The sequence below is a fragment of the Rhodococcus sp. T7 genome (assembly GCF_009872365.1).
In the GTDB taxonomy this organism is placed as follows: domain Bacteria; phylum Actinomycetota; class Actinomycetes; order Mycobacteriales; family Mycobacteriaceae; genus Rhodococcus_F.
Window position 1 is genome coordinate 1 of the sequence record NZ_WXYH01000340.1, and the last position, 49,916, is coordinate 49,916.

A 49,916-nucleotide genomic window follows, 5' to 3' on the forward strand; every position below is an offset into this window, starting at 1 on the left:
TTCTGCCATTCGAGCCACCGCTGCTGCACCTGGCGGAACATGTTGCCGCGGATGGCACCGTCCATGGCGCCGTACACGCGGTTGTCCTTCTCCTCCTCCATCGGGAAGTAGGACCGCATGATCTGCTTGAGAGGATCCTTCTTCGGAGCCTTCTCGAAGGTGTAGTCGGTGCCGAACCGGGTGGCCGGGGTTGCGAATGTCGGATCCCAGGACAGTTCGGTGATCTTCGCGTGGGCCTTTGTCAGGCTTTGCCTACTCAATGTGCGCCTCCTGGATCAAGAGCCGGCCGGGTGCCGGCTGTGGGGGACGGTGTGCGATTGATTCAACCGTGTGACCCAGCTCTCGACCGTCTCAGTGTGAGACGACTGTCACATCCAGGCAGGCGCTCCGCGCCCGTGAGTACTTATTAACCGGAACACGAGTTTGCGCCACCTGGTCGGACCGTCCGGAGAGATCCGGTGAACGTGACTTTCGACGGCCGCGGGATGTCAAATTGAGACACCATCGCGCGCTGTCCTGAGGGATGCTCTCGCCGAACCGCATTCACCCGACCAGCCCCGGGTGACAGACAGGAGAAATCGATGACCAACCCCAACGGACTCACCACCGTCGCCGGTGCACCGGTACCCGACAACCAGAACAGTCTCACCGCCGGCGCACGCGGTCCGATGCTCTTGCAGGACGTCTGGTTTCTCGAGAAACTCGCGCACTTCGACCGCGAAGTCATCCCCGAACGTCGGATGCACGCCAAAGGGTCCGCCGCCTTCGGCACCTTCCGCGTCACCCACGACATCACCGCGCACACCAGCGCCGACGTCTTCTCCGCAGTCGGCAAACAGACCGAGATCTTCCTGCGATTCTCCACCGTCGCAGGCGAGCGGGGTGCCGCCGACGCCGAACGCGACATCCGCGGCTTCGCCGTCCGCTTCTACACCGCACAGGGCAACTGGGACGTCGTGGGCAACAACACCCCCGTCTTCTTCTTCCGCGACCCTCTCAAGTTCCCCGATCTCAACCATGCGGTCAAGCGCGACCCGAAGTCCAACCTTCGTTCGGCGCAGAACAACTGGGACTTCTGGACCAATCTCCCCGAGGCCCTGCACCAGATCACCATCGTGATGTCCGACCGCGGCATTCCCGACGGTTACCGTCACATGCACGGATTCGGCTCACACACCTACTCGTTCGTCAACGACGCCGGGGAACGCACGTGGGTGAAATTCCATTTCCGCACCCAGCAGGGCATCAAGAACCTCACCGACGAGGAAGCCGCCGTCGTCGTCGCCGGCGACCGCGAGTCGGCGCAGCGCGACCTCTTCAACGCGATCGAGGAGGGCAACTACCCGAAGTGGACCCTCTCCGTCCAGATCATGCCCGAAGCCGACGCCCAGACCTACCGCTACCATCCCTTCGACCTCACCAAGGTGTGGTCGAAGAAGGATTACCCCCTCATCGAGGTCGGTGAACTCGAACTCAATCGCAACCCGGAGAACTACCACGCCGACGTCGAACAGGCGGCGTTCTCCCCGGCGAACATCGTTCCCGGCATCGGATTCTCCCCGGACCGCATGCTCCAGGGCAGACTGTTCTCGTACGGCGACGCCGCCCGCTACCGCCTCGGCGTCAACCATCACCAGATCCCGGTCAACTGCCCGAGAGGCGCGGCGCACGTCAATTCCTTCCACCGTGACGGCGCGATGCGAGTGGACGGCAATCAGGGCAGCATCCCGAGCATCGAACCCAACTCCCACGGCCGTTTCGCCGATCAGCCCAGCTACGCCGAACCGCCGCTCGGAGTGGGTGCCGTCGCCGACCGGTTCGACTATCGGGCCGACGACGACAACTACTTCGAACAGCCCGGCAACCTCTTCCGCAGCATGAACGCCGAGCAGCAGACTGTGCTTTTCGAGAACACCGCCCGCGCGATCACCGGGGCGTCGGTCGACGTCATCGAACGCCACATCGCCAACTGCACCCAGGCCGATCCCGCCTACGGCGAAGGTGTGCGGAAGGCCTGTGAGGCGCTCGGCGCCTTGTAGATCGAGTACCCAACAGCCCGGCGGCGCGCCTTGCACGACCCTGGACTGGGAACAGGGTCTGCGCGTCGCCTGCGGGCGTGCCGTTCACCACGCGGCGGAGGTGGTGGGCGGCACGCCGTGCGCTTCGCGCCCGTGAGTACTTATCAACCGCCCGTGGTTAACAAGTACTCACGGGTGCGAAGCACATCGAGGGCGATGTCGGTGATCATGTCTTCCTGTCCGCCGACGAGGCCGCGCCGGCCGACTTCCTGGAGGATGGTGCGGACGTCGATGCCGTAGTTCTTCGAAGCGGTTTCGGCGTGCCGGAGGAAGCTGGAGTAGACGCCGGCGTAGCCGAGGGTGAGGGTTTCCCGGTCGACGCGGACGGGCCGGTCCTGCAGGGGCCGGACGAGGTCGTCGGCGGCGTCCTGCAGTGCGAACAGGTCGGACCCGTGCTCCCAGTCGTGGAGGTTGGCGACGGCGATGAACGCCTCGATCGGGCAGTTGCCGGCGCCGGCGCCGTGCCCGGCGAGGGAGGCGTCGACGCGGGTGACGCCTTCTTCGACGGCGACGACACTGTTCGCGACGGACAGCGACAGGTTTTCGTGCGCGTGGATCCCGATCTGGGTGCCGGGGTCGAGGATGTCGCGGTAGGCGCGGACCCGGTCACGGACACCATTCATGGTGAGTCGGCCACCGGAGTCGGTGACGTACACGCAGTGCGCCCCATACGATTCCATCAACTTCGCCTGCTTGGCGAGGTTGTCGGCGGGGGTCATGTGGCTCATCATCAAGAACCCGGAGACGTCCATGCCGAGTTCGCGCGCCTTGGTGATGTGCTGGGCGGCGACGTCGGCCTCGGTGCAGTGGGTGGCGATCCGGATGGAGCGGACCCCGAGCTTGTGGGCCTGTTCGAGTTCGGCGATGGTGCCGATACCGGGCAGCAGCAGGGTCGTCAGGGTGGCGTGGGTGAGGTTGTCGGCGGCGGCCTCGATCCACTCCCAGTCGGTGTTGGAGCCGGGCCCGTAGTTGAGGGAGCCGCCGGCGAGACCGTCACCGTGCGCGACCTCGATGGCGTCGACCCCGGCGGCGTCGAGGGCGGCGACGATGGTGCCGACGTCGGTGGGGGTGATGCGGTGCCGGACGGCGTGCATGCCGTCACGCAGGGTGACGTCCTGGATGTAGAGCTTGGTCATCGTGCGACCTCCGCGGGGATCGTGTTCTGGATGCGTCGGGCGATGGATTCCGCCGTGCGCAGGGCGGCGGAGGTCATGATGTCGAGGTTGCCGGCGTAGGCGGGCAGGTAGTGGGCGGCGCCCTCGACCTCGAGGAACACCGACACCTTGGTGGTGACCGGGCCGGCGCCGCCGGGGAGCAGGGTGTGGACGGGTTCGCCGTCGGGGATCGGGGTGAACTGGACGTCCTGCTTGAGCCGGTATCCGGGAACGTACTCGGCGACGCGGGCGGCCATCTCGGTGATCGAGGCGCGGATGGCGTCGTGGTCGGCGTCGCCGATGAGGGCGAGGACGGTGTCGCGCATCAGCAGGGGTGGTTCGGCGGGGTTGAGGACGATGATCGCCTTGCCGCGGGCCGCGCCGCCGACCTGTTCGATGGCGTGCGACGTGGTTTCGGTGAATTCGTCGATGTTCGCGCGGGTGCCGGGGCCGGCGGACTTCGACGCGATGGACGCGACGATCTCGGCGTAGGCGACCGGGGTGACGGCGGAGATGGCGGCGACCATGGGGATGGTGGCCTGCCCGCCGCAGGTGACCATGTTGACGTTGTCGACGTCCCCGTCGAGGTGCTGCTCGAGGTTGACCGGCGGCACCACGTACGGGCCGATCGCGGCCGGGGTCAGGTCCACCAGCTTCTTGCCGTAGGGGGCGAGGGCGGCGGCGTTGGACCGGTGGGCCCCTGCGGAGGTGGCGTCGAAGACGATGTCGATGTCGGCGAAGTTGTCGAGACCGATCAGACCCTGGACGCCGTCGGCGGTGGTGGGGACGTTCAGGCGGGCGGCGCGGGCGAGGCCGTCGGAGTTCGGGTCGATGCCGACCATGGCGCCCATCTCGAGGATGTCGGAGTTGCGCAGGACCTTGATCATCAGGTCGGTGCCGATGTTGCCGGAGCCGATGATCGCGACCTTGATGGTGGGGGTGTCGCTCATGAGTGGGTGTCCTTCGAGAAGGTGGCGGTGACGGTACCGAGGGTGGACAGTTCGGCGCGGACGGTGGTGCCGGGTGGGGTGGGGACCATGGGGCCGAGGGCGCCGGAGAGGATGACCTGCCCGGCGCGGAGCGGTTGCCCGTAGTCGCGGGCGGTGCGGGCGAGCCAGGCGAGGGCTGCGAGGGGGTCGCCGAGGCAGGCGGCGCCGGTGCCCTCGGAGACCAGTTCGTCGCCGGAGTACAGCTGCATCACGACGTCGCGGGGTTCGAATTCGTCGAGGGTGAGCCAGTTGTCGCCGAGGACGTATAACCCGGAGGAGCCGTTGTCGGCGACGGTGTCGGTGATGGTGATGTCCCAGTCGGCGATCCGGGAGTCGACGATCTCCAGCGCGGCGGCGGCGCGGGCGACGGCGGCGCGGATCTGGGCGTCGTCGAGGTCGCCGTCGATGAGGTCGGCGCCGAGCACGAACGCGATCTCGGCCTCGGCCTTCGGCTGCAGCAACCGGGCGCTGGGCACCTCGGGCAAAGCGGTGACGTCCATGTCGGCGAACAGCACCCCGAAGTCCGGTTGGTCCACTCCCAACTGCTGCTGTACGGCGGGGGAGGTCAAGCCGATCTTGCGGCCGGTGATCGTTCCCCCGGCGGCGAGACGCTGGTCGGTCAGCAGTTGCTGGACGGCGTACGCAGCGCCGATGTCGGTGGTCCCGAGCAGGTCCCGCACGGGCGCACACGGTCGTGCGGTTGCGGCGGTGAGCCGCTCCGCGGCGGTCTGGATCGACGAATTCGGTTGGGAATCAACTACGGGGGCGGCCATCAGTTACCTCGCAATGTGGCTCTTCGGCACCGGGTTCGGGCCAGTCGGTCATGGGTTCGGAGTCTGTCGTTCTGGTGACGTGGTGTGCGTCGTTGCTTGTACTGTGCCGGGCGGAATGGGGATACTCAACGAATGAGTCCCGTAGAACGGAACACTTCTTCGGCGGGTGACGAGCCGACGTCGGTGGTCCGGCGGATATCGGATCTGCTCGCGGCGTTCGGACCCACCGACACGACGCTGGGTGTCAACGAGTTGACCCGGCGCACCGGGATCCCGAAGGCGACGGTGTCGCGGTTGGTGAAGGAGATGGAGGGCGTCGGGTTTCTCGAGCGCAGCGGCGCCAAGGTCGGGCTCGGACTGCGGCTGTTCGAACTCGGGGAGCGGGCGTCGCGGCGACGTTCGGTCCGTGAGGTGGCGCTGCCGTTCCTCGCCGACCTGCGGGAAGCGACGCGGCAGACGGTGCACCTGGCGATCCTCGACGGCGCCGAGGTGGTGTACGTCGAGATCCTGCCGGGGCGGGATGCGCCGTGGCTGCCGTCCGGCGTGGGTGGGCGCCTCCCCGCACACGCGACGGGGGTGGGCAAGGCTCTGCTCGCGGGGTCACCGCCCGCGGCGTTCGAGGCCGTGGTTGCGGCCGGGCTGCCGCGGGTGGGTCCGCGCACCATCACCGCACCCGGAGCACTGGTGCGTCAGTTCCGGCGAATCGCGTCGACCGGCATCGCGTACGAGCACGAGGAGTCGGCGCCCGGCGTCGCGTGTGTCGCCAGCGCCGTCCGCGTCGACGACGGTCCACCGGTCGCCGCCGTCTCGGCGTCCGGGTGGATCGGCAAGGTCGACATCCGGCGCGTCGGGCCCGCCGTGCACACGACCGCACTGAGCATCACACGAGCACTCACCGAGGCCGGGGATCGAAGTATCGGCCGGTGAGGTCAGCGCCGGAATCAGCCGGCCAGCCGCTCGAGGATCGCACCCATGGCCGCGTCGGCGTTTTCGCCGTCGAAGATGTTCTGTCCGTGGTCGGAGCCGGGCAGGAGGATCACGTCGTTGTTCTGGCCTGGTGAGTTGTCGGCGAGTTGCTGCGACACGTCGGCGACGGGTTCGTCCTCGCTCGCGATGAACAGCTTGGGCTCGTCGCCGAGGCCGTCGACGATCTTGTTGGGGGAGAGCAGCACCAACTGGTCGGGGAGTCCGGGCTGCTGCGACGCCAATTGCAGGATCGCGTCGGCGCCCGCGCTTCCGCCCATCAGCGCGACGTCGGTGTACCCGTCGTCGTGGAGTTTCGCGACGGCGGCCGCGATCGACTCCGGCGCGATGTTCTCCACCGCGATGACGGTGGCCCCCTGGTCGGCGATGGCCGTGGCCTGATTCTCCCAGCTGGCGGCGTCGAAGACGGCACCGTGCGCCAGCACCACCCCGTACTCGCCGTCGCCCCACTGCAGGGCGTCGCCGCCGCCGACCTCGATCTTGGTGCCGGTGGTGTCACCGCCCGTCGACGGTGAATCTTCACCGCCGGAGCAGCCCGCCACGACGACGGCGAGCAGCACCGAGAGCAGGACGAGTAGGGCCCTCATCTCTCAACCTTATCGAAGTGCGCCGCGTGTCACTTTCGCCAGAACAGGTGGTGGGTGACGCCGCTCGGGCTGGGCACGACGTCGCAGTGGAACCGGTCGAGCAGGTCGTCGGGAGATTCCCACAGTTGCGCCCCGGATCCGAGTTCGATCGGCGAGACCACCACATGCAGAGTATCGACGAGGTCGGCGTCGAGGAACTCCCGGATGGTGGTGGCCCCGCCGCCGAGCCGGACGTCCTTACCCTGCGCCGCCTCCCGCGCCTGCTCGAGGACCGTGGCCGGATCGGTGTCGACGAAGTGGAACGTGGTGTCGGAGAGCGTGAACGACGGATGGACGTGGTGGGTCAGCACGAATACCGGGGTATGGAACGGGGGTTCGTCGCCCCACCAGCCACGCCACTCGTGATCCTCCCAGGGCCCGCGATGCGGGCTGAACTTGTTACGGCCCATGATCTCGGCGCCGATATTGCGGTCGTAGTCCCGAGTGAGGTAGTCGTCGAGGCCGCGGCTCCCGCCGGGATCGGTGCGCATGGGCCAACTGGCCGTGGCACCCGCCCACGCGAACAGGACACCGGGGTCGGCATGACCGAACGGCCTCTCGAGGCTCTGGCCGTCACCGGCACCGAACCCGTCTCGCGACACGTTGAAGTTCTGGACTCTCAGCAGCTGACTCACTCGGTTCCTCCTGCGCTCTCGACGATGGTAACGAGGAAGGGACTCCGGGGCGGGACAATCTCGTCGGCGCGAGGGCTGGGCCCTGGTTCAGTTGACGTCGTCGGGGTGGGGCCCCGTTCTCTCGTTCCGGCCCAGTGCGGAGATCTGCGCGATCTCGTCGGCGTCGAGCGCGAAGTCGAACACGTCGATGTTCGCGCGCATCCGTTCCGGCGAAGACGATTTCGGCAGAGGTATGGAGCCGCGTTGCAGATGCCACCGCAGCACGAGCTGAGCGAGGGACACGTCGTGCCGGCGTGCGAGTTCGGTGAGTACCGGGTTCTCCTGCAACCGGCCACGGGCAAGCGGTGCCCACGCCTGGGTGCGGATGCCCAGACTCCGATGCAGTTCCACCATCGACTGCTGGGGAAGGAGTGGATGTATTTCGATCTGGTTCACCATCGGACGCACGGCGGCGACCTCGATCAGCCGGTCCAGGTGATCGGCCTGGAAGTTCGAGACGCCGATCGCCCGGATCCGTCCGGCGGCGTGGAGGTGTTCGAGTGCCCGCCACGTGTCCAGGTACGCGTCGCGAGCGGGGGCGGGCCAGTGGATCAGGCACAGGTCCACGTAATCCAGACCGAGGCGGGCGACGCTCTTCTCGACGGCGTCGAGGGTTGACTGGTAGCCCTGGTCCTCGTTGGAGACCTTGGTGGTCACGAACAGTTCCTCGCGGGGCACACCGGAATCGGTCAGGGCGCGGCCGAGGGAGCGCTCGTTGCCGTACATCGGAGCGGTGTCGAAGGCCCGGTACCCGGCCTCCAGTGCGTGCCGGACGGTCGCGTCCATGGCGTCGTCGGGAATCTGAAACACCCCGAATCCGATGGCCGGCATCACGACCCCGTTGCTCAGGGTGACCGACGGAATCGTCGTTGCCTCGGTCATGTGATGGAGTACCCGCCGTCGACGGGCAGCACGACGCCGGTGACGTAGCGGGCGGCGTCGGAGACGAGGAAGAGTACGACATCGGCAACGTCGTCGCCGTCGGCGAAGCGCTGCAACGGAATCCGGCTCAGCTTCTGGGCACGGAACTCCTCCTGGCCGAGAACTTCTGCGGTCATCGGGGTCTCGATGTAGCCCGGCGCGATCGTGTTCACGCGCACGCCCTGCGGTCCGAGTTCGACCGCCAGTCCCTTGCCGAGTTGAGTGAGCGCCGCCTTGGTCGCGCCGTAGGGCACGATGCCGGGCACCGCGCGGTCGGCGGACAGCGAGGCGATGTTGACGACACTGCCGCCCGACGCGATCAGCGATTTCATCGCCTGCCGGGTCAGCCGGTACACGGCCGAGAGGTTCACGTCGACCAGCCGCTGCCAGCCGTCCTCCTCCACATCGATCGCGGGGGTCCGCAGCTGGATGCCTGCCGCGTTGATCAGAATGTCGAGACTCCCGGCCACCTGCTGGGCGAGGTCGACGGCGGATGCGCTGAAGGCGGAATCGGTGAGATCCCCGCACAGCCCGTGCCCACCGATCCCGTCCATGACCTCGGTGATCTTCGGGTCGGCGTCGACACCCACCACCACGATGCCCTGCGCCGCGAGCGCCCTGGCGATTGCGGATCCAATTCCTCCGGCCGCGCCGGTGACGATGGCGGCCTTTCCGCTCAGGGTCGTCACCCCGCTGCCCTGTGTTGTTGCGCCCACGTCGTGGCTCCCTTCCGATGCCGCGCGGCGAGGTGACCATAGGGGCCCTGCAACGCGCTAGAAAATGCTTTCATTCCGATATCTGATCCCTATTTAACCTGGACCTCGATGTTCATCAGCGTATATGGTGGGTTTCACTTCAGCAAGAAAACGATTTCAGGAGTTTGTATGGCCTCGATCGCCCTTCCCACCTCCGACGGCTCCACCCACACACTCGCGTTCGGCGAGCCCGCCCGGCTGAACACCCGGTCCACGGCGCCGACCAGCAGGGCGGTGTACGCGGCTTCACACGTGGTCGCGGATCCGCTGCGCGCGTCCGCCGAGAACGCCGCAGACCAGATCGACTGGGACGCCACCCTGCAACTGCGCCACGACCTGTGGTCGCTGGGGCTCGGGGTGGCCGAGTCGATGGACACCGCGCAACGCGGAATGGGGCTCGACTGGGCCGGCGCGCGCGAACTCGCGGTCCGCACCCTCAACGACGCGAAGTCGGTCGGCGGCCGGGTCGTCGTCGGTGTCGCCACCGATCAACTGAAGACGGATTCGCCCACGCTGGAGGAGATCCGCGACGCCTACCTCGAGCAGGTCGAAGCGATCGAATCCGCCGGCGGCGAGGTGGTGCTGATGGCCAGCAGGCACCTCGCCCGGGCAGCGAGCCGCCCCGACGACTACCTCTCCGTCTACGACGCAGTGCTGTCGGCCGCCACCCGGCCGGTCGTACTCCATTGGCTGGGTTCGGTGTTCGACCCCGCACTCGTCGGCTACTGGGGGTCCGCGGACCCGACGACGGCGATGGACACCGTCCTGCAGATCATCGACAACCACCGCGAACGGGTGCGCGGCATCAAGGTGTCGCTGCTCGACCCGGCGCTCGAGATCGCGCTGCGGCGTCGGATGCCCGACGGTGTGCGGGTGTTCACCGGCGACGACTACAACTACGTCGACCTGATCGCCGGCGACGGCACCCACACCAGCGACGCCCTCCTCGGGGCGTTCGCCGCGCTCGGCCCGTTCGCCTCCGCCGCATTCGCCCGCCTCGACGACGGCGACGAGCAGGGCTTCCGGAACATCCTCGGCCCCACCGAAACCCTGAGCCGGTTGCTGTTCGCCGCACCGACGCAGTACTACAAGGTCGGCGTGGCCTGGCTGGCGTACCTGGGCGGCAAGCAGGACCATTTCCGGATGATCGGCGGCTTCGAAACCGGCCGCAGCCTGACGCATCTCGCCGAACTGGTCCGCGCCGCCGACGCGATCGGCCTGTTCACCGATCCTGACTTCACCGCCGCGCGCGCCTCGGCGTACTTCGCGGTACACGGGATCCGCTGACATGGACCTCTCACGGTGCAGCCTCAACTCCGTCACCGTCAAGGGATCGGGATTCACGGAAGTGGCCGACCTCGCCGAGAAGTGGGGATTCGAGGGCGTCGGCCTGTGGCGGGACGTGCTCGAGGACCTGGACCTGACCGCGGCGGCCACCCGGTTGCGGCAGTCGGGGCTGCGGGTCAGCAGCGTCTGCCGCGGCGGGATGTTCCCGCAACCGACCGCTTCGCTGCGGCGAAAAGCCGTGGACGACAACCGCCTTGCCGTCGACCAGGCGCACGCCCTTGACGCGGACTGCCTGTACCTGGTGTGCGGCGCCGCCTACGGTGACCTCGCCGGCGCCCGCCTGCAGGTCCGGGACGGCATCGCCGAACTCGAGCCCTACGCGCGAGCGGCAGGCGTGCGGCTCGCCGTCGAACCGATGCACCCGATGATGGCGTCGAGCCGATCCGTCATCACGTCGCTGCAGGAGGCGAACGATCTGGTCGAGTCCATCGACTCCGACCTGGTGGGGATCGGGATCGACTCGTATCACGTGTGGTGGGACGCGGCGCTGCCGGAACAGATCGCCCGGGCCGGCGACAAGCTGTTCTCCGTCCAGCTCGCCGACTGGGTCACCCCCATCCACGGTGAGTTGAGCAGCCGCGGCATGCCCGGCGAGGGCTGCATCGACATGACCGGTTTCGTCGCCCAGTGCGAGCGCGCCGGCTATCGGGGACTCGTAGAGGTCGAAGTCCTCAGCGACCGGTGGTGGGCCGAGACCGCGCTGGTCGCCGCCGAGGCCGCCGCCGAGGGCCTGGCCCGCATCTGAGTTTCCTCCACTCAGCCAAGCGGGTTGCCGTTCAGCCGTCCGCGTCGTCGCCCGGGGTGTTCGGCGTGCTCTCGAGGAGTCGTTCGAGGTAGTTGAGGTCCTGCCGGAGCAGCGCGATGGCCCGTGCGGGTCCTTCGAGCCCGGTCGGGGTGGACTCTTCGTGAACGACGGCGCGCAAAGCCATGTCCGCGAGTTGAGCGGCGACGGCGCGGTCGTCGTCCTCCTTCCCCGGCTGGTGCCACCAGGCGATCCAGTTGAGCATGCCGATGATGCCGAGTGCCGAAGTCCTCGGATCGACCGGACGCATCTCGCCGGCTTTGATGCCGTCTTCGATGACGGTGATGAATTCCTTCAGCACGTGCCGTCGGCTCTGCTGGTACCTTCGCGCGATGTCTTCCGGAAGTTCCGCTTCGGATCGGATGATCAGCCTGAACCGGTCGGGGTTCTCCCCTTGGTGCATGGCGATGGCGACCGCCATTTCGCGCAGTTTCTCGGTGGGGCCGAGTTCGGTGCGCTCGTTGATCTCGTGCAGCAGGGCAGCGGGAGTTTCGGTGCTCTCGCTGACGAGCCGTGAGAGCAGTTCATCCTTGTTGGCCACGTAGTGGTAAAGGGCGGGCCGGGTCAGACCGGTGGCGTCGGCGATGTCCTGCAGGGTGGTGCTGGCGAATCCCCGCTCGGCGAACAGGCGGGTGGCCTGTTCCATGATCTGCTTCTCGACCAGCTCACGCCGGGGATTGCGACCGGCGGCGCTGTCCTCGGTGGGCTGCGCTGCCGGGCCGGCCGTTGCCTTGCCGCGGCCTCGCCGGCCGGGCGTGGCCTGCTCACGTGTCATGTCCGAAGGATAGTGGGAGCCGGATGCGGTCCGCGCAGTCATGCCGGTGCTCGGGTGCCGGACATGACCGGCTCGGGTTCGGTGGATGCCGGTTCGGTGAAGAACGCGAGGTGCGCTCGTGCGCTCGCCAGGCCCGCCGCCACATCCGCACGGTGCGCCGCAGGGGCCTCGACGACGATGGTCGCCGAAGTGGCCCGCCGCAGCCGTTCGGCGAGGTCGAGACGGTTCAGCACGGCGGCGCGGGAGTCCGGTCCGGTGAGCCACAGCGTCTCCGCCTGCGGTGCGTTCTCGACGACGGCGTCGGCCTCCGCGCTCCAGGCGGAGGCGCACGCGACGGCGACAGCTGCCGTCGTGGATGCTCCGCGCAGGTCTGCCGGCGCGATCCGAGTGGCGAATTCCGCGCCGTGGTGGGCGAGTGGTTGGTCGAGGATCCAGTCCGTGATGTCGGTGGGGGCGACGGTGTCGGCGGGCCGGCTCGCGTAGCTCGCGAGGCCCTGGGACACGACCGCCGGCGCGGATTCGGCGAACCGGTCCAGCCCGACCTTTCCCGCCCGGGTCATGTACGCGATCATCAGCTGGTCGACGGGCAGGTCCATGCGCTGCGGGAACGATTCCCACCAGAGTTCGCTGCGGTGGGCGATCTGCTGGAGGTGTTCGACGGCGGGGCGGCGGACCCGCTCGTATTCGGTCAGGGCATCGTCGAGGTTCGACGCGCTCGTCAGGGCGCGGTCGAGCGCAATGGCGTCCTCCATCGCGAGTTTGGTGCCGGATCCGATCGAGTAGTGCGCGGTATGGGCGGCGTCGCCGAGGAGCACGACATTGCCGCTGTGCCAGCGCGTGCAGCCGACGGTGCGGAACCGCATCCACTTCGTCCGGTTTCCGATGAGCCGATGATGCTGCAGCGTCTCCGCGAACGCGTCCTGAAGGTACTGCAATGAGACCTCGTCGCTGCCCTGGGGTGCGGTGCGATCGGTGGAGACGTCGAATCCGGCTCGCCGCCAAGTGGCTTCATCGGTTTCGATGAGAAAGGTGCTGCGGTCCGGAGCGTACGGGTAGGCGTGGGCGACGAACGTGCCGTGTTCGGTGGTGACCGGGACGAAGATGGCACTGGGGAGAGCGAAGTCGGTTCCGCACCACAGATACAGTCCGGCGCCGGTGTCGATTCGGGGTTCGAACTCGTCGGTGAGTTGCGTGCGGGTGGCACTGTTGATCCCGTCCGCCGCGATGACAAGGTCCGCGTCGAGGTCCGCGGCTTCGCGCCGTTCGCCGAAGCGCAAGTGCACACCGGCGTCCTGGGCGTGCTGTTGCAGCACCGCGAGCAGCGTCGTGCGCGCGATCGCGAGGAGATCGCCATGCGCGAGGCGGGCGACCTCGCTCCCGACCTGCATCGACATCTCGTGCGGGTGAGCGGCGGCCACGATCGCGTCGAGCGAGTCGGCGTCGGCGTCGCGGAGGTTGCGCTGGGTTCGGGAGGCCAGACCGACACCGAATCCGAATGTCGTGTCCGGGGAACTCTGTTCGTAGACGGTCACTTCGGCGTCCGGGTGGCTGCGCTTGAGCAGTCTCGCGGCGTAGAGACCGCCGGGGCCGCCGCCGATCACTGCGACTCGCTCGAGGTTCATGGGCTGACTCCAGTCTATGTAACGTTTGTGTTGATTATTCTACGCATATGTCGATTGGTCAATCCGGCAGCGGCGAAAGCGGATGAACGACTTTCGGGGCACACCTGTGCAGGCATGCCCCGAAAGTGCTGATCCGCAGTCGATTCGCGCTGCGGCCCTACACGACCGCGCGGGGCGCGTCCGCTTCGGCGAGGAGTTTCGCCGCGATCTCCGCACGCAACCGCTTCTTGTCGATCTTGTTCACGTTCGTGTGAGGCAGGGAGGGCACCCACTCCAGTCGTTCCGGCCACTTGAACTTGGCCACGCCGAGTTTCGCGAGGTGCTCCTGAATCTCGTTGAGCGGCAAATCTTCCCCGTCGCTCGCGATCAGATACGCACACGTCTTCTCGCCGAGGCGGGGATCGGGCATGGCGACGACCGCGACATCCGCGATGCCGGGGTGCTCGAGGAGGAGCAGTTCGACTTCCTCGGCGTTGACCTTCTCACCGCCCCGGTTGATGAGGTCCTTGATGCGGCCCTCGATCGACAGGTACCGCTCGCCGTCGATGACGGTGATCGCGGCGAGATCTCCGGTGCGGTAGAAGCCGTCGGGGGTGAAGGCGGCCGCGTTGTGCTCGGCCGCGTCGAAATAGCCGGGGATGGTGTACGGCCCGCGGCAACACAATTCACCGACCTCACCGTCGGCGAGTTCGCTCTCGCCGCCGGGTTCGAGGATGCGAATTTCGTCGTCGGAGGCGATCGGTGTGCCCACCGTGGCCAGGCGGGCCCGCGCGGGGGAGTCGAGCGGGGTCACCGTGAACAGTCCCTCGGACATCCCGAACAACTGGCCCGCCCAATGCCCGGCCCCGTCGTCGACGCGGTCGAACAACTCGGCGGGGACCTTGGCGCCGGACAGGACGACGCGGCGCAGCGTTTCCCGTGCCTTGTCGAAGTCCGGGCCCAGCACCGCCTGGTAGTGGCCGTGTCCGATGAGCACTTCGGTCGCCTGCGCCTTCGCCATCAACTCGAAGGCCGTCGGTGCATCGGCGGTGGCCAGCACCAGGCAGGCCCCGACCGAGTGCGCCGCGTGCAGCCCGCACGAGATTCCGGCGTTGTGGATGATCGGGATCAGGTGCGCCACCCGGCTGTCCCGGTCCCACCCGAGGCGCTGCGCGTACATCCGAGCGTTGTTCCAGTACTCGGCATGGATGCGTGGAATGACCTTGGGGACACCGGTGGTGCCGCCGGACAGCTGGAACGCGGCGACGTCGAGCGGATCGATCTGCGCCTCGATCTCCTCGACGACGGCCCGAGCGGCACCGGGATCGGTGCCGGCCCCGAGGTCCTCGAGTCGAACCACGTCCGGCTCGCCGGCGCCCGCCCCGTCTCCGACGGTGATGACATGCCGGAGGCTGGGGTGGCCGTCGGCGTGCTCGCGGGCGAATTCGACGAGGTCGAACGTGGGCAGTCCGGCCTCGACGAGGTGGGCGACGGCGCCGACCGTGCGGCTGACGTGCCCGATCTCGTGCATGCGGTGCGCAGCCAGAGTCGCGACGGGGACGAGCCCGGCCTTGATGCACCCGTACCACGCGAGGACCGTCTCGAGCCGATTGGTCAGCTGGAAGATCACCGGATCGAGTCGGCGGAGTCCGAGCCCGAGCAGTCCGGCCGCGATCTCGTCGGTGCGCCTGTCCAACTCGGCGTAGCTCATCGAACCTTCCGCGCTGATCACCGCAGGCCGATCAGGGAACCGGATGGCGATCTGGTGCAGCCGCCGCCCGGTGGGGTCGTCGCTCCACGCCCCGCTGTCGCGATAGCGGGAGGCCCGGTCGTCGGGGAACGTGACGAGGCGTCCGCCCCAGTCCGAGAATGTCACCGCTGCCCTCCTTCCCTCCATTGTGCGATTACCCGGAAAAGTGCGAGTGCCCGGAATGTCACCGCTCCGCCACCGCGGGCAGGAGCCGGGCCACATCGAGGGCGTGATCGGGGTGATCGGCGGGCACGATGCCGGAGTAGACGGCAGTCCAGCAACCGGGGCAGCACAACTGCCGGAAGACGACGGGGGTGTCCACGTACTCCGCCGGATCGGACGTGACCTGCGGTCCGGCCGTCGACGACGGGCCCTCGAACCGCGCCAGATCCAGGGAGGTGCTGTTCTTCTCGTCGGCGAGGAGGCGTCCGCACTGGGCGCACGCGATCACCCGGGTGTCTCCGACGGTGACCTCGGCGAGGTTGTCGTCGAGCCTGCGCGCCCCGGCGAGGTCGACCACGGGTGCATCCGCCGGGGTTCCGCCGGAGCGATCCCGGCGCTCCGTGCGCATCTCGTCCCGCCGATCCGAGGTACGCACCTCATCGGCGTCACCGTCGGCGAGAACGACACCGTAGACGGTCTCGGCACCGTGTTCGGTGACCTTGCCCTCGCGGACGTCGGCGGCCACCGCGGCCGGATCGCGCAGCAGGGGATCACCGTATCCACCGCCGCCCTGCCAGTGCATGTAGAGCACTTCGCCTGGGGCGACGTAGCTTTCGGCGTAGCAGGCGCCGAATTCGCGACCGCCGCCGAGGTCGTCCAGCGAGCCCGGGATGCGACCGGCAGCGAATTGCTCGACGACGCCGGTGTCACGGGCAAGCACTTCTACCCCGGTGTTGCCGGGGTAGCCGCCTGCGAGTCCGTTGTTCTGGGCGACGGCCTTGCCCGCGGACGCCAGGACCAGTCCCATCGGCAGGCTGGTGCCGTACGGGGTGACGGCGATCGAGGCGCTGACACCGCCGCGCTGGCGTCCCGGCCCGCCGGAGTCGGGTTCCTCCCGGCGCCACAGCGTCAGCAGCGGGTAGAGGAATTCGGTCATCTCGGTGTCCGGGATCCGGCCCATCGGGATGCAGAACAGGCCACCGGTGTCCATGCCGTCGGCGGTCGGGCGGGCGCCGTACCCACCGGACATGGGTTCCATCATGATGTTCAGGAATGGCACCGACTGCTCGGGCCGCTCGTCGAGACCGGCGATCACCGCGGTGTCCCACGTGCCGCAGCACGCGGCCTGCACGCTCTTGCCGAGATCGACGGAACGGTCGAGCATCTGGGACAGGCATTCGGCGATCAGCGTCCCGGTCAGCCAGGCCGGGCCGATCGGTCCACGGCTGACCGCGGCGGGGAACGTGGCGTTGTTGATCGTGCCCTCCTCGGAGACCAGATCGAAGCAGCGCATCAGCCCGCCGGCAGACCAGGGGATGTCGCCGGCAAGGATCGGCAGGAGGGCGAGCATCACGCCGCCGCGCATGCCGGCGTACGTGCAATTGATGACACCGGTCTGCGGATCGGTGCCGGTGAAGTCGAACGTGAGATGGTCCGCGGTCTTCGTCATCGCCACGGTGATCTTGTGGATTCCGCGGTCGCCGGTGTGGGACTGGTCCTGGTAGCCGGTGGCCTTCCACGTGCCGTCCGGCAAGGAGTCGAGTTTGCCGCGCAGTCGGCCCTCGGCGTCGGCCATCATCCGCTTCATCACGGCCTTGACGGTGTCGGCGCCGTACTGCTCGATCACCGCGAGCAGACGGTTGCGGCCGACGGTGTTGGCGCCGATCTTCGCGCGCAGGTCGAGCCCGACGAGCATCGGCACCCGCGACCGCCGCACCCAGGCGTCGGCGACGTCGCGCTGCAGCTCGTAGTCCCGGACCACCTTGATCGGCGGGGTGGGCAACGACTCGGAGAAGACGTCCTTCGCCGACGGGTCGAACGAACCGAGCCCGGACCCGCCGAGGTCGGGTTCGTGGCAGATGGCGCTGGTCCACCCGAACAGCTTGCCGTCGTAGAAGACCGGCTGATAGACGATCACGTCGCTCTGATGCAGGCCGCCCCCGACCCACGGGTCGTTGCACAGGAACATGTCGCCCTCGGTGATGCCCGGATTGGTGGCCCGGTGCCGGAGGGTCCAGTAGATGGCGAGGTCGACGGCGCCGACGAGCATCGTGTTGTACAGGCCGACCTGGACTTCCTGGCCGATCTCGTCGCTGATCGCGAAGTCGAAGTCGTTCGCGTCCGTGACGATCGGGGAGCCGGACATCCGCTTGAGGGCCTCGCCCATCTCGTCGGTGACCGACCACAGCCGGTGCCGGATGACCTCGTAGGTCAGCGGGTCGAGGTCGTCGATCTGCTCCTGGGTGACGCTGTGGACGGGCAACGACGGCGGCAGTGAGCGCGAGAGTTCGTCGGGGTCGATCGGTCGGCTCGAGAAAATTTCGGCGCCGGGGATTTGCATGGTCATCTTCTGGTGCTCCTACTGGGCGACGATGTTGAGGTTGCCGAGGCGGTCGACGGTGCCGGTGGTCTCGTGCGGGACGACGACCGTCGTGGTGGGGACCTCGACGATCGCGGGGCCCTGGAGGACGTGTCCGGCGAACAGTTTGCTGTAGTCGTAGACGTCGGTGTCGGCGTAACCGATCCGCCCGTCCAGGCACACCTTGCGGGTGCCGATCTTCGCGGCGGACGAGTCGGCCGAGTCCGCGGATTTCAGTTCGGGCAGGGTGGGGGAGAACGGCAGGACGCCGGTGACGCGCACCCGGTAGGTGATCGCCTGGATCCCGGCCTCCCGGAATCCGCTGTCCTGACCGTAGAGTTCGGCGTAACGCTGCTCGAACAGGTCCGACGCCCGGGCGACACCCACGGCGTCGAGGCTTCCGGCCGGGACCGGGGTCGCGACCTCCGCCAGCTGCATGGTGTAGCGCATGTCGATCTCCCGCTCGACCTCCACCGCGGTGAACTTCAGCCCCTGCCGGTCGAGTGCTTCCCGCACCTGTCGCTCGAGCTGGTCGAAGTTGCGTTCGGCCCGGACGGGATCGAGTGGCATCGCGGCCGGGTCCGACAGCTCGGCGGCCAGCACGATGTTCGACGACGCCAGACCGTAGGCGGAGAACGCGGAGGCCACCTGGCCGAGCGGGACGACGACCTCCCGGACCCCGACCTCGCGGGCGTAGGCGGCGCAGTGCGCGGGGCCGGCACCGCCGAACGCGTAGAGCACGAAGTCGCGCGGATCGTGTCCGGCCTCGACCACGGTCTTGCGGAGCAGGTCACCGGTCTGCGCGTTCTGCACCGCGTAGATCGCGGCGGCGGCGTCCTCGACCGACAGCCCCAGGGGTTCGGCGATCCTGGTGCGGATCGCCTCCCGCGCGAGTTCCTTGTCGAGCGGTTTGCGGCCGCCGAGCAGGCCGCGTTCGGGCAGGATCCCGAGCACCAGGTTCGCGTCGGCATTCGTCGGTTCGGTGCCGCCCTGCCCGTAGCAGGCAGGCCCGGGCACGGCCTGCGCGCTGTGCGGGCCGATCTGCAAATTGCCGCCCTGGTCGACCCAGGCGATCGCGCCGCCGCCGGACCCGATGGCGTGCACCTCGAGGGTGGGGACGTTGATCGGGTGATGGTTGATGATCGTGCTGGACGCGCGCACGGGCTCACCGTCGACGACGAGTCCGACGAGGAAGGTGGTGCCGCCGACGTCGGTGGCGATGATGTTGCGGTGCCCGAGCTGGGTGCCGAGCGACACCGCTCCGACGACGCCGCCGGTGAGCACCGATCCGACGGTGCTGATCGCGTTCTTCGGCGCCTCGGCTGCGGCGACGGCGCCGCCGTTGCTCTGCATCACCAGCAGCGGTCCGGCGAGCTTCCGGTCACGCAGCTTCGACTCCAGTTCACCGAGGTAGTCCCGCAACCCGGGGCCGATCTGGGTGCTCATGATGGTCGTGGCGTTGCGGGCGAACTCACGGATACGCGGGCTCACCTCACTCGACAGGGACACGAACATCGTCGGGTCGATCTCGTGGACGAGTTCGCGGATCCGCTGCTCGTGCGCCGGGTTGCGGAACGACCAGAGCAGTGAGACGGCGATGCCCGACACCCCGTCGTCGACGAGGGCGTGAATCGCCTCGCGGGCGGAATCCTCGTCCAGCGCCACGACGACGTTACCGTCGCGGTCCAGGCGCTCCGTTACCTCGAGAGCGTGCTTCTTCGGTACCAGTCCGTGAGACTTGCTCTGCCCCATCACGTTCTGCAGCTGCTCCGGTGAGCTGCCCAGGTACCGGCCCTCGACGTTCATGATGTAGATCGAGTCGCGATGCCCCTTGGTGGTGAGGAACCCGACCGGCGGCACGTTTCCCATGACCAGAGCGTTCAGCGAGGACGTGGTGCCGTGCGCGATGTGGTGCGTGTTCGCCAGCATCTCCTCGACCGGACATCCCAGTTGCTCGGCGAGCACGTCGAGGACGTCGATCACGCCCTGCGAATAGTCCGGCGGGGTCGAGGGAGCCTTCGCGGCGAGAACAGTGCCGGCATTGTCGTCCAATACCGCATCCGTGAACGTGCCACCGACGTCCACTCCGATCACATATGCCATTACCTCTGCGCTCCTTCGAAATGAGGTGGAAGTTCTCGACCGGTGCGAGGTCGTCCTCCAACACCGTCTTACGTCAATGTCGAGTATTCGACGTGTCTGATGACATGTCAAGAGTGGGCTGTGAAGGAAGTCACGTTCCGGGCGCCGTTTACCGGCGCGGACGTGGGGGTTGACGAATTGTCGTGAACGTCGAATACTCGGCATGAGCGTAAATCAACGCCTGCCGGGGTGCTCACTCCCCCGTTTCGCGACAATTCGACATCAGAAGGGCACACCATGGGCATTCATCGCATCGGACTCGTCGTCCCGAGTTCCAATGTGACCGTCGAGACGGAGATGCCGGCGCTGCTCGGTCAGCACGCCGACGCACAGTTCTCGTTCCACTCCAGCCGGATGCGCATGCAGGCCGTCTCACCCGAACAACTGCGGGCGATGAACGCCCAGCGTGAGCGCTGCATTCTCGAACTCGGCGACGCCGGAGTCTACGCCATCCTCTACGCCTGCCTGGTCGCCCTGATGTCGGTCGGTCCGGGTGAGCATCAGCGCGTCGAAGGGCTGGTCGCCGAACAACTGGCCACCGGCGGCTCCGAGGCAGCGGTCCGCTCGAGTGCCGGCGCGCTGATCGAAGCGCTCCGGGCGATCGGGGCCCGGCGCATCGCCCTCGTCACCCCGTACCTGCGCCCTCTCGCGGAGCAGGTCGTCGCGTACATCGAGGCCGAGGGCATCCAGGTCCACGATTGGCGCGCGCTCGAGGTCGCCGACAACGCCGAGGTCGGATGCATCCCCGGCGACCGGGTGATGGACGCCGCCCGATCCCTGGACCTGCAGGGTGTGGACGCACTCGTGATCTCCGCCTGCGTGCAGATGCCGTCGCTTCCCCTGGTGCAGGCCGCCGAGGACGAGTTCGGGTTGCCCGTCCTCTCCGCCGCAACCGCCGGCGCCTACAGCCTGCTGCGCGCCCTCGACCTCCCCGTCGACATCCCCGGGGCCGGCAGCCTGCTCCGCGCCGACGCACCGGCCGCCGCCCGTCAGTAACCCCGAACCCCGTGGAGTTCACCATGTCCGAACTGCAGCACACCGTCAAAGGCGTCGATCACGTCGCCTACCCGACCTTCGATCCGGCCGGCACCGTCAAGTTCTACCGCGACGTGCTCGGGTTCCCGGTCGTGCATTCGATCTGCGCGGCCGGGTGGGGGCCGGAGAAACACCCCGACTTCATCCACTTCTTCTTCGACATCGGGAACGACGACCGGCTGGCCTTCTTCTACTACTTCGGTCTCGAACCCTTCGACGGCGGACCGCAGGGCGACTCGTACTCCCGCTTCGCCGAGGACGTGCCGATCTTCTTCATCCGCTCCCGGCACCTCGCCATCCACGTCGACAACGAGGACGACCTGATGGAATACCGCCGCCGCCTCGACGGCAGCGCGTGGCCGGTGGAGATGCAGATCCAGCACGAGACGATCGAGTCGATCTACACCCACGACCCCAACGGCTACATGATCGAGATCACCCGGGCGCTGCGCCCGGTCACCCCGCAGGAAGACCTCGACGCCAACCTCACCATCGACGCCCTCGTCGACGTGGTGACCGGGCCCGACCCCAGCATGGACGCCCTGCTGACCCGCAAGGCCGAACTCATCACCGAACGCGCGGCCGCCTGGCAGCAGCAACAGGAATCGAAGGAGATGGCGACCCGATGACCACCCTGTTCGTCCTCGACGTCCCCGAGAACACCGCGGTCGCGGAGGTCGCCGGACGCGATCCGGCGGTCACCGTCGACCACGTCGGACCCTACTTCCGCATCGTGTCCGACTCCCACATCGTCATCGACCGGCGAGCCACCGGCTGCCGTCACGCCGTCTGGTACAGCAGCGTCGCCGGACTCGCGCAGTCCCGGATCACCCAGTGGGACAAGGACGCCATGCGAATCGAGCCGCGATGAGCACGGACACCCGGCGGCTCGGCGCCGGCCGGTACATCGACGCCGCGCAGGCACCGTACAGCACCGTCACGTCCGTGCACGAACTCGCGACCGCCGACGGGGCGAAGGTCACCGGCGTGCTGCGGGTCGTCCCCGGCGCCCGCACCGTCGTCGCGCTCATGCACCCCCGCCAGGACCTGACACACCACGTACTGGTGCCCGAACTGCTCGCCCGCGGCCACGCGGTGTGGACGCAGGGCACCCGCTCGGTCAACAACGACGTCGCCCTGGTGCACGAGCAGGCCCTGCTCGATGCCGCGGCCGGCCAGGTCTTTCTGCGCGAGAAGGGTTTCGAGCACGTCGTCACCCTGGGGCACTCGGGCGGCGGCACCCTGTTCGCGTTCTATCACCAGCAGGCCGGTCTGCCCGCGGCGGAGCGGTTGACCCACACCCCGGCCGGACGACCGATCGATCTGGCCGGGGCGCAGATGCCGCTGCCCGACGGCGCCGTGTTCATGGCTCCGCATCCCGGGCAGGGCGCGCTGCTGCTCCGATTGATCGACCCGTCCGTCGTCGACGAGTCCGACCCGTTGGCGGCCGATCCCGAGCTGAATCCGTTCGATCCGGCCAACGGATTCGCCGAACCCCCGCACAGTTCGGCGTATGCACCCGAGTTCGTCACCCGCTACCGGGCAGCGCAACACGACCGCGTCGCCCGCCTCGACGAGATCGCCCGGCGGCGCGTCGCAGAGGCCGCCGACGCGCGCCGCCGGTACAAGCGCACCGGCGAACCCGCCGACCGCCGCGCCGCCCTCGTGCCCCGCGTCCTCACGGTCTACCGCACCGACGCGGACCTGCGGTTCACCGATCTGTCGCTGAGCCCCAACAAGCGCCCGTACGGGTCGCTGTTCGGCAGGCGGCCGGATCTGACCAACTACGGACTCGTCGGCTTCGGCCGCTTCGCCACCCCCGACGCCTGGCTGTCGACGTGGTCCGGGCTCAGCAGCAACGCCGACTTCCTGCGCTGCGCGCCCGCCGTGACCGCCCCGGCCCTGTTCGTCGAACTCACCGGCGACCAGGCCTGTTTCCCCGAAGACGCCAAGACCATGTGCGATGCCCTCGGGTCGACGGACAAGACCCACGTCCGCGTTGCCGGCACCCACTTCGGCGGACCCATCGCCGAGGGCGCACCCACCGGGGCAGCCCTCGCCGCGGCCGACATCGGCGCCTGGCTGTCCGACCGATTCTCCTGACCCCCTTTATATCCGGGCACCCGATACCGCGTCGCGGTCGTCGGGTGTCCGGTCGAGCGGAGTACACATGACTGCCCGCCCCACCACTGCCCCCGTCATCGGTCTCTGCCTGATGGCCCTCGTTCTCGAGGGATACGACCTGCTGATGTACGGCACCGTCGTTCCCTCCCTCCTTTCCTACGCGCCCTGGCAACTCGACGCCACCGACGTCGGCATGCTCGGCTCGCTCGCCGGCGTGGGCATGCTCGTCGGCGCGCTGGTGGCCGCCGGCGTCGCCGACCGCTGGGGCCGCCGCCGCACCCTCGTCGCCGCGGTCCTGGTGTTCTCGGCCGCGATGGGTGTGTGCGCACTCGCGCCCACCCCGGCGGTGTTCGGGGTCGGCCGGATGGCGGTGGGAATCGGCGCCGGCGTCCTCATGCCGACCGCAGCCGCCACCCTGATCGAGTTCTCCCACAGTCGAACCCGGGCACGCTCGGTCGCGTTGGGATTCGTCGGCACCAGCATCGGCGGAATTCTGGCGGGTGTGCTGTCGCTGTGGCTCGTGCCCACGTTCGGTTTCCGGGCGATGTTCGTGGCCGGGCTGGTCCCGGCGCTGCTGTTCCTGCCGCTGATGCTCCGGTATCTCCCCGAATCACCCGCATACCTGACCTCCCGTGGCCGCACTACCGAGGCCACGGCGATCGCCGCACGGTACGGGCTCGAACCCGAGCCCACCACTGCGACCGCCCCGCACCCCGAGCGCGGACTGCGTGCCCTGTTCGGCAGCGGGCGGACGACCGCGACATTGCTGTTCTGGGGCATGACCCTGGTGTGCCTGCTGGTGCTGTTCGGTGTCGCGACGTGGCTGCCCGCCCTGATGAAGTCGGCCGGATATCCACTCGGGGCCGCGCTGTCCTTCCTGCTGACGCTGAACGTCGGCGGCGCAGTCGGAGCCGTCGGCGGCGGCGCACTCGCCGACCGGTACGGGATCAAACCCGTCACCGCACTCGGATTCCTCTGTGCCGCGGTCTCACTGATCCTGATCGCCACCGGCCCGCCCACCGCCGTCGTCTACCTGCTGGTGCTGCTCGCCGGCGTCGGCACCACCGGAACCCAGATCCTGCTCAACACGTTCATCGGCGGTCACTACCCCGCGGCATGCCGGACCACCGGCATCGGAATGGCCCTCGGAGTCGGACGCATCGGGGCCATCATCGGACCGACATACGGCGGCTTCTTCGTCGCCCTCGGCGCGGGCAGCACCTGGCAGTTGCTGGCCTTCGCCGCCCCGGCCGTGGTCGGCGCGGCCCTGACCGCTCTCGTACCGCGGCGAAAGGCTGTAGCCGTCCGTCATTCCACGAGCGCGACCGCTGTCGGGGCAGTATCGAGGCCTGGCGTGTCCTCGGTTCCGGCGGAATCCGAGACCGACGGGAAAGGCGACATGTCGACCGTGTGCTGAATGCGCGGTCTGCCTCCGCGCGGACCGCGAGGTCTCCTGACGTTGCACGGTGCACCAAGAGGTGACGTTCTCGAGCGCTCCAAGACACGGGTTGCGCTGACAGCGGTAGTAGCCGCGTCGCCGACCATCGCGTGATCGCTGCTCGGAACACCTGAATCCCCGTGGAGATGCTACGCCCGTGTTACGCGTATCGGGCGTCCGTGAGGGGTACGTAACAGTGCATTATTCCAGCGGCAACCAATGCGAAATGGGCAGTGCGTGTACTGGTTTCAGGCAAAGGGACGGGAATTCACCCGTAGCCGAGCCCATTCGACAGCCACCATGCCGAGGAGCAGCACGTGTCCGATATCGACCAGACGATCGCAGCCAACATCGAGAAGTCCCTCGCCGAGATCCCGCATCCGTCGCTGCCCAAGGGCAGCAACATCTACGGTTCGACGAAGATCTTCCCAGACTACAAGGCGGAAGACGGCGAGAGCTACTTCACCCTCGTTCACGGCATCGCCCCCGAATCGTCGGTGAGCTTCGTCGCCGTGCTGCAGGCGACCCGCGCACTGCGCAAGGGTTTCGAATCCGCCATCTATTTCTACGGCACCGGTGCGATGAACGCCGTCGCCACTCGCGGATTCCCCACCACCGGAGACAATGGTTTCCCGGGTGAGCAGAACATCAACGATGCATTGGCGACCTTCATCAAGGAGGGCGGCAAGGTCTTCGTGTGCCGCTTCGGGCTCGCCCTGCACGGGCATCGCGAGGAAGACCTCATCGAGGGCGCGATTCCGGCGCATCCCCTCGACGTGCAGGACGCGATCATCCACTACGCACGCAAGGGCGCCATCATCAACTCCACCTACATGGTCTGAGGTGTAACCACATGAGTGGCCTGTCAACTCGAGTCGACCTTGCCGTCCGCGGAATCCGCGGCCTCGACGCACCGGTCTCCCGGCGGTCCGGGGCCGGACCCAGCGACGACGGACACGTCCTCATCGGCGGTATCGGCGGCGCCATCCCCGTCCGGTCCGACAGCCCGTACGAGGTGAGCGGCAATCGGCTGCTGATGAACGGGACCGACATGGGCGTCGAGATCGAGTCCGTCGAACGCCCCCGGTTCTACGACCTGCACACCGACGACGGGATCTCGTACGAGAAGATCGCCCGGCTGCACGGCTCGAACGTACTGGCCACCACCGTAGTCCAGACCTGCATCCGCTACGACGCCGATCAGCGCTGTCGATTCTGCTCCATCGAGGCGTCACTGGACGCCGGGTCCACCATCGCGGTGAAGCGGCCGGAGCAACTCGCCGAGGTCGCCGAGGCGGCCGTCCGACTCGACGGCGTCAGCCAGATGATCATGACGACCGGGACGTCGGCAGCGAAGGATCGCGGGGCGCGGCACCTGGCCCGCTGCGTGGCGGCCGTGAAGGCCGTCGTCCCCGACCTGTCGATCCAGGTCCAGTGCGAACCGCCCGGCGACCTGGCCACGATCACGGACCTCTACGAGGCCGGTGCCGCGTCCATCGGTATCCACGTCGAATCGCTCGACGACGACGTCCGGCGGCGGTGGATGCCGGGCAAATCGACGGTGTCGCTCGACGAGTACCGGGCGGCGTGGCGCGAGGCGGTCCGCGTCTTCGGCCGCAACCAGGTCTCCACCTATCTTCTCGTCGGACTCGGTGAGAACCCCGACGAACTGGTGGCCGGCGCAGCGGAACTGATCGAGATGGGGGTCTACCCGTTCGTCGTCCCGTTCCGTCCCCTCGCGGGAACTCTCGCAGTGGACGAGGACGGTGCGCAGGCGCCGACGGCAGCGACGCTCGAGGACATCACATCGCGGGTGGCGAAGGAACTGCAGGCGGCCGGGATGCGCGGATCGGACCAGAAGGCCGGTTGCGCCGCCTGCGGTGCGTGCAGCGTGTTGCAGAACGCGGGAGGCTGACATGCTGGATCTGAGTTCGCTGTACGGGCTCGATACCGCCGAGCCTGCAAACCTCGAGGTTCTGACCGGGCCGGCGCCGATACCGACCCGCCCGCCATTCCTTGTCCAGGTAGCCGATACCGGCGCGGCGCGCGCCACCTATCACGGTCTACGCCGAGAGACGTTCGTGGCAGAACAACGGCTGTTCGCGGGTCACGACCGGGACGACGTGGACGACGATCCGCGCACCGTCGTCCTGGTCGCGACAGGCGACGACGGGACTGTGCTCGGCGGAGTACGCCTGGCCCCGGTCGGCTACGGTCACGACATCGGCTGGTGGACGGGCAGCCGGCTTGTGGTCGACCGCCGCGCCCGCGCCGGATTCGGAATCGGGAAGGCCCTCGTCCGCGCGGCGTGCGCCTACGCCGAAACCCACGGCGTGCTGCGCTTCGACGCCACCGTGCAGGCCCGGCACGAACCGATGTTCATCCGGCTCGGCTGGGAACGGATCGCCGAGGTCACCGCAGCCGGCCAACCCCACGTCTCGATGCGCTGGCCGATCGACCGGATCGAGCGCCTGGCCCAGGCGACGAAGTCCGTTCTGGCCGAGGCCCTGTCACCGCTCGACGGCACCCCGTTCGCCCTCGGGGGTGCGGGTTTCCGCGGCGACGACGGCGCACCCGTGCCGGGCACCGACATGATCGCGGCCTGTGATGCGATCGTGCCGTCCATGGTCGAGCGCGACCCGGAATGGGCGGGGTGGTGCGCGGCCCTGGTGAACCTCAACGACCTGTCCGCGATGGGTGCGGAACCGGTCGGCCTCCTCGACGCGGTCGGTGCGCCCAACCGGTCGATCCTGACCCGCGTCATCCGGGGGCTGAGCCGGGCGAGCGCGCAGTGGGGCGTCCCCGTGCTGGGTGGGCACACCCAGCTGGGCGTTCCGGCGGCACTCTCGGTGACCGCCCTCGGACGCACGGCCGACCCCGTGCCCGCGGGCGGCGGCCGCGCGGGCGACGAACTGCGTCTCACCGCGGACATCTCCGGCGCCTGGCGCCCCGGTTATGCATCTCGGCAATGGGATTCGAGCTCGCACCGCACGCCCGGTGAGCTGGCCGAACTCGGCTCCTACGTGCGGCGGGCACGACCTGCCGCCGCCAAGGACGTCAGCATGGCCGGCCTCGCCGGAACCACCGGCATGCTGGCCGAGGCCGGCGGAGTGGGGGCCGTGCTCGACGTCGCGGCGATCCCGAAACCATCCGGCGTCACCATGGGCGACTGGATGACGTGCTTCCCGGGGTTCGCGATGATTACTGCGGACCGGCCGGGACGCTCACACACGACACCGACCGGACCTGCCACGTCGGCAGTGTGCGGCGAATTGACGACGAACCCGGGGGTCGGCCTGCGCTGGCCCGACGGCGTGATCACACGTGCGGTGCACTCCACCGTCACGGGATTGGGAACAGCATGAGCGAGATCGGAATTTCCGTCGCGGCAGCAGAGTTCGGACGCGACATGGAACAGGCCTACCGCACGATCGGGGCGCTGATCGAGCAGGCACGTGCCCGCGGCAGTGCGTTGCTCGTCCTCCCGGAGGCGTGCCTCGGCGGTTACCTGCCGAGCCTGGGCGGCGGCGACGAATCCGAGGAGGACCGCGAGCGACGCCTCCGGAAGCTGCCGCCGGCGCTCGAACTGGACGGGCCGGAACTGCGCCGCGTGGTCGACATGGCCGGTGACCTCGTGATCACCCTGGGATTCTGCGAGGCGGACGGGTCCACCCGTTACAACGCGGCAGTGACACTGCACGGCGACGGCATCCTCGGCTCCTACCGCAAGGTGCATCAGCCGCTGGGCGAAAACCTCTGCTACGCAGCCGGTGACACCTACTCCGCGTTCGACACCCCGGTCGGGAGGATGGGCATGCAGATCTGCTACGACAAGGCGTTCCCCGAGGCGGCCCGGACCCTCGCGCTCGACGGTGCCGAGATCATCACCTCGCTGTCCGCGTGGCCGACCGCCCGCACCGCGCCGGCCGAGAGCATGGCGAACGACCGGTGGAAGCAGCGGATGGATATCTACGACCGTGCCCGGGCCACCGAGAACCAGGTGGTGTGGGTGGCGTCCAACCAGGCGGGCACCTTCGGATCGCTCCGGTTCGTCTGCAGCGCGAAGATTGTCGGTCCCGGTGGAGAGGTGCTCGCCGACACCGGGATTCAGCCCGGACTGGCCTCCGCGACGATCGACGTGCAAGCCGAGCTGTCGGCCATCCGCAGCGGGGGCATGTACAACCTCCGGGACCGCCGCCCCGAGGTCTACGGCGACGTCGTCGCGCCGAACAACGTCACGGGCACACTGCTCACCCCCGAGCAGCGGCCCACCCACCTACGGAAGGAACCCGCTCATGCCTGAGATGACCTTCACCGTCCAGTGGCCGGACGGACGTGAGCAGTCCTGCTATTCCCCATCCCTCGTCATGCACGATCACCTGGCGGTGGGTGAACAGTACAGCGTCGCAGACTTTCTCGACCGCAGTCGCATCGCCCTCACCGAGGCGAGCGAGCGGGTGAAGGCGAAGTTCGGAATGTACTGCACGTCCGCCGCCGAACAACTCCACGAACTGGAGAAGGCCGCCTTCGCCCACTCGCCCACGTCCATGGTCCGGGTGGTCGGTATGACCCCGGACGCCGCTGCAGGAGGAACACGATGACGACACATCACGACGTGGTGGTGATCGGTGGCGGTCAGGCCGGACTGTCGATCAGCTGGCACCTCGTCCAGCGCGGAATCGATCACGTGGTCCTCGAGCGGGACTCGATCGCGCACGAATGGCGCGACAGCCGCTGGGACAACTTCACCCTGGTGACTCCCAACTGGCAATGCAACCTCCCCGGATACCGGTACGTGGGCGACGACCCGGACGGGTTCATGACCCGCGAACAGACGTACGCGTTCGTCCGCGGCTACGCCGACACCTTCCCGGCACCAGTCCGCGAAGGGGTGTCCGTCACCTCCCTCCACCAGTCCGCCGGCGGCGGCTTCGACGTCGACACCACCGCGGGCCCCCTCCACGCCGGACAGGTGGTGGTCGCGACCGGCGGCTACCACATCCCGGTGATCCCACGGTTCGCCGAACGCCTGCCCGCCACGATCGAGCAGATCCACTCGTCGCAGTACATGTCGGCGGAGGCGCTGCCCCCGGGGGAGGTGCTGGTGGTCGGGAACGGGCAGTCCGGGGCGCAGATCGCCGAGGACCTCATGCTGTCCGGCCGCACCGTCCACCTCGTGACGGGTGGGGCGCCGCGCGTGTCCCGCTTCTACCGTGGCCGCGACTGCGTGGCGTGGCTGCACGACATGGGGACCTACGACGTCTCGATCGCCGATCACCCCGGGGGCCTGGCCAAACGTGAGAACACGAATCATTACGTCACCGGACGCGACGGCGGGCGGGACATCGACCTGCGCGCATTCGCCCTGCAGGGCATGAAGTTGTACGGGCGCCTCCTCGAGGTGGTCGACGGCACGCTGCAGTTCGCGCCGACGCTGGAGTCGTCGCTCGACGCCGCGGACGCGGTGGCCGAGAGCATCAAGAACTCCATCGACGCCTACATAGCCCGAGAGGGGATCGACGCCCCCGACGAGGACCGGTACCACCCGGTGTGGCGACCGGAGCGTGAGACGACCTCGCTCGACCTGGAAACGTCCGGGATCGGGTCGGTTGTGTGGTCCATCGGCTTCCGCACCGACTACCGGTGGCTGCACGCGGGGGTATTCGACGGCGAGGGGCACCCGTGCCACAACCGCGGAGTCACCGCCGTGCCGGGGTTGTTCTTCCTCGGCCTGCCGTGGCAGCACACGTGGGGTTCCGGTCGGTTCGCCGGAGTCGCCCGCGACGCCGAGTACCTGGCGAGCCGGATCGAGGCCGACGCGACTGTGCGGTCGCCCGCGTCGTCACTAGCCTGAGCACATGGGAACGACGAGACTGGCCGCACTCGCCGGTCACTTCGGCCGCGACGTCGACCGCGCGCTGCTGAAGCTCGAGGCGCTCATCGAGAAGGCGGCGGACGACGAGATCGACCTCCTCGTTCTGCCCGACGCCTGTCTCGGCGGGTACATCTCGGATCTCCGCAGCCCGGACATCGACGAGCTTCCACCTGCCCTCGAGGCAGACGGACCCGAGTTGAAAGCCGTGGCACGGATGGCCGGTGCCATGACCGTGTGCATCGGCTACACCGAACTGGCCGACGGTGTCCGCTACAACACCGCGGCCTGCGTCACCGGCGACGGGATCCTCGGCAGCCACCGCAAGGTGCATCAGCCCGCCGGGGAGTCACTGGCCTACGCGGCGGGCGACGCGTTCACGGCGTTCGACACCCCGGTCGGCCGGATGGGCATGCTCATCGACTACGACAAGACGTTCCCCGAGGCCGCCCGGACCCTCGCGCTGGGCGGCGCCCGGATCATCTCCGCCCTCTCCGCCTGGCCGGCGAGCGTCACCGACCGCGCCGAACGGCTCGCACATGACCGCCAGTCGCGCCTGTTCGACCTGTACGACTCCGCCCGCGCCGCCGAGAACCAGGTGGTGCTGGTCTCGTCGAACCAGACGGGCATCCAGGGTGGGTTGCGCTTCCTGGGGCAGGCAAAGGTGGTGGGCCCGGGCGGGGACGTGCTCGCCCGCACCGGCGTGAAGGGCGGTCTCGCTGTCGCCGAACTCGACGTCGACCACGAGGTCGACCGTGCGCGGAAGGTGTTGCGGCACCTCGAGGAACGCCGCGTGGACACGTACCGGCATCTACTGGAGAACGGATACTCCTGACGTGCGCATCGCCTTGCTGACGTATTCGACCAAGCCGCGCGGCGGTGTCGTCCACACCCTCGCCCTGGCCGAGGCGCTGGCCCGGCAGGGCGCCGACGTCACCGTGTGGTCCCTGGGCAGGGGCGGAGACGACGCGTTCTTCCGGAAGGTCGATCCCGCGGTGACCGTGCGCATCGTGCCGTTCGCGGCCCGGGACGGTGAGGACGTGGGAGACCGGATCCTTCGCTCGATCACCGTTCTGGGCGACGCGTTCCGTCACGGCGACTACGACATCGTCCACGCCCAGGACTGCATCAGCGCCAACGCCGTCGGCACCTGCATCCGCACCATCCACCATCTCGATCAGTTCACGACGCCTGCCCTCGCGGCCTGCCACGAACGGGCCGTGGTCGAGCCGACCGCGCGGATCTGCGTATCCGCGGCGGTGGCCGCCGAAGTCCGCGACGGCTGGGGCCTCGAGCCCACCGTCATTCCCAACGGGGTCGACTCGGCGCGCTTCGAGCAGGCCGCGACCGATGTCGCTGCCCGCCGCAGGTGGGCCGAGGAACTCGGGGAATACGTGCTCGCGGTCGGCGGCATCGAACCACGAAAGGGCAGCCTCGACCTCGTCGAGGCCCACGCCCGGCTCGCGGTGCGCCGCCCCGATTTGAGGCTGGTCTTCGCCGGCGGCGAGACCCTGTTCGACTACCGTGACTATCGGGCGGAATTCGACCGGCGCTGCGACGAATTGGGGGTTCGGCCGCTGATACTGGGCACCGTCGCCGACGACGAACTACCCTCGCTCGTCGCACAGGCAACGGTCTTCGCGTTCCTGTCGACGAAAGAGGGCTTCGGTCTCGCTGCCATGGAAGCTCTCGCCGCGGGAGTGCCCGTCGTCGCCCGCGATCTGCCGGTGCTGCGCGAAGTCTTCGGCAACGCCGTGACGTTCGCGTGGACCCATACCGAGATGGCCGAGGCACTCGGTGCCCCAACCGACGCGGAACGCAGGGAACGCGGACACGCGCTCGCCCGCGCACACAGCTGGGACGATGCGGCGTGCGCTCACCTCGACTTCTACGCCGAGCACGCTCGAGCCTCATAGCGTCGAATGCCCGTGACGAAATTCCGTGGGGCGTTGTGAACTTCGATGCGGTCGGTAAACACGCACGACCCCTTGCTCGCTGTGATGCTTCTCGGGAACGCGGACGAAGGTGATGTCCGCTACACGAGAGGAGATTTTGGTGAAGACTCAGGCGGCGATTTTGTGGGAGCGCGGGGGACCGTGGTCAGTCGAAGAGATCGAGCTGGATCCGCCCAGGCACGGCGAGGTACTCGTGGAGATGGGTGGGAGCGGACTGTGCCACTCGGACGAGCACGTCCTGACCGGCGACCTGCCCTGGCCGATGCCGATGGTCGGCGGGCACGAGGGTGCCGGCACCGTCCTGGACGTCGGCCCCGGAGTCGAAGGGCCCGCCCCCGGAGACCGGGTGATCTTCGGGTTCATCCCCGCGTGCGGGCGGTGCGCGGCGTGCTCGGCAGGCATGCAGAACCTGTGCGAACTCGGCCAGTACCTCGGCGACGGAACCCAGATCTCCGACCACACCGCCCGCCATCACGCCCGTGGACAGGACCTGGGCCTGATGTGCCTGCTGGGCACGTTCGCCCAGCACACCGTGGTGAGTGAAGCGAACTGCATCAAGATCGACGACGACATCGCGCTGGACAAGGCGTGCCTGCTCGGCTGCGGTGTGGTCACCGGCTGGGGCTCCGCGGTCTTCGCCGGCGGAGTGCAGCCCGGCGACACCTCCGTGGTCGTCGGTGTCGGCGGCATCGGCATCAACGCCGTCCAGGGCGCGGCACTGAGCGGATCGCAGTACGTCGTCGCCGTCGATCCGGTGGAATTCAAACGAGACAAGGAGCTCGAATTCGGCGCCACCCACGCGGTGGCCACCAGTGAGGAGGCGCAGGCCCTGGTTTCCGACCTCACGTACGGACGCGGAGCGAACGTGGTGGTCAACACGACCGGGGTCGGCGACGGCTCGCAGATCGGTGCGAGCCTGGCGATGACCGCGAAGCGCGGCACCGTGGTGGTGACCAACCTGCACCGCGCCACCGAGGAGACCGTGACGATGAGCGCGCTCGATCTCGTGCTGATGGAGAAGCGCGTCGTCGGGTCGTTGTTCGGCACCGCGAACCCCCGCCTGCACATCCCCAAGCTGCTGGGCCTGTACCGCAGCGGCCACCTGAAGCTCGACGAACTGGCCACCCAGACCTACAAGCTCGACGACATCAACGCCGGGTATCAGGACAACCGGACGATTGTCAGCGCCCAAGAATGCGGCTGAGGACCTCACCGGCAGAGAGGAGATACTGGTCCTCGAAGCAGCGGCCCTCGAGGGAGAGCCCGACGGACAAACCTTCCCGAGTGGATCGACCGGGGATGGACAGCATCGGAACCCCGGCGACCGAGCCCGGCGCCGAGTTGCGCGTAACCGTCGGGAAGATCGGCTGCAACCGGCCGTTGACGTCGATGGTGTCATCCTGGCCGATGAGCGGCGGAAGAACATGCACAGTGGGAGAAATCAGCGCGTGTACACCGCTGGCCGAGAAGGCCTTCTCATACAGGCGCCGAAGCTGCCACCGACGTCGGCGCGCCTGCTCATATGCCGACGCGGTGACCCGGTTAGCTGCGATCGACTCGAAAATCTCTCGCACGTCCGGTGAGGCAATCTCACCGGTCAAATCCGCGATATCGCGGACGCTCGTCTGCCCGTGGCCGTTGTTCACTCGCGCGGCAAGCAACCGTTCCGCTTCGTAGAACACCATTTCGATGCCGGGCCCGGCGGCCGGCGTCAGATCGCCGGGCATCGACAGCTCCACGATCTTCACGCCGCTCCTGCGCAGGTCGTCGAGCGCGAGATGCATTGCCTCGGCGACAGCGGACTCCATGTCGTCGAACCGGCCTGCAATGGTTCCCAGCACGAGATCGGATGGATCCAACACCGGGAGCAGCGGAGCGGTTCTCGTGATCACGCGGTCGACGAGGCGCACATCCTCGACCGTCCGGGCGTGGATACCGATCGTGTCACGCGACGACGACAGGTTGCAAACACCGTCGCCCGGGTAGCGGCCGGTGGTGGGACGGAATCCGACGATTCCACAGAAGGCCGACGGTATGGTGACCGACCCGCCGGTATCGGTGCCGAGGCTGAACGGCACCGTGCCCAATGCCACCGCTGCCGCGCTACCTCCGCTCGACCCGCCGGCCACGCGAGAGACATCGAGCGGGTTCCGGACCGGACCGTAAGTGGCGTTGTTGTTGGTGATCCCGAAGGCGAGTTCATGCAAGTTGGTCTTGCCGACAACCACGGCCCCGGCCTCACGCAACGCACTGACCACCGCTGCATCGACTTCGGGGATGTCGTGTGCGAGCAGTGGACTGCCACCCGTGGTCGGCACACCGGCGACATCGATGTTGTCCTTCACCGCGAACGGCACACCCACCAGCTCACCGTCCGTCTCGAGTGGAAGGGTGTAATCGATCACCGAAATATAGACGTTGTGAGAGCTTTTCGAGTTCTCCACGGCGCGACGACAGTCGCCGAGAATTGCACGGCGCTTGTCCGGGTCGAATCCAAGCCAGTTGAATGTTCGACATGCCCCTATCGACGGCGTCGATACCGCGTTACCCGTTCACGGACGCGATCAGGTGGTCTCGTAGTTCTCCACCGCACTCCCTCCGGACGCGAATATCTGCTTTATCGTCGACCAATCAGGCACGTTCTGTTGTACTGCAGAACCGTGATACCTACTTGGTTGCCCGGGTTGGGACACTGCGACGACCGCAAGGAGAACCACCATGAATCTGGCCGACTACGCCGCCTTGAGCTTCGACTGCTACGGCACCCTGATCGACTGGGAAGCCGGCATCGCCGCGGTTCTCGCGCCCTGGGCGAAGGAAGCCGGGCTGGCGTCGACCGACGAGGAACTGCTCCTCGCGTACGCGGACAACGAGGCGCGGGCCGAACGCGAGACCCCCGACGCGCTGTACTCGGCGATCCTCGCCGACGCCTTCCGCCGCACGGGGAAGACACTAGGCAGGGACGTCAGCGACGAATGGGCAGCCAGGCTCGGCGCCTCGGTCCCCGACTGGCCGGCGTTCCCCGACTCCGCCGAAGCGCTTGCCTCCCTGGCGAAGGACTACAAGCTGATCATCCTGTCCAACGTCCACCGTGCGGGCTTCGCCGGCAGCAACGCACGTCTGGGAGTCGAGTTCGACAAGATCATCACCGCCGAGGACGTCCAGGCCTACAAACCCGCGCCGAACCACTTCGAAGCTCTCGACGGCGCACTGGAGGAACTCGCGGTTCCCCGTGAACGGCTGCTGCATGTGGCGCAGAGCCTCTTTCACGATCACGTGCCCGCCAAACGCCACGGTCTGCCCTCGGTGTGGATCAACCGCCGCCACGACCGCCCGGGCTGGGGAGCCACCCCCGAACCCTCCGACGAGTACGCCTACGCCCTCGAATTCCCCACCATGGCAGGGTTCGCTGCCGCCGCACGCGCCGCGAAGGAGGCCGGGCGGGCCGAATGACCCCGCAGTCCGCGTCAGAGGACGATGTTGACCATCTTCCCGGGCACGACGATGACCTTGCGCGGATCCTTGCCGTCGAGCAGTGCGACGATCTTGTCGTCGGCGAGCGCGATCTTCTCGATCTCCTCACGCGGGGCGTCGGCGGCGACGGTCACGCGGCTGCGGACCTTGCCGTTGACCTGGATCGGGTACTCGACGGTGTCTTCGACGAGCCACTTCTCCTCGGCGACCGGGAACGGTCCGTGCGCCAGCGACTTCTCGTGGCCGAGCCGCGACCACAGTTCCTCCGCGAGGTGCGGGGCCAGCGGCGCGAGCATGAGCACCAGCGGTTCCACCGCCGAGCGGGGGGCACCGGCCGGGTACGCCTTGGTGAGGTGGTTGGTGTACTCGATCAGCTTGGCCGCGGCCGTGTTGTCGCGCAGTGCGGTGTAGTCCTCGCTCACACCGGCGATCGCCTTGTTCAGCGCGCGCAGCGTGTCCTCCGTCGGGGCGTCGTCGGTGACGCGCACGACACCGGACTCCTCGTCGACCACCACACGCCAGGCGCGCTGCAGGAAGCGCTGCGCACCGACGACGTCCTTGGTCGCCCACGGCCGGGACGTGTCCAGCGGTCCCATCGACATCTCGTACACGCGGAGCGTGTCGGCGCCGTACTCCTCGCAGATGTCGTCCGGCGACACGGAGTTCTTGAGGCTCTTGCCCATCTTCCCGTACTCGCGGTTGACCTCGGCGCCCTGGTAGAAGAACTTGCCGTCCTTCTCCTCCACCTCGTCGGCGGGCACGTACACGCCGCGCGCGTCGGTGTATGCGTAGGCCTGGATGTAGCCCTGGTTGTACAGGCGGCGGTACGGCTCGCTCGAGCTGACGTACCCGAGGTCGAACAGCACCTTGTGCCAGAACCGCGAGTACAGCAGGTGCAGCACCGCGTGCTCGACACCGCCGACGTACAGGTCGACGCCGCCGGGATCGTTCGGCCCGTGGATCTCCGGCCGCGGACCCGTCCAGTACCGCTCGTTCTCCTTGTCGCAGAACACGTCCGGGTTGGTGGGGTCGATGTAGCGCAGCTGGTACCACGAGCTGCCCGCCCACTGCGGCATCACGTTGGTGTCGCGGCGGTACGTCTGCAGTCCGTCGCCGAGGTCGAGTTCGACGTTGACCCAGTCGACGGCCTTCGCCAGCGGGGGAGAGGGCTCCGAGGACGCGTCGTCGGGATCGAACGACACGGGCGCGTAGTCCTCGACCTCCGGGAGCTCCACGGGCAGAGCCGATTCCGGCAGGGCGTGCGCGTTGCCTTCGGCGTCGTACACGATCGGGAACGGCTCGCCCCAGTACCGCTGCCGCGCGAACAGCCAGTCGCGCAGCTTGTACTGGATGGTGCCCTGGCCGGTGCCGTCCGCCTCGAGCCGCTCGGTGATGGCCTTCTTCGCGTCGGCGACGGACATGCCGTTCAAGAAGTCGGAGTTCACGATCGTGCCGTCGCCGGTGTACGCGTCCTTGGAGAGGTCGCCGCCGGAGATCACCTCGACGATGTCGAGACCGAACTCGGTGGCGAACTCGTAGTCGCGGTGGTCGTGACCCGGGACGGCCATGATGGCGCCCGTGCCGTAGCCGGTGAGGACGTAGTCGGCGATGAACACCGGCAACTCGTGCCCATTGACGGGGTTCACCGCGTACGTGCCGAGGAAGACGCCCGTTTTCTCCTTGTATTCCTGCCGCTCCAGGTCCGACTTGGCCGCGATCGACTTCCGGTACGCCGCAACCGCTTCGGCAGGCGTTGCGGCACCGCCGGTCCAGCGCGAATCCACACCCTCGGGCCACGCGGCCGCGACGATCTCGTCGACCAGTTCGTGCTCCGGCGCCAGCGTCACGTACGTCGCGCCGAACAGCGTGTCGGGGCGGGTCGTGAACACCTCGACGTCGTGGGCAGTGGATCCACCCTCGCTCCGCTCGACCGTCACGGCGAACTTCACCTGCGCACCGTGCGAGCGCCCGATCCAGTTGCGCTGCATGGTCTTGACCTTCTCCGGCCAGTCCAGGTACTCCAGGTCGTCGACCAGGCGGTCGGAGTACGCGGTGATGCGCATCATCCACTGCTGCAGGTGCTTGCGGAACACGGGGAAGTTGCCGCGGTCGCTGCGGCCGTCGGCGGTGACCTCCTCGTTGGCCAGCACGGTGCCCAGACCGGGGCACCAGTTGACCATCGAATCGGAGTGGTACACGAGGCGGTAGGAGTCGAGGACGGCTTCCCTCTCGGTCACCGACAGCGACGCCCAGTCCCGTCCGTCCTCCAGGGCGCGCGCACCCGACGCGAACTCGGCCTCGAGCTCGGAGATGCGGCGGGCCTTGCCGGCCTCCTTGTCGAACCACGCGTCGTGGATCTGCAGGAAGATCCACTGCGTCCAGTGGTAGAAGTCCACGTCGGTGGTCGCGAACGTGCGGCGCTCGTCGTGGCCGAGGCCGAGGCGGCGCAGCTGCCGCTTCATGTTGCCGATGTTGGCCTCGGTGGTGGTCCGCGGGTGCGTGCCCGTCTGCACTGCGTACTGCTCGGCAGGCAGACCGAACGCGTCGTAGCCGAGGGTGTGCAGCACGTTGTGGCCCTGCATGCGGTGATAGCGGGCGAACACGTCGGTGGCGATGTAGCCGAGCGGGTGGCCCACGTGCAGACCCGTCCCCGACGGGTACGGGAACATGTCCTGCACGAACAACTTGTCCGGGGGCACGTCGCCGGCGAGGGGGCCGACCGGGTTGGGCGCGTCGAACGTGCCCTCCTCGCTCCACCGGTCCTGCCAGCGCTGCTCGATCTGGCCGGCGAGCTCCGCGGTGTAGCGGTGCTGCGGGGTCGCGTCGGACGGGTTGGCGGGCTGCACGTGCTCGGTCACTGTGGTCGCTATCTACTTGGCTGACATTCTGAATTAGGGGGATACCGACAACCAGGGTAGAGCCTCACCCCACCCGGGCTCACCTGCGCATCCGGGTCCGCCGTATCCTGGTCTCGTGTTGATTGCCTCCGTCGTGCTGTTCGTGCTCGCCGTCGCCGTCTCCGGTGTCGCCGTTGCAGGCCTCGCCGAGCGCCTCCCGCGCAACCGGTGGGCGGGTGTCCGCACCCCGGAGACGATGCGCGACGATCAGACGTTTGCGCTGGCCAACAAGGTCGCGGGGCCCACCCTGCTCGCCGCGGCCGGGCTCCTCGTCATCGGCGGAATCGCCGGAATCCTGATCGGCGGAGTCTTCGGAATCGGCGCCGTCCTCGTCAGCGTCGTGGCCGCCGCGCTCACCGCGGCGACGGGCGGATCGCTCGGTGCCCGTGCCGCCGCGTCGGTGCCCGCCGCCGACACCGGTGGATGCGGCAGTTCCTGCGGCGCGTGCTCCCTGAAGGGCGCCTGCCAGCCGTCCTGACCGGCAGGCGACGACCCGTCCGGTGAACTCCTCGCGCGTCGTCGACCCCGCAGGCGCAGTCTTCGGTCTGCTGTTCCCGGTGATCGCCGCGCTGTCCGGGGTGATCCTCACGAAGGTCTGGGAACCGCGGCTCCCGGCGCAGATCGCGACGCACTGGACCACCACCTCGCCGAACGGCTTCTCCACCCCGATGTCCAGCGCCTGGACGTTTGCCCTGGTGACGGTTCTATTCGGTGGCGGATGCGCCGCGATCGCCGCCCTCGCCCAGGCGATGCTGATGATGCGCCGCACGATGCTCGTCGTCGGACTGTCCGTGGTCGGCCTGATCCTCACGGTGCAGGCGGTGCTGCTCTACGTCCAACTCGACGTCACCGACCCCGCGGACACGGAACCCCCGCTGTGGTCGCTCGGCCTCGGTGTCGTGATCGGCGCTGTCGTCGGTCTGACCGGCGCCGCCCTGCTCCGTGACTACCGGCCCCGGGTTGCCGCGACCGACCCTCCCGACCCGCGGTTGCCGCGCGCCGACCACCCGTCGACCGTCGCGGACACGGTCGGGTTCGGCACCCTCGGATCGCTGATACTGCTCCTGATTCTCGGGGTCGCGCCTGCGCTCGCGGTCTGCCTGCTCGTCAACGGATGGTGGCCCCTCGCGGTGTTCGTTCCGGTGGGCCTGCTGATCGTGAGCCTGCTCCGGTTCCGGGTGGTCGTCGACCGGGCCGGCATCCGGGTGGTGAACATGGGCATGACCGCGCTGCGGTACGGGATCGAGGAAATCGAGGGCGCCCGCGTCGACGTGATCAAGCCGTTCGACGACTTCGGCGGCTGGGGACTCAAGGTGAAGGGCAGGCGCAACTACGGCGTCGTGACGAGGACCGGCCCCGCCGTCATCGTCACGACCGCGTGCGGCGACCGCCTGACCGTCACCAGCGCACGGGCCGAGGAGATGGCCGGTGCACTCAACGCGTTCGCCGACCTGCGGCTCCGCCGCCCGTGAGTGCGTAACTAGTGCAGGGACTCGCTAACCACTCACGGGCGGGAGGCCTGATGCACCGCTTCGAGCACGCGGTCGAGGTAGCCGAGGGCGGCCCGGACGGCGCCGTCCTCGTCGCGGGCGGCGATGGCGTCGACGACGGCACGGTGGTCGTCGGCGGTCAGCGACGGCGGGTGGATGCCCACGGTGAAGTCGTACGTAGCGCGGGTGGGTTCGAGGATCCCCGCGAACAGGTCGGACAGCACCGGATTGTGCGCGGCCTCGACGACCCTGAGGTGGAACGCGAGGTCGGCGTCCGCGAATCGGGACGCCTCGTCGGCGGTGCGCTGCCGTTCCTCGAGTAGCGCGGACAGCGACCGCAGGTCGTCGTCGGTGCGCCGCCCGCACGCCAGCCGGACGGCCTCCGTCTCGAGGGCCCGCCGGACCTCGAAGACGTTCAGCATCTCGGCGACCGCGACCTGCCGCCCGAGCAGCCCGCCGATATCAGTGCGTGCCCGCACGAACGTCCCCGATCCCCGCCGGATCTCGAGGATGCCCGTGGACGTCAGGGTCTTGATGGCCTCGCGCACGGTGTTGCGCCCGACTCCGAGCAGCGTCATCAGCTCGGGTTCGGTGGGGATGCGCTCGCCCACCGTCCAGTCGCCCTCGGCGATCCTGCCGCGCATCCAGTCCAGGGACTGCTGATACGCGGACTCGCGCCGAACCACCGTCATGTACTCATCCTCACACCTCGTCGGCTCGCTCGTCCCGACCGGCCCGTCTAAACTACGTAGGACGTCCCATGTATTTGGACAGCTCCACGCATTCGGACAGCCCCACGTATTCGGACAGCCCGAGGAGGCGACCCCACACGTCCACGTCAACCGCTCCCGCCGACGCCCTCCCGACCGCCGCCGCCCGCACCACCGGCCGCCACTTCCACGGCCTGAACTATCTCCTCGTGGTCCTGCTCCTCGGCTCCAACATGCCCACGGCGCTGTACTCGCTCTACCGCCACGAATTCGGCTTCACCCCGCTGGTCCAGACGCTGATCTTCGCCGTCTACGTCGCCGGTCTGCTTCCCTCGCTGCTGTTCTTCGGCCCGCTGTCGGACGCGCTGGGACGCCGCTTCGTGTTGCTGGCCGCGATCTTCTTCAGCATCCTGGGCGCCGTCCTCCTCGCCTTCGCCGACTCGACCATCTGGCTGTTCCTCGGCCGGATCTCCCAGGGCATCGCCGTCGGCGCCTGCTCGGCCGCCGGGTCCGCCGCCCTGATCGAGCACGAACCCGCCCGGAACCTCCGCCGCGCCGGTCTCGCCGCCACGCTCACCACCGCCCTCGGCGCGGCACTCGGCCCGCTCTTCGGCGGCGCCGTCGCGCAGTACCTTCCGCACGCCCTCGTCCTGCCGTACGTGCTGTTCACGCTGGCGCTCCTGCCCGCGCTGATCATGGTGCTGCTGCTCCCCGCACCCACCGGCGGTACGTCACGGCCCCACCCAGTTGTTCCAGGTGCCGCACGTCCCCGCACCCCTGCGCCGGGTGTTCTGGCTGTCCTCCCTCGGAGTCGCACTGGCGTGGGGCGCCGTCGGCCTGTTCCAGTCGGTGGTCCCGACGTGGATCATCGACCTGCTCGACGTGAGCAACCTGGTGGTCGCCGGCGGTGCCGCCGCACTGGTCATGGTGTGCTCGGTGTCCGCGCAACTCGTCGCCAACCGGCTCGGAACCGTGCTCTGCCGAACCCTGGGCATCGGCGCCGTCGGCGTCGGCATGGTCGGTCTACTCGTCGTCGACTTCGCGCCGTCCCTCGCCCTACTGTGCGCCGTGACGGTCGTCGTCGGTGTGGGACACGGACTCTCGTTCGCCGGTGCGATGCGCGCGGTGGGCGCCGCTGCCGCCGAGCACGCCCCCGACGCCCAGGGCGGGACGCTCGCCGCGTTCTTCACCGTCGGCTACGTCGGTCTCGCGGTGCCGTCCATCTGCGCGGGCATCGCCATCACCGTCCAGGGCATGCACGTGGCCGTCCTCGAACTCGCGCTCATCGGAGCCGTCCTGTGCGGTGTCGTCGCCGTGCTCGGCGTCCGCACGAAGGGTGGGGACCGGGCAGAGCAGGCCAGTACTGTGGCCTGAGGACGTGAAACGCCGATGCCCGAACCGCTTCGCCACTGCGAGTTCCGCTTCTACGAGGAGCTGAACGACTTTCTGCCGCCGGTGCAGCGCAAGCGCACCTTCGAGCACCGATTCGACGGCACCCCGTCGGTGAAGGACCGCATCGAGGCGCTGGGCGTCCCGCACACCGAGGTGGATCTGATCCTCGTCGACGAGGTGTCGGTCGATTTCGGGCATCTCCTGCGCGGCGGCGAACGCGTCGCGGTCTACCCCGTGTTCGAGCGTTTCGACCTGACCGGGGTGACGAAACTGCGTCCCCGACCGCTGCGGGACCCGAAATTCGTGCTGGACGTGCACCTCGGCCGCCTCGCCCGCTACCTCCGCCTGCTCGGCTTCGACACCCGCTACCGCAACGACTTCGACGACACGGAACTGGTGGACATCTCCCTCGCCGAGCATCGCATCGTCCTGACCCGGGACACGGGACTGCTCAAACGGTCGGCGGTCACCCACGGCGGTTTCCTGCACGAAACGGACCCACGCCGGCAGCTGCGGGAAGTGTTGGACCGCTTCGACCTTCGGTCGCGGATCACGCCGTTCACGCGGTGCGCACGGTGCAACGGGCTACTCGCGCCGATTGCCCGCGACGACGCGCTCGCCGAGGCGCCGCCGGGGGTCGCGCGGAACGAACAGCAGTTCAGCCGGTGCCGGGACTGTGCGCAGCTGTACTGGCCGGGCAGCCATCTCCCGAAGCTGAGCCGGCGACTGTCGGAGGTCGGAGTCTCGCTCGAGGTGGATTCTCAGGAGGCGTGACGCAACTGCTCGGCGAACTCCGCCGAGCACGCGCAGTCCCCGAATTCGTCGCAGTCGATGATCAGTGCGTGCCGGACCTCGGACAACTCGACGCACGACTCGTCGGTGCATTCGGCTCCGTAGAGCGTGTGCACGATCAATGTTCCGTGACAGGTGTCGATCACGTGTGCTGTCCTCCTCACTTCTCGTTCCCCACCTCTGTTGATACCACCCGTCCCCGACAGCCCAGGGACGTGCGCGGGGTGTGTCGGCTCAGTTGCGCTCGACGTCGATCGGGTGGGTGGCGAGCAGGGCGAGGGGGAGCGGCTGCCTGCGCAGCACCTGCGCCCACACGTCGACCCGGGCGGGGGCGACGACGTCCGACGCGAGCGCCGAGATGACGATCCAGTCGTCGCGCTGGAGTTCCGAGTCGAGCTGACCGTACGTCCAGCCCGAGTAGCCGGCGAAGATCCGGATGCCCTCCACCAGAGGGGCGACGACCTCGGGGTCGGAGTCGAGATCGACCATCACGACGCGGCCGTGGACCCGGCGCAGACCGGGGACGCCGTCGGCCTGCGCGCCGGTGCGGAGCGTCGCCAGGCACAGTGCGGCGTCACGTTTGACGGGACCGCCGACGTACAGCGCGGACGGGCGCGCGGTGAGCGGCGCCCACTGTGGCAGCACGTCGTGGACGGCGGTTTCGCTGGGACGGTTGATGACCACACCGAGACTTCCGGCCTCGTTGTGCTCGATCACATAGATCACGGTGCGACGGAAAGCGGGTTCGACGAGATCTGTGGACGAGACCAACAGGCTGCCGGGCCGGACCACCGGTTCCGTCGACGCCGTTCGATCTTCGGGTTCTTCTGCGTGCGCCACCTGAACATCATCCCACCGCGGCGAACGCGATGTGACGGAGGACGCGACCTGCGTCCGGTTCGCCGCTTTACGCCGCGGGCAGCCCCGCCGTCTCGGCCAGGACGGCGAGGTGGTGCTCGAACAGTGCGCCCGGTGCGGTGAACGTGTCGGCGCCGTATTGCCCGAACACCTCGAAGTTCACGGCCCCGAACAGTGCCGACCACACCAGCACACCGCGGGCGAGCAGGTGGTCGGGTGTGGTGAGGCCGAGTTCGGCACGGACGCGGTCGAGGTCGGCGGCGAGGCGATCGTCGATGGGCGCCGCCGCGTCCGCCTCGAGCTTGCCCGCCCGGAACGCGTTGTCGAAGATCCCGACGAGGGCGTTGATCACCCGCGTTCCCGGAGTCGTGGTCTGCTCCCCGGGCGCGTGGTAGCCGGGAACGGGGCTGCCGAACAGCAGTCCGTAGCGGGCGGGCTCGCGCAGCGCCCACTCGCGGACGGCACGTCCGAGCGCCAGGAACTGGTCCCGCGGTTCGGCTGCGGACGCCACGGCCGCCTCCGCGGCGTCGCCGAGTTCGTTGTATCCGTCGACGACGAGCAGCGTCAGCAGTTCGTCGCGGCTGCTGACGTACCGGTAGACGGCGGACGACACCACGCCGAGGTCCCGCGCGACGGCCCGCAGCGACAGGGCCGCACCCCCGACCGCGGCCAGTTGTTCGCGACCGATCCTCGTGATGTCCTGCAACGTCTGCTCGCGGGCGCGCTCCCGTGGTGTGACTGCCATGCGGTCCAGCGTCGCAATTTCAGAGAGCACTGTCAACAAAAGAGAGCACTGCTCTTGACATCACGGGCCAGGGCGAGCATTCTCGAATGACACAGAGAGCAGTGCTCTCGAATCACCGAAATCGACTCACTCAGCGGGAGCAGAAATGTCGAATCTCGAGATCGTCACCGGAGCAGGGCCCGTCGGCTGGACCGTCGCCCGGCAGCTCGCCGAACAGGGTCGGCGGGTGCGGGTCCTCACCCGCTCGGGCAGCGGCCCGGAGCATCCCCTGATCGAGCGGCGGAAGGTCGACGTCTCCGACGCCGCAGAGCTGCGTGAGGCCTTCGACGGAGCAACCGCCGTCTACCACTGCATCCACGCCGCCTACAACGCCGGCGCGTGGGAGCGCGAACTCCCGGCCGCCGAGCAGACCGTCCTCGCGGCCGCCGGACACGTCGGCGCGGTCGTCGTGTTCCCCGAGAGCCTCTACTCCTACGACGCCTCCCGGCAGCCGATGACCGAGCACACGCCGCGGTCGGCCGACTCCGGCAAGCGCGGCATCCGGACCCGGTTGCTGAAGGCCCGCGCCGAGTCCTCGACGCCCACCGTGAGCGTCGTCGCGTCCGATTTCTTCGGACCGCAGGTGCTGAACGCGCACGCCGGCGAGCGCATGGTTCCCGTCGTCCTCGCGGGCAAGACGATGCGTGTCCTCGGTTCCGCGGACCTGCCCCACTCGTTCACGTACATCGGCGACTTCGCGGCCGCGATGATCGCCGCCGCCCACGACCCGACGCTGTGGAACTCGGTGCTGCACGCACCGACCGCGCCTGCCGTCACCCAGCGGCAGATGGTCGAGGCCTATGCGAAGGCCGCCCGGGTTCCCGTCCCGAAGGTGGGCACCCTGCCCGGCTGGGTGATCCGCGGCGCCGGGCTCGTCCACCAGGGGAGCCGCGAACTCGCGGAGATGCTCTACCAGTTCGAGGAGCCGTTCGTGATGGACTCGTCCGAGAGCGAGGCCCGGCTCGGACTGGCCCCGACCCCACTCGACCGGGCCGCCGAGGAGACCGTCCGGTGGTGGCAGGACAGGTCGGTCGCGGCCGCCGGATAGGGTCCTGTGAATGGCGAAACAGCTCGGGGACCGGCGCGAGGCGTGGCGCAGAACGGCGTACACCCTCCGGCGGTCGCCCGGGCTGGCCCGTCTCGCCACCGTGCGATTCGCCAGCCAGTTCGGCGACGGCATGTTCCAGGCCGCCCTCGGCGGCGCGATCCTGTTCAACCCCGAGCGGGAGACGGATCCCATCGCGATCGCCGCCGGTTTCGCGGTGCTGCTGCTCCCGTACTCGGTGATCGGACCGTACGCGGGCGCACTCCTGGATCGCTGGGACCGCCGCAGCGTGCTGCTGTGGGCGAATGTGCTGCGCGGACTGCTGATTCTGGTGACCGCCGCGCTGCTGGAGACCGGAACCGGGGAATCCGCACTCCTCGTGCTCGCCCTCGCAGCCATCGGGGTGAGCCGGTTCGTTCTCGCGGGAGTCTCGGCGGCGCTGCCGCGCGTGGTGCACCGGTCGTGGCTCGTAGCCACCAATTCGGTGCTCGCCACCACCGGTTCCGTCGTCGCCGCACTCGGGGCCGCGACGTCCGTCGCCATCATCTCGTTCGTCGGCGCCGGTGACCGCGGCTCCGGAATCGCCGTGGCGGCCGCGGCCTGCGGTTCCGCGGTGGCCGCGTTCGCGGCGTCACGCTTCCACCATCGGCTTCTCGGTCCGCACGCCGACGAGAAACCCGAATACGGGGCGGTCCGCGCCGTCGCCGCCGGCCTGCGCAACGGCGCGCTCGCCGTGTGGCATTCGCCGGGCGTCACGACCGCGATGATCGGGATCGGCACACACCGGATCGTGTTCGGCATCAACACGTTGATCATGGTTCTGGTGTTGCGTGACACCGCCACCGTCAGCGCCCTGCCGGGCGGCCTCGCCGGTTTCGGTGTCGCCCTCGGCGCCACCGCCGCGGGCATGCTGCTGGCCGCGATCTCGACGCCGTTCCTCATTCCGCGCATCGGGCGGTCCCGCACCATCGTCGGCGGCCTGATCCTCGCCCTCGTCGTGCAGTGCACGCTCGTCGCGACCCTGACGCAGGTGTCGCTGCTGTGCGGTGCGCTGCTGCTCGGATTCGCCGGGCAGTCCATCAAACTCAGCGGCGACGCAGCGATGCAGATCGAGATCGAGGACGACCGCAGGGGACAGGTGTTCGCGCTTCAGGACACGGTGTTCAACGTGGCGTTCATCGGGTCGATCGCCGCCGCGTCCCTCGTGATCGCCCCCGACGGCCGATCACTCGCACTGGTGCTGGCGGGCGGGGCGATCTACGGACTCGGACTCGTCGGCGTCCTGCTCAACACCCGGCGCGAACCCGCCTGAGTACCCGCTATTCCGACCCCGGCATCGGCACGTTCTGCAGGCGGACCTGACCGCGCGCCACCTCCTTGCCGGTGTCGGCTGCCGTGATCACCACCGACCACAACTGCTGCACGCGGCCCTGCTGGATGGGCACCGCGACCACATCGACCCGTCCCTCGGTGCGGGCCCGCAGGAAGTCGGTGCCGTTGTGCACGCCCACCGCGAACTGACCGCGGTCGGCGACGGCGGTGCTCGCGCCGATGCTGGCGGCCGATTCGACCGCCGTCGTGTAGACGCCGCCGTGCACGACTCCCCACGGTGTGTGGTGGTCGGCGGACAGGTCGATGTGGCCGACCACCTTCGTCCCCGACACCTCGTCGAGTTCCAGTCCGGCAGCGGCGACGAAGGCGCTCGCCGCCTCGCGGGTCAGATCGGTCATCGTGTGTTCTCCTCGTCGAACCCTCGGTAAGTTTGATTTCCCAACCCACCTTGCCCGGCTTCGGTGCCTGCGTCAATGGTCCCTGCGGTGCCGCCCACCGGATCCGGGCGCCACGTGTGCACCGCCGCGATCACCGGTGGCTCGCGCGGAATCTCGACGCTCACCGCGCGCAGTTCGAAATGCGGAGGCCCGAACGCACCGGGTACCGGGTGCGGGTGGTGAGCCGGGTCCACGTGCTCGCTCGGCCCCGCTACCTCGGCATTCCACGTCCCATCACCGGAAGGATCGATGAAGTAGCGGGCCTCGTCCTCTGCGTCGTAGTCGAGCACCGAACGATCGGCCACCCCGTCGCCGTCCGAGTCCCACATCGCGTCGTCGAGGAGTCCTTCGCCGTCGAAGTCCAGGCGCACCGCGTCGACGCCGCCGGACGGTCCGAGGTCGAGATCGGCGGGCGACGTCCACGTCACCGGGGCGTCGGCACCGGTTCCGAACGAATACTCGAGAGGATCCATATGAAGGTTGGACGCAGCGCGACCGCATCCGGTTCCATCGAATGACAGCGAATTGCGCTGCAACCATGAGACCGCACTGTGACCGGACTGCGACCGGACAGGCCGGGCGCGTGCGCCGGGGATGCCGTCCCCCGGTGTTATCTTCGACCCCGCGCGTGCAGGTCGGTCCACCATCACTCCGACCACCGATGTGGAGGGGTCCCGTGGTCGACAAGTCCTGGTCTGTGTCCGGAGTGCCCCTGTGCGTTGCCGCCGTCGTGGCCGCGACGATCGGCTTCACCGCCGCCCCGGCGGCAGCCGAGACCCTGCCGTGGCTCCCGGTGAACGCCTGCGGCGAGACCGGATTCAACCCGGCGAAGGAGCCGCCGAGCCCGGGCGGGCCACTGCTGCCCTCGGTCCCGCCGACCGTGAGCATCCCGATCCCGTACCCCGACTTCGTGCCCGTCCCCGTTCCCGGACCGCGCGTCGACCAGACCCGCGTCGCCCAGGACCTTCCCGCCGACCCGTGCGCGGACCCGTGCCCCGACCTCACCGACGAAACCGGAGAACCGGAAACCGACCCGGGTTCTTCGGGTTCTTCGGGGTCGTCGGGCTCGTCCGACTCGAGTGCGCTGACCATCCCGAAGATCTCGATCGATCCGCGACCCGAGACCATTCCCATTCCCGTTCCCGGCGGTCCGGGGCCCGACCCGCAGCCGGCCCCGCCGGTCGAGATCAACCCGGCCGAACGTGGTTCTCTCACCGCGGCGATGGCGAAGCCGGGCGTCGGCGACGTAAGCCTGGTGTCGCAGCTGACGGGACAGGGTTCCGAGAACCGGACCGACAAACGCTGGCAGGTGGACGGCACCGACCTCGGGATCACGTGGGAGACGAAGCCCGGCGAGGTGGCGGTCGCGTTCGGTGACACGTTCGGCAAGGACTGGGCCCCGCCGGGTGCGTTCGGCGAGGACTGGCGCAGCAACGTTCTCGGGCACAGCACCGACACCGACCTGTCCGACGGCATGACCATCGACAGCATGGTCCAGGACAGCCGATGCCACGCCGCCGAGATCATCGACAGCAGGCACATCAACAACTTCGAGACGACCACCATCCCCACGTCGGGATTCGCGATCGGTGACCGCCAGTACCTCAGCTACATGTCGGTGAAGCGCTGGAGCATGGTCCCCGGCATGTGGTACACGAACTACGGTGGCATCGCGTACTCCGACGACAACGGGCAGACCTGGACCAAGGATCAGCACGCCAAGTGGGACAACATCTTCGGCGCCCGGTTCCAGGTGTCCGCGATGGTGCCACACGGCGACTATGTGTACATGTTCGGCACCCCCAACGGGCGGATCGGCACCATCGGCCTGGCCCGGGTGCCCGTCGACCAGGTGCTCAACACCACGTCGTACCAGTACTGGTCGGACGGCACGTGGACCCCCGTGTCCCAGCACCTGGCGACCCCCATCGTCGGCGGGGTCGCCAGCGAGTTGTCGGTGCGCTACGACGCGGCCGCGGACAAGTGGCAGATGAGCTACCTCGAACCCGTCGGCGGTTCGATCATCCTCCGGCAGTCGTCGAGCCCGCAGGGCGTGTGGTCGGACGCGGCGACGCTCGTCGACACGGCCGACTACCCGAAGGCGTACGGCGGCTTCATCCATCCGTGGTCGACGGAAGAGGACCTGTATTTCACGATCTCGGAGTGGGACAGCTACAACGTCTACCTGATGCACGCGTCCCTGCACCCGTGAGTACTTGTCATCCCTGAAAAGGGGCGGGTAGTCAAGTGCTGGCATCTGGGTTGTTTTGGTTTCGGGGGGCCTGTGGGTGGACGGCGTCGATCCGGGCCGCGGGGCGGGACGCAGCGCCCGCAGCGTCAGCGAGGACGAACGGTCTCGGTCGGGAGCGGATCCGGGTCGAGGCAGACT

At 68.4% G+C, this 49,916-nt stretch carries 45 protein-coding genes and 2 pseudogenes; 26 read left to right on the plus strand and 21 right to left on the minus strand.

The genetic code is table 11. The annotated features are described in order from the left end of the window. Positions 1-260: pseudogene (locus MLGJGCBP_RS31590) on the minus strand (methane monooxygenase); the annotation flags it as partial. A gap of 321 nt (positions 261-581) precedes the next feature. On the opposite strand from MLGJGCBP_RS31590, the gene MLGJGCBP_RS31595 reads away from it, so the two are divergent. Beyond that, a complete protein-coding gene (locus MLGJGCBP_RS31595) occupies positions 582-2,039 on the plus strand; it encodes a catalase (protein WP_160100558.1) in 1,458 nt (485 codons plus the stop codon). Positions 2,040-2,182: 143 nt separating this feature from the next. Here the strand turns inward: MLGJGCBP_RS31595 and dmpG are convergent, their stop codons facing one another. Genes dmpG through MLGJGCBP_RS31610 form a run of 3 tightly spaced genes read right to left on the minus strand, consistent with a single transcriptional unit; the run spans position 2,183 to position 4,994 of the window. Continuing rightward, on the minus strand, positions 2,183-3,214 hold the full coding sequence (gene dmpG / locus MLGJGCBP_RS31600; protein ID WP_160100560.1) for a 4-hydroxy-2-oxovalerate aldolase: 1,032 nt from the start codon (positions 3,212-3,214) through the stop codon (positions 2,183-2,185). After that, complete coding sequence (locus MLGJGCBP_RS31605) at positions 3,211-4,182, minus strand: acetaldehyde dehydrogenase (acetylating) (RefSeq protein ID WP_160100562.1); 972 nt, start codon at positions 4,180-4,182, stop codon at positions 3,211-3,213. Before MLGJGCBP_RS31605 ends, dmpG begins: the two co-directional genes overlap by 4 nt. Continuing rightward, positions 4,179-4,994 (minus strand): 2-keto-4-pentenoate hydratase, encoded by an 816-nt coding sequence (locus MLGJGCBP_RS31610; protein WP_160100564.1) that lies wholly within the window; start codon positions 4,992-4,994, stop codon positions 4,179-4,181. Before MLGJGCBP_RS31610 ends, MLGJGCBP_RS31605 begins: the two co-directional genes overlap by 4 nt. 132 nt (positions 4,995-5,126) lie before the next feature. Between MLGJGCBP_RS31610 and MLGJGCBP_RS31615 the strand changes: the two genes are divergently transcribed. Beyond that, a complete protein-coding gene (locus MLGJGCBP_RS31615) occupies positions 5,127-5,921 on the plus strand; it encodes an IclR family transcriptional regulator (protein WP_087558593.1) in 795 nt (264 codons plus the stop codon). Positions 5,922-5,935: 14 nt separating this feature from the next. Here MLGJGCBP_RS31615 and MLGJGCBP_RS50730 read toward each other — a convergent pair whose 3' ends face one another. The 4 genes from MLGJGCBP_RS50730 to MLGJGCBP_RS31635 form a co-directional block, all read right to left on the minus strand. Beyond that, complete coding sequence (locus MLGJGCBP_RS50730) at positions 5,936-6,565, minus strand: alpha/beta hydrolase (protein ID WP_201453243.1); 630 nt, start codon at positions 6,563-6,565, stop codon at positions 5,936-5,938. A gap of 29 nt (positions 6,566-6,594) precedes the next feature. Beyond that, positions 6,595-7,239 (minus strand): dihydrofolate reductase family protein, encoded by a 645-nt coding sequence (locus tag MLGJGCBP_RS31625; protein ID WP_160100566.1) that lies wholly within the window; start codon positions 7,237-7,239, stop codon positions 6,595-6,597. Positions 7,240-7,326: 87 nt separating this feature from the next. Then, the gene (locus tag MLGJGCBP_RS31630; RefSeq protein ID WP_160100568.1) at positions 7,327-8,160 is read right to left on the minus strand and encodes an aldo/keto reductase; all 834 of its coding nucleotides are present in this window, start codon (positions 8,158-8,160) and stop codon (positions 7,327-7,329) included. Beyond that, complete coding sequence (locus tag MLGJGCBP_RS31635; protein WP_160100570.1) at positions 8,157-8,915, minus strand: SDR family NAD(P)-dependent oxidoreductase; 759 nt, start codon at positions 8,913-8,915, stop codon at positions 8,157-8,159. Before MLGJGCBP_RS31635 ends, MLGJGCBP_RS31630 begins: the two co-directional genes overlap by 4 nt. A 168-nt stretch (positions 8,916-9,083) precedes the next feature. Here MLGJGCBP_RS31635 and MLGJGCBP_RS31640 point away from each other — a divergent pair, with 168 nt between their 5' ends. Next, positions 9,084-10,241 carry a dihydrodipicolinate synthase family protein gene (locus tag MLGJGCBP_RS31640; RefSeq protein ID WP_160100572.1) on the plus strand — a complete coding sequence of 386 codons (1,158 nt, stop codon included), beginning with the start codon at positions 9,084-9,086 and terminating at the stop codon, positions 10,239-10,241. Between the two features lies 1 nt (position 10,242). Beyond that, entirely contained in the window at positions 10,243-11,046 is an 804-nt protein-coding gene (locus tag MLGJGCBP_RS31645) for a sugar phosphate isomerase/epimerase family protein (protein ID WP_160100574.1), read from the plus strand. Between the two features lie 31 nt (positions 11,047-11,077). Here MLGJGCBP_RS31645 and MLGJGCBP_RS31650 read toward each other — a convergent pair whose 3' ends face one another. The 5 genes from MLGJGCBP_RS31650 to MLGJGCBP_RS31670 all read right to left on the minus strand — a co-directional run bounded on the left by MLGJGCBP_RS31650 (position 11,078) and on the right by MLGJGCBP_RS31670 (position 19,853). Then, the gene (locus MLGJGCBP_RS31650; protein ID WP_201453244.1) at positions 11,078-11,878 is read right to left on the minus strand and encodes a TetR/AcrR family transcriptional regulator; all 801 of its coding nucleotides are present in this window, start codon (positions 11,876-11,878) and stop codon (positions 11,078-11,080) included. 38 nt (positions 11,879-11,916) lie between these two features. After that, a complete protein-coding gene (locus MLGJGCBP_RS31655) occupies positions 11,917-13,500 on the minus strand; it encodes an FAD-dependent monooxygenase (protein WP_160100578.1) in 1,584 nt (527 codons plus the stop codon). Positions 13,501-13,657: 157 nt separating this feature from the next. Further along, positions 13,658-15,355, minus strand: coding sequence for a (2,3-dihydroxybenzoyl)adenylate synthase (locus MLGJGCBP_RS31660; protein WP_160100580.1), 1,698 nt, complete (start codon positions 15,353-15,355; stop codon positions 13,658-13,660). 58 nt (positions 15,356-15,413) lie between these two features. Next, on the minus strand, positions 15,414-17,738 hold the full coding sequence (locus tag MLGJGCBP_RS31665; RefSeq protein ID WP_160100582.1) for a hydantoinase B/oxoprolinase family protein: 2,325 nt from the start codon (positions 17,736-17,738) through the stop codon (positions 15,414-15,416). Positions 17,739-17,750: 12 nt separating this feature from the next. After that, positions 17,751-19,853, minus strand: coding sequence for a hydantoinase/oxoprolinase family protein (locus MLGJGCBP_RS31670; protein WP_160100584.1), 2,103 nt, complete (start codon positions 19,851-19,853; stop codon positions 17,751-17,753). Positions 19,854-20,129: 276 nt separating this feature from the next. Between MLGJGCBP_RS31670 and MLGJGCBP_RS31675 the strand changes: the two genes are divergently transcribed. The 14 genes from MLGJGCBP_RS31675 to MLGJGCBP_RS31740 all read left to right on the plus strand — a co-directional run bounded on the left by MLGJGCBP_RS31675 (position 20,130) and on the right by MLGJGCBP_RS31740 (position 33,520). Next, the gene (locus MLGJGCBP_RS31675) at positions 20,130-20,888 is read left to right on the plus strand and encodes a maleate cis-trans isomerase family protein (protein ID WP_160100586.1); all 759 of its coding nucleotides are present in this window, start codon (positions 20,130-20,132) and stop codon (positions 20,886-20,888) included. Between the two features lie 23 nt (positions 20,889-20,911). Beyond that, positions 20,912-21,556 carry a VOC family protein gene (locus MLGJGCBP_RS31680; RefSeq protein WP_087558581.1) on the plus strand — a complete coding sequence of 215 codons (645 nt, stop codon included), beginning with the start codon at positions 20,912-20,914 and terminating at the stop codon, positions 21,554-21,556. Continuing rightward, the gene (locus MLGJGCBP_RS31685; protein WP_160100588.1) at positions 21,553-21,798 is read left to right on the plus strand and encodes a hypothetical protein; all 246 of its coding nucleotides are present in this window, start codon (positions 21,553-21,555) and stop codon (positions 21,796-21,798) included. The genes MLGJGCBP_RS31680 and MLGJGCBP_RS31685 overlap by 4 nt, the downstream gene beginning before the upstream one ends. Then, complete coding sequence (locus MLGJGCBP_RS31690; RefSeq protein ID WP_160100590.1) at positions 21,795-23,030, plus strand: alpha/beta hydrolase; 1,236 nt, start codon at positions 21,795-21,797, stop codon at positions 23,028-23,030. The genes MLGJGCBP_RS31685 and MLGJGCBP_RS31690 overlap by 4 nt, the downstream gene beginning before the upstream one ends. Before the next feature lie 67 nt (positions 23,031-23,097). Beyond that, positions 23,098-24,468, plus strand: coding sequence for an MFS transporter (locus MLGJGCBP_RS31695; RefSeq protein ID WP_236581476.1), 1,371 nt, complete (start codon positions 23,098-23,100; stop codon positions 24,466-24,468). A gap of 338 nt (positions 24,469-24,806) precedes the next feature. After that, complete coding sequence (locus tag MLGJGCBP_RS31700) at positions 24,807-25,331, plus strand: MSMEG_0572/Sll0783 family nitrogen starvation response protein (RefSeq protein WP_160100592.1); 525 nt, start codon at positions 24,807-24,809, stop codon at positions 25,329-25,331. A gap of 11 nt (positions 25,332-25,342) precedes the next feature. Beyond that, entirely contained in the window at positions 25,343-26,404 is a 1,062-nt protein-coding gene (locus MLGJGCBP_RS31705) for an MSMEG_0568 family radical SAM protein (protein ID WP_087558572.1), read from the plus strand. A gap of 19 nt (positions 26,405-26,423) precedes the next feature. Further along, the gene (locus tag MLGJGCBP_RS31710; RefSeq protein ID WP_160100618.1) at positions 26,424-27,854 is read left to right on the plus strand and encodes an MSMEG_0567/sll0787 family protein; all 1,431 of its coding nucleotides are present in this window, start codon (positions 26,424-26,426) and stop codon (positions 27,852-27,854) included. Continuing rightward, entirely contained in the window at positions 27,851-28,792 is a 942-nt protein-coding gene (locus tag MLGJGCBP_RS31715; RefSeq protein ID WP_160100594.1) for a carbon-nitrogen hydrolase family protein, read from the plus strand. The genes MLGJGCBP_RS31710 and MLGJGCBP_RS31715 overlap by 4 nt, the downstream gene beginning before the upstream one ends. Further along, positions 28,785-29,090 carry an MSMEG_0570 family nitrogen starvation response protein gene (locus MLGJGCBP_RS31720; RefSeq protein WP_087558570.1) on the plus strand — a complete coding sequence of 102 codons (306 nt, stop codon included), beginning with the start codon at positions 28,785-28,787 and terminating at the stop codon, positions 29,088-29,090. The genes MLGJGCBP_RS31715 and MLGJGCBP_RS31720 overlap by 8 nt, the downstream gene beginning before the upstream one ends. After that, a complete protein-coding gene (locus MLGJGCBP_RS31725) occupies positions 29,087-30,343 on the plus strand; it encodes an MSMEG_0569 family flavin-dependent oxidoreductase (protein WP_160100596.1) in 1,257 nt (418 codons plus the stop codon). The genes MLGJGCBP_RS31720 and MLGJGCBP_RS31725 overlap by 4 nt, the downstream gene beginning before the upstream one ends. 4 nt (positions 30,344-30,347) lie before the next feature. Next, positions 30,348-31,196, plus strand: a complete 849-nt coding sequence (locus MLGJGCBP_RS31730) for a carbon-nitrogen hydrolase family protein (RefSeq protein WP_087558568.1) — start codon at positions 30,348-30,350, stop codon at positions 31,194-31,196. A gap of 1 nt (position 31,197) precedes the next feature. Then, positions 31,198-32,277, plus strand: a complete 1,080-nt coding sequence (locus tag MLGJGCBP_RS31735) for an MSMEG_0565 family glycosyltransferase (protein ID WP_160100598.1) — start codon at positions 31,198-31,200, stop codon at positions 32,275-32,277. A gap of 139 nt (positions 32,278-32,416) precedes the next feature. Beyond that, on the plus strand, positions 32,417-33,520 hold the full coding sequence (locus MLGJGCBP_RS31740; RefSeq protein WP_160100600.1) for an NDMA-dependent alcohol dehydrogenase: 1,104 nt from the start codon (positions 32,417-32,419) through the stop codon (positions 33,518-33,520). On the opposite strand, the gene MLGJGCBP_RS31745 is transcribed toward MLGJGCBP_RS31740, so the two are convergent. After that, complete coding sequence (locus MLGJGCBP_RS31745; protein WP_236581478.1) at positions 33,498-34,721, minus strand: amidase family protein; 1,224 nt, start codon at positions 34,719-34,721, stop codon at positions 33,498-33,500. The genes MLGJGCBP_RS31740 and MLGJGCBP_RS31745 overlap by 23 nt on opposite strands. A gap of 313 nt (positions 34,722-35,034) precedes the next feature. Here MLGJGCBP_RS31745 and MLGJGCBP_RS31750 point away from each other — a divergent pair, with 313 nt between their 5' ends. Beyond that, entirely contained in the window at positions 35,035-35,769 is a 735-nt protein-coding gene (locus MLGJGCBP_RS31750; RefSeq protein ID WP_160100602.1) for a haloacid dehalogenase type II, read from the plus strand. 14 nt (positions 35,770-35,783) lie between these two features. Here the strand turns inward: MLGJGCBP_RS31750 and leuS are convergent, their stop codons facing one another. Continuing rightward, the gene (leuS, locus tag MLGJGCBP_RS31755; protein ID WP_160100604.1) at positions 35,784-38,648 is read right to left on the minus strand and encodes a leucine--tRNA ligase; all 2,865 of its coding nucleotides are present in this window, start codon (positions 38,646-38,648) and stop codon (positions 35,784-35,786) included. A 115-nt stretch (positions 38,649-38,763) separates the two neighbouring features. Here leuS and MLGJGCBP_RS31760 point away from each other — a divergent pair, with 115 nt between their 5' ends. Beyond that, complete coding sequence (locus MLGJGCBP_RS31760) at positions 38,764-39,165, plus strand: SdpI family protein (protein WP_072942681.1); 402 nt, start codon at positions 38,764-38,766, stop codon at positions 39,163-39,165. Between the two features lie 22 nt (positions 39,166-39,187). Continuing rightward, the gene (locus MLGJGCBP_RS31765) at positions 39,188-40,159 is read left to right on the plus strand and encodes a DUF1648 domain-containing protein (protein ID WP_160100606.1); all 972 of its coding nucleotides are present in this window, start codon (positions 39,188-39,190) and stop codon (positions 40,157-40,159) included. A gap of 32 nt (positions 40,160-40,191) precedes the next feature. Here the strand turns inward: MLGJGCBP_RS31765 and MLGJGCBP_RS31770 are convergent, their stop codons facing one another. Further along, entirely contained in the window at positions 40,192-40,869 is a 678-nt protein-coding gene (locus MLGJGCBP_RS31770; RefSeq protein WP_160100608.1) for a FadR/GntR family transcriptional regulator, read from the minus strand. A 68-nt stretch (positions 40,870-40,937) separates the two neighbouring features. Here MLGJGCBP_RS31770 and MLGJGCBP_RS31775 point away from each other — a divergent pair. After that, a pseudogene (locus tag MLGJGCBP_RS31775) lies at positions 40,938-42,261 on the plus strand (MFS transporter). 15 nt (positions 42,262-42,276) lie between these two features. Further along, positions 42,277-43,053, plus strand: coding sequence for a Mut7-C RNAse domain-containing protein (locus MLGJGCBP_RS31780; protein WP_087554903.1), 777 nt, complete (start codon positions 42,277-42,279; stop codon positions 43,051-43,053). On the opposite strand, the gene MLGJGCBP_RS31785 is transcribed toward MLGJGCBP_RS31780, so the two are convergent. From MLGJGCBP_RS31785 to MLGJGCBP_RS31795, 3 genes are all read right to left on the minus strand, one after another. Next, positions 43,041-43,217 carry a hypothetical protein gene (locus tag MLGJGCBP_RS31785; RefSeq protein ID WP_179220060.1) on the minus strand — a complete coding sequence of 59 codons (177 nt, stop codon included), beginning with the start codon at positions 43,215-43,217 and terminating at the stop codon, positions 43,041-43,043. The two genes, MLGJGCBP_RS31780 and MLGJGCBP_RS31785, sit on opposite strands and share 13 nt — an antisense overlap. Positions 43,218-43,305: 88 nt before the next feature. Next, positions 43,306-43,911 carry a YqgE/AlgH family protein gene (locus MLGJGCBP_RS31790; protein ID WP_087554905.1) on the minus strand — a complete coding sequence of 202 codons (606 nt, stop codon included), beginning with the start codon at positions 43,909-43,911 and terminating at the stop codon, positions 43,306-43,308. A 67-nt stretch (positions 43,912-43,978) separates the two neighbouring features. Beyond that, a complete protein-coding gene (locus MLGJGCBP_RS31795; protein WP_160100610.1) occupies positions 43,979-44,674 on the minus strand; it encodes a TetR/AcrR family transcriptional regulator in 696 nt (231 codons plus the stop codon). Positions 44,675-44,819: 145 nt separating this feature from the next. Here MLGJGCBP_RS31795 and MLGJGCBP_RS31800 point away from each other — a divergent pair, with 145 nt between their 5' ends. Together MLGJGCBP_RS31800 and MLGJGCBP_RS31805 are read left to right on the plus strand one after the other, a co-directional pair. Beyond that, positions 44,820-45,761, plus strand: coding sequence for an NAD-dependent epimerase/dehydratase family protein (locus MLGJGCBP_RS31800; RefSeq protein ID WP_160100612.1), 942 nt, complete (start codon positions 44,820-44,822; stop codon positions 45,759-45,761). A gap of 10 nt (positions 45,762-45,771) precedes the next feature. Continuing rightward, positions 45,772-47,070: an MFS transporter gene (locus tag MLGJGCBP_RS31805; RefSeq protein ID WP_160100614.1), complete on the plus strand. Its 1,299-nt coding sequence runs from the start codon at positions 45,772-45,774 to the stop codon at positions 47,068-47,070. A 7-nt stretch (positions 47,071-47,077) separates the two neighbouring features. On the opposite strand, the gene MLGJGCBP_RS31810 is transcribed toward MLGJGCBP_RS31805, so the two are convergent. Together MLGJGCBP_RS31810 and MLGJGCBP_RS31815 are read right to left on the minus strand one after the other, a co-directional pair. Continuing rightward, positions 47,078-47,488, minus strand: a complete 411-nt coding sequence (locus MLGJGCBP_RS31810) for a PaaI family thioesterase (RefSeq protein ID WP_087554909.1) — start codon at positions 47,486-47,488, stop codon at positions 47,078-47,080. Continuing rightward, positions 47,485-48,000 (minus strand): hypothetical protein, encoded by a 516-nt coding sequence (locus MLGJGCBP_RS31815; protein WP_236581482.1) that lies wholly within the window; start codon positions 47,998-48,000, stop codon positions 47,485-47,487. The genes MLGJGCBP_RS31810 and MLGJGCBP_RS31815 overlap by 4 nt, the downstream gene beginning before the upstream one ends. 188 nt (positions 48,001-48,188) lie before the next feature. Here MLGJGCBP_RS31815 and MLGJGCBP_RS31820 point away from each other — a divergent pair, with 188 nt between their 5' ends. Further along, entirely contained in the window at positions 48,189-49,739 is a 1,551-nt protein-coding gene (locus MLGJGCBP_RS31820) for a DUF4185 domain-containing protein (protein WP_160100616.1), read from the plus strand. Positions 49,740-49,916: the final 177 nt, after the last annotated feature.

What these genes read in the sequence shown, in the direction of transcription:
- MLGJGCBP_RS31680 (WP_087558581.1), top strand. Translation starts at nt 20,912, where the DNA reads ATGTCCGAACTGCAGCACACCGTCAAAGGCGTCGATCACGTCGCCTAC.
- MLGJGCBP_RS31810 (WP_087554909.1), bottom strand. Translation starts at nt 47,488, where the DNA reads ATGACCGATCTGACCCGCGAGGCGGCGAGCGCCTTCGTCGCCGCTGCC.
- MLGJGCBP_RS31770 (WP_160100608.1), bottom strand. Translation starts at nt 40,869, where the DNA reads ATGACGGTGGTTCGGCGCGAGTCCGCGTATCAGCAGTCCCTGGACTGG.
- MLGJGCBP_RS31685 (WP_160100588.1), top strand. Translation starts at nt 21,553, where the DNA reads ATGACCACCCTGTTCGTCCTCGACGTCCCCGAGAACACCGCGGTCGCG.
- MLGJGCBP_RS31820 (WP_160100616.1), top strand. Translation starts at nt 48,189, where the DNA reads ATGTGGAGGGGTCCCGTGGTCGACAAGTCCTGGTCTGTGTCCGGAGTG.
- MLGJGCBP_RS31655 (WP_160100578.1), bottom strand. Translation starts at nt 13,500, where the DNA reads ATGAACCTCGAGCGAGTCGCAGTGATCGGCGGCGGCCCCGGCGGTCTC.
- dmpG (WP_160100560.1), bottom strand. Translation starts at nt 3,214, where the DNA reads ATGACCAAGCTCTACATCCAGGACGTCACCCTGCGTGACGGCATGCAC.
- MLGJGCBP_RS31795 (WP_160100610.1), bottom strand. Translation starts at nt 44,674, where the DNA reads ATGGCAGTCACACCACGGGAGCGCGCCCGCGAGCAGACGTTGCAGGAC.
- MLGJGCBP_RS31705 (WP_087558572.1), top strand. Translation starts at nt 25,343, where the DNA reads ATGAGTGGCCTGTCAACTCGAGTCGACCTTGCCGTCCGCGGAATCCGC.
- MLGJGCBP_RS31750 (WP_160100602.1), top strand. Translation starts at nt 35,035, where the DNA reads ATGAATCTGGCCGACTACGCCGCCTTGAGCTTCGACTGCTACGGCACC.
- MLGJGCBP_RS31670 (WP_160100584.1), bottom strand. Translation starts at nt 19,853, where the DNA reads ATGGCATATGTGATCGGAGTGGACGTCGGTGGCACGTTCACGGATGCG.
- MLGJGCBP_RS31715 (WP_160100594.1), top strand. Translation starts at nt 27,851, where the DNA reads ATGAGCGAGATCGGAATTTCCGTCGCGGCAGCAGAGTTCGGACGCGAC.
- MLGJGCBP_RS31805 (WP_160100614.1), top strand. Translation starts at nt 45,772, where the DNA reads ATGGCGAAACAGCTCGGGGACCGGCGCGAGGCGTGGCGCAGAACGGCG.
- MLGJGCBP_RS31630 (WP_160100568.1), bottom strand. Translation starts at nt 8,160, where the DNA reads ATGACCGAGGCAACGACGATTCCGTCGGTCACCCTGAGCAACGGGGTC.
- MLGJGCBP_RS31690 (WP_160100590.1), top strand. Translation starts at nt 21,795, where the DNA reads ATGAGCACGGACACCCGGCGGCTCGGCGCCGGCCGGTACATCGACGCC.
- MLGJGCBP_RS31815 (WP_236581482.1), bottom strand. Translation starts at nt 48,000, where the DNA reads ATGGATCCTCTCGAGTATTCGTTCGGAACCGGTGCCGACGCCCCGGTG.
- MLGJGCBP_RS31800 (WP_160100612.1), top strand. Translation starts at nt 44,820, where the DNA reads ATGTCGAATCTCGAGATCGTCACCGGAGCAGGGCCCGTCGGCTGGACC.
- MLGJGCBP_RS31650 (WP_201453244.1), bottom strand. Translation starts at nt 11,878, where the DNA reads ATGACACGTGAGCAGGCCACGCCCGGCCGGCGAGGCCGCGGCAAGGCA.
- MLGJGCBP_RS31645 (WP_160100574.1), top strand. Translation starts at nt 10,243, where the DNA reads ATGGACCTCTCACGGTGCAGCCTCAACTCCGTCACCGTCAAGGGATCG.
- MLGJGCBP_RS31695 (WP_236581476.1), top strand. Translation starts at nt 23,098, where the DNA reads ATGACTGCCCGCCCCACCACTGCCCCCGTCATCGGTCTCTGCCTGATG.
- MLGJGCBP_RS31720 (WP_087558570.1), top strand. Translation starts at nt 28,785, where the DNA reads ATGCCTGAGATGACCTTCACCGTCCAGTGGCCGGACGGACGTGAGCAG.
- MLGJGCBP_RS31610 (WP_160100564.1), bottom strand. Translation starts at nt 4,994, where the DNA reads ATGGCCGCCCCCGTAGTTGATTCCCAACCGAATTCGTCGATCCAGACC.
- MLGJGCBP_RS31595 (WP_160100558.1), top strand. Translation starts at nt 582, where the DNA reads ATGACCAACCCCAACGGACTCACCACCGTCGCCGGTGCACCGGTACCC.
- MLGJGCBP_RS31615 (WP_087558593.1), top strand. Translation starts at nt 5,127, where the DNA reads ATGAGTCCCGTAGAACGGAACACTTCTTCGGCGGGTGACGAGCCGACG.
- MLGJGCBP_RS31730 (WP_087558568.1), top strand. Translation starts at nt 30,348, where the DNA reads ATGGGAACGACGAGACTGGCCGCACTCGCCGGTCACTTCGGCCGCGAC.
- MLGJGCBP_RS31605 (WP_160100562.1), bottom strand. Translation starts at nt 4,182, where the DNA reads ATGAGCGACACCCCCACCATCAAGGTCGCGATCATCGGCTCCGGCAAC.
- MLGJGCBP_RS31665 (WP_160100582.1), bottom strand. Translation starts at nt 17,738, where the DNA reads ATGACCATGCAAATCCCCGGCGCCGAAATTTTCTCGAGCCGACCGATC.
- MLGJGCBP_RS31780 (WP_087554903.1), top strand. Translation starts at nt 42,277, where the DNA reads ATGCCCGAACCGCTTCGCCACTGCGAGTTCCGCTTCTACGAGGAGCTG.
- MLGJGCBP_RS31640 (WP_160100572.1), top strand. Translation starts at nt 9,084, where the DNA reads ATGGCCTCGATCGCCCTTCCCACCTCCGACGGCTCCACCCACACACTC.
- MLGJGCBP_RS31675 (WP_160100586.1), top strand. Translation starts at nt 20,130, where the DNA reads ATGGGCATTCATCGCATCGGACTCGTCGTCCCGAGTTCCAATGTGACC.
- MLGJGCBP_RS50730 (WP_201453243.1), bottom strand. Translation starts at nt 6,565, where the DNA reads ATGAGGGCCCTACTCGTCCTGCTCTCGGTGCTGCTCGCCGTCGTCGTG.
- MLGJGCBP_RS31725 (WP_160100596.1), top strand. Translation starts at nt 29,087, where the DNA reads ATGACGACACATCACGACGTGGTGGTGATCGGTGGCGGTCAGGCCGGA.